At 62.9% G+C, this 56,472-nt stretch carries 54 protein-coding genes and 2 pseudogenes (1 of these 56 only partly in view); 17 read left to right on the top strand and 39 right to left on the bottom strand.

Annotated features, from left to right (window positions below):
• From GGR40_RS19450 to GGR40_RS19390, 13 genes are all read right to left on the bottom strand, one after another.
• On the bottom strand, positions 1–1,012 hold the 5' portion of the coding sequence (locus tag GGR40_RS19450) for a TraB/TrbI/VirB10 family type IV secretion system protein (protein WP_429277905.1). The gene continues 308 nt to the left of window position 1, outside the view; the window shows 1,012 of its 1,320 coding nt (coding positions 1–1,012); it begins with the start codon at positions 1,010–1,012; the stop codon falls past the left edge of the window.
• Positions 1,009–1,833, bottom strand: coding sequence for a P-type conjugative transfer protein TrbG (gene trbG, locus GGR40_RS19445; protein WP_429277904.1), 825 nt, complete (start codon positions 1,831–1,833; stop codon positions 1,009–1,011). Before trbG ends, GGR40_RS19450 begins: the two co-directional genes overlap by 4 nt.
• On the bottom strand, positions 1,830–2,645 hold the full coding sequence (trbF, locus tag GGR40_RS19440) for a conjugal transfer protein TrbF (protein WP_429277903.1): 816 nt from the start codon (positions 2,643–2,645) through the stop codon (positions 1,830–1,832). Before trbF ends, trbG begins: the two co-directional genes overlap by 4 nt.
• Positions 2,646–2,648: 3 nt before the next feature.
• A complete protein-coding gene (gene trbL / locus GGR40_RS19435; RefSeq protein WP_429277902.1) occupies positions 2,649–3,947 on the bottom strand; it encodes a P-type conjugative transfer protein TrbL in 1,299 nt (432 codons plus the stop codon).
• A 200-nt stretch (positions 3,948–4,147) separates the two neighbouring features.
• A complete protein-coding gene (gene trbJ, locus GGR40_RS19430; protein WP_429277901.1) occupies positions 4,148–4,897 on the bottom strand; it encodes a P-type conjugative transfer protein TrbJ in 750 nt (249 codons plus the stop codon).
• Entirely contained in the window at positions 4,894–7,428 is a 2,535-nt protein-coding gene (gene trbE, locus GGR40_RS19425; RefSeq protein WP_429277900.1) for a conjugal transfer protein TrbE, read from the bottom strand. Before trbE ends, trbJ begins: the two co-directional genes overlap by 4 nt.
• Positions 7,422–7,706: a VirB3 family type IV secretion system protein gene (locus GGR40_RS19420; protein WP_429277899.1), complete on the bottom strand. Its 285-nt coding sequence runs from the start codon at positions 7,704–7,706 to the stop codon at positions 7,422–7,424. The genes trbE and GGR40_RS19420 overlap by 7 nt, the downstream gene beginning before the upstream one ends.
• The gene (locus GGR40_RS19415) at positions 7,706–8,068 is read right to left on the bottom strand and encodes a TrbC/VirB2 family type IV secretion system protein (protein WP_429277898.1); all 363 of its coding nucleotides are present in this window, start codon (positions 8,066–8,068) and stop codon (positions 7,706–7,708) included. The genes GGR40_RS19420 and GGR40_RS19415 overlap by 1 nt, the downstream gene beginning before the upstream one ends.
• Positions 8,069–8,071: 3 nt before the next feature.
• Positions 8,072–9,088 carry a P-type conjugative transfer ATPase TrbB gene (gene trbB, locus GGR40_RS19410; protein ID WP_429277897.1) on the bottom strand — a complete coding sequence of 339 codons (1,017 nt, stop codon included), beginning with the start codon at positions 9,086–9,088 and terminating at the stop codon, positions 8,072–8,074.
• Positions 9,085–9,489: a CopG family transcriptional regulator gene (locus GGR40_RS19405; RefSeq protein ID WP_429277896.1), complete on the bottom strand. Its 405-nt coding sequence runs from the start codon at positions 9,487–9,489 to the stop codon at positions 9,085–9,087. The genes trbB and GGR40_RS19405 overlap by 4 nt, the downstream gene beginning before the upstream one ends.
• Positions 9,486–11,531 (bottom strand): conjugal transfer protein TraG, encoded by a 2,046-nt coding sequence (locus GGR40_RS19400; RefSeq protein WP_429277895.1) that lies wholly within the window; start codon positions 11,529–11,531, stop codon positions 9,486–9,488. The genes GGR40_RS19405 and GGR40_RS19400 overlap by 4 nt, the downstream gene beginning before the upstream one ends.
• A 285-nt stretch (positions 11,532–11,816) precedes the next feature.
• Positions 11,817–12,452 (bottom strand): SOS response-associated peptidase, encoded by a 636-nt coding sequence (locus GGR40_RS19395; RefSeq protein WP_429277894.1) that lies wholly within the window; start codon positions 12,450–12,452, stop codon positions 11,817–11,819.
• A 30-nt stretch (positions 12,453–12,482) separates the two neighbouring features.
• Positions 12,483–12,890, bottom strand: a complete 408-nt coding sequence (locus GGR40_RS19390; protein ID WP_429277893.1) for a hypothetical protein — start codon at positions 12,888–12,890, stop codon at positions 12,483–12,485.
• Here GGR40_RS19390 and GGR40_RS19385 point away from each other — a divergent pair.
• Positions 12,889–13,149, top strand: coding sequence for a hypothetical protein (locus tag GGR40_RS19385; RefSeq protein ID WP_429277892.1), 261 nt, complete (start codon positions 12,889–12,891; stop codon positions 13,147–13,149). The two genes, GGR40_RS19390 and GGR40_RS19385, sit on opposite strands and share 2 nt — an antisense overlap.
• A 185-nt stretch (positions 13,150–13,334) precedes the next feature.
• Here GGR40_RS19385 and GGR40_RS19380 read toward each other — a convergent pair whose 3' ends face one another.
• Both GGR40_RS19380 and GGR40_RS19375 read right to left on the bottom strand, forming a co-directional pair.
• Complete coding sequence (locus GGR40_RS19380; RefSeq protein WP_429277891.1) at positions 13,335–13,595, bottom strand: hypothetical protein; 261 nt, start codon at positions 13,593–13,595, stop codon at positions 13,335–13,337.
• Positions 13,596–14,019: 424 nt separating this feature from the next.
• Positions 14,020–14,754: a heavy metal-binding domain-containing protein gene (locus GGR40_RS19375; protein ID WP_429277890.1), complete on the bottom strand. Its 735-nt coding sequence runs from the start codon at positions 14,752–14,754 to the stop codon at positions 14,020–14,022.
• A gap of 976 nt (positions 14,755–15,730) precedes the next feature.
• Between GGR40_RS19375 and GGR40_RS19370 the strand changes: the two genes are divergently transcribed.
• Complete coding sequence (locus GGR40_RS19370; RefSeq protein WP_429277889.1) at positions 15,731–15,862, top strand: excalibur calcium-binding domain-containing protein; 132 nt, start codon at positions 15,731–15,733, stop codon at positions 15,860–15,862.
• A gap of 99 nt (positions 15,863–15,961) precedes the next feature.
• On the opposite strand, the gene rlxS is transcribed toward GGR40_RS19370, so the two are convergent.
• The 14 genes from rlxS to GGR40_RS19300 all read right to left on the bottom strand — a co-directional run bounded on the left by rlxS (position 15,962) and on the right by GGR40_RS19300 (position 29,672).
• The gene (gene rlxS / locus GGR40_RS19365; protein WP_429277888.1) at positions 15,962–17,947 is read right to left on the bottom strand and encodes a relaxase/mobilization nuclease RlxS; all 1,986 of its coding nucleotides are present in this window, start codon (positions 17,945–17,947) and stop codon (positions 15,962–15,964) included.
• 284 nt (positions 17,948–18,231) lie between these two features.
• A complete protein-coding gene (locus tag GGR40_RS19360; protein ID WP_429277887.1) occupies positions 18,232–18,648 on the bottom strand; it encodes a hypothetical protein in 417 nt (138 codons plus the stop codon).
• Positions 18,649–18,864: 216 nt separating this feature from the next.
• Complete coding sequence (locus GGR40_RS19355) at positions 18,865–19,713, bottom strand: transglycosylase SLT domain-containing protein (protein ID WP_429277886.1); 849 nt, start codon at positions 19,711–19,713, stop codon at positions 18,865–18,867.
• Positions 19,714–19,772: 59 nt separating this feature from the next.
• Positions 19,773–20,357, bottom strand: a complete 585-nt coding sequence (locus GGR40_RS19350; protein WP_429277885.1) for a S26 family signal peptidase — start codon at positions 20,355–20,357, stop codon at positions 19,773–19,775.
• A complete protein-coding gene (locus GGR40_RS19345) occupies positions 20,354–20,584 on the bottom strand; it encodes a helix-turn-helix domain-containing protein (RefSeq protein WP_429277884.1) in 231 nt (76 codons plus the stop codon). The genes GGR40_RS19350 and GGR40_RS19345 overlap by 4 nt, the downstream gene beginning before the upstream one ends.
• A gap of 330 nt (positions 20,585–20,914) precedes the next feature.
• Complete coding sequence (locus GGR40_RS19340; protein ID WP_429277883.1) at positions 20,915–21,235, bottom strand: DUF736 domain-containing protein; 321 nt, start codon at positions 21,233–21,235, stop codon at positions 20,915–20,917.
• A 1,031-nt stretch (positions 21,236–22,266) separates the two neighbouring features.
• Complete coding sequence (locus tag GGR40_RS19335) at positions 22,267–22,467, bottom strand: hypothetical protein (protein ID WP_429277882.1); 201 nt, start codon at positions 22,465–22,467, stop codon at positions 22,267–22,269.
• A gap of 228 nt (positions 22,468–22,695) precedes the next feature.
• Complete coding sequence (locus GGR40_RS19330) at positions 22,696–22,905, bottom strand: hypothetical protein (RefSeq protein ID WP_429277881.1); 210 nt, start codon at positions 22,903–22,905, stop codon at positions 22,696–22,698.
• A gap of 337 nt (positions 22,906–23,242) precedes the next feature.
• Positions 23,243–25,747, bottom strand: a complete 2,505-nt coding sequence (locus GGR40_RS19325) for a ParB/RepB/Spo0J family partition protein (protein WP_429277880.1) — start codon at positions 25,745–25,747, stop codon at positions 23,243–23,245.
• Positions 25,748–25,869: 122 nt separating this feature from the next.
• Positions 25,870–26,304: a DUF2958 domain-containing protein gene (locus tag GGR40_RS19320; protein ID WP_429277879.1), complete on the bottom strand. Its 435-nt coding sequence runs from the start codon at positions 26,302–26,304 to the stop codon at positions 25,870–25,872.
• Positions 26,301–27,503, bottom strand: a complete 1,203-nt coding sequence (locus tag GGR40_RS19315; RefSeq protein WP_429277878.1) for an ArdC family protein — start codon at positions 27,501–27,503, stop codon at positions 26,301–26,303. The genes GGR40_RS19320 and GGR40_RS19315 overlap by 4 nt, the downstream gene beginning before the upstream one ends.
• A gap of 1,058 nt (positions 27,504–28,561) precedes the next feature.
• Positions 28,562–28,774 carry a helix-turn-helix domain-containing protein gene (locus GGR40_RS19310; protein WP_429277877.1) on the bottom strand — a complete coding sequence of 71 codons (213 nt, stop codon included), beginning with the start codon at positions 28,772–28,774 and terminating at the stop codon, positions 28,562–28,564.
• 132 nt (positions 28,775–28,906) lie between these two features.
• Positions 28,907–29,434: a DUF2285 domain-containing protein gene (locus GGR40_RS19305; RefSeq protein ID WP_429277876.1), complete on the bottom strand. Its 528-nt coding sequence runs from the start codon at positions 29,432–29,434 to the stop codon at positions 28,907–28,909.
• Entirely contained in the window at positions 29,340–29,672 is a 333-nt protein-coding gene (locus tag GGR40_RS19300; protein WP_429277950.1) for a hypothetical protein, read from the bottom strand. The genes GGR40_RS19305 and GGR40_RS19300 overlap by 95 nt, the downstream gene beginning before the upstream one ends.
• Before the next feature lie 27 nt (positions 29,673–29,699).
• Between GGR40_RS19300 and GGR40_RS19295 the strand changes: the two genes are divergently transcribed.
• From GGR40_RS19295 to GGR40_RS19260, 8 genes are all read left to right on the top strand, one after another.
• Complete coding sequence (locus GGR40_RS19295; protein WP_429277952.1) at positions 29,700–29,900, top strand: hypothetical protein; 201 nt, start codon at positions 29,700–29,702, stop codon at positions 29,898–29,900.
• Between the two features lie 143 nt (positions 29,901–30,043).
• Positions 30,044–30,805 carry a LuxR family transcriptional regulator gene (locus tag GGR40_RS19290; protein ID WP_429277875.1) on the top strand — a complete coding sequence of 254 codons (762 nt, stop codon included), beginning with the start codon at positions 30,044–30,046 and terminating at the stop codon, positions 30,803–30,805.
• A 56-nt stretch (positions 30,806–30,861) separates the two neighbouring features.
• Positions 30,862–31,548, top strand: coding sequence for an acyl-homoserine-lactone synthase (locus GGR40_RS19285; protein WP_429277874.1), 687 nt, complete (start codon positions 30,862–30,864; stop codon positions 31,546–31,548).
• A 15-nt stretch (positions 31,549–31,563) separates the two neighbouring features.
• Complete coding sequence (locus GGR40_RS19280; RefSeq protein WP_429277873.1) at positions 31,564–32,487, top strand: phytanoyl-CoA dioxygenase family protein; 924 nt, start codon at positions 31,564–31,566, stop codon at positions 32,485–32,487.
• Positions 32,484–33,077: a GntR family transcriptional regulator gene (locus tag GGR40_RS19275; protein WP_429277872.1), complete on the top strand. Its 594-nt coding sequence runs from the start codon at positions 32,484–32,486 to the stop codon at positions 33,075–33,077. The genes GGR40_RS19280 and GGR40_RS19275 overlap by 4 nt, the downstream gene beginning before the upstream one ends.
• A 374-nt stretch (positions 33,078–33,451) precedes the next feature.
• Entirely contained in the window at positions 33,452–33,571 is a 120-nt protein-coding gene (locus GGR40_RS19270; RefSeq protein WP_429277871.1) for a benenodin family lasso peptide, read from the top strand.
• A 419-nt stretch (positions 33,572–33,990) separates the two neighbouring features.
• Entirely contained in the window at positions 33,991–34,647 is a 657-nt protein-coding gene (locus GGR40_RS19265; protein WP_429277870.1) for a lasso peptide biosynthesis B2 protein, read from the top strand.
• Positions 34,644–36,410, top strand: a complete 1,767-nt coding sequence (locus tag GGR40_RS19260) for an asparagine synthase-related protein (RefSeq protein WP_429277869.1) — start codon at positions 34,644–34,646, stop codon at positions 36,408–36,410. Before GGR40_RS19265 ends, GGR40_RS19260 begins: the two co-directional genes overlap by 4 nt.
• Here GGR40_RS19260 and GGR40_RS19255 read toward each other — a convergent pair.
• The 4 genes from GGR40_RS19255 to GGR40_RS19240 form a co-directional block, all read right to left on the bottom strand.
• On the bottom strand, positions 36,407–38,506 hold the full coding sequence (locus GGR40_RS19255) for an Atxe2 family lasso peptide isopeptidase (RefSeq protein ID WP_429277868.1): 2,100 nt from the start codon (positions 38,504–38,506) through the stop codon (positions 36,407–36,409). The genes GGR40_RS19260 and GGR40_RS19255 overlap by 4 nt on opposite strands.
• A 32-nt stretch (positions 38,507–38,538) precedes the next feature.
• Positions 38,539–41,109 carry a TonB-dependent receptor domain-containing protein gene (locus GGR40_RS19250; protein ID WP_429277867.1) on the bottom strand — a complete coding sequence of 857 codons (2,571 nt, stop codon included), beginning with the start codon at positions 41,107–41,109 and terminating at the stop codon, positions 38,539–38,541.
• 69 nt (positions 41,110–41,178) lie between these two features.
• Complete coding sequence (locus GGR40_RS19245) at positions 41,179–42,183, bottom strand: FecR family protein (RefSeq protein ID WP_429277866.1); 1,005 nt, start codon at positions 42,181–42,183, stop codon at positions 41,179–41,181.
• Complete coding sequence (locus tag GGR40_RS19240; protein ID WP_429277949.1) at positions 42,176–42,649, bottom strand: RNA polymerase sigma factor; 474 nt, start codon at positions 42,647–42,649, stop codon at positions 42,176–42,178. Before GGR40_RS19240 ends, GGR40_RS19245 begins: the two co-directional genes overlap by 8 nt.
• Positions 42,650–43,403: 754 nt before the next feature.
• Here GGR40_RS19240 and GGR40_RS19235 point away from each other — a divergent pair.
• Positions 43,404–44,285, top strand: coding sequence for an EAL domain-containing protein (locus GGR40_RS19235; RefSeq protein ID WP_429277865.1), 882 nt, complete (start codon positions 43,404–43,406; stop codon positions 44,283–44,285).
• 808 nt (positions 44,286–45,093) lie between these two features.
• Here GGR40_RS19235 and GGR40_RS19230 read toward each other — a convergent pair.
• Entirely contained in the window at positions 45,094–45,516 is a 423-nt protein-coding gene (locus GGR40_RS19230; protein WP_429277864.1) for a lipocalin family protein, read from the bottom strand.
• 355 nt (positions 45,517–45,871) lie between these two features.
• Here GGR40_RS19230 and GGR40_RS19225 point away from each other — a divergent pair, with 355 nt between their 5' ends.
• From GGR40_RS19225 to amyA, 5 genes are all read left to right on the top strand, one after another.
• Positions 45,872–47,014: a PAS domain-containing protein gene (locus tag GGR40_RS19225; protein WP_429277863.1), complete on the top strand. Its 1,143-nt coding sequence runs from the start codon at positions 45,872–45,874 to the stop codon at positions 47,012–47,014.
• Positions 47,011–47,457, top strand: a complete 447-nt coding sequence (locus GGR40_RS19220; protein WP_429277862.1) for a response regulator — start codon at positions 47,011–47,013, stop codon at positions 47,455–47,457. The genes GGR40_RS19225 and GGR40_RS19220 overlap by 4 nt, the downstream gene beginning before the upstream one ends.
• Before the next feature lie 86 nt (positions 47,458–47,543).
• Positions 47,544–47,630 (top strand): DUF2256 domain-containing protein, encoded by an 87-nt coding sequence (locus tag GGR40_RS19215; protein WP_429277948.1) that lies wholly within the window; start codon positions 47,544–47,546, stop codon positions 47,628–47,630.
• A gap of 193 nt (positions 47,631–47,823) precedes the next feature.
• Complete coding sequence (locus GGR40_RS19210) at positions 47,824–48,405, top strand: DUF4142 domain-containing protein (protein WP_429277861.1); 582 nt, start codon at positions 47,824–47,826, stop codon at positions 48,403–48,405.
• A gap of 85 nt (positions 48,406–48,490) precedes the next feature.
• Positions 48,491–49,978, top strand: a complete 1,488-nt coding sequence (gene amyA / locus GGR40_RS19205) for an alpha-amylase (protein ID WP_429277860.1) — start codon at positions 48,491–48,493, stop codon at positions 49,976–49,978.
• 367 nt (positions 49,979–50,345) lie between these two features.
• Here the strand turns inward: amyA and GGR40_RS19200 are convergent, their stop codons facing one another.
• The 3 genes and pseudogenes from GGR40_RS19200 to GGR40_RS19190 form a co-directional block, all read right to left on the bottom strand.
• Positions 50,346–50,750, bottom strand: coding sequence for an OB-fold nucleic acid binding domain-containing protein (locus GGR40_RS19200; protein WP_429277859.1), 405 nt, complete (start codon positions 50,748–50,750; stop codon positions 50,346–50,348).
• Between the two features lie 61 nt (positions 50,751–50,811).
• The gene (locus GGR40_RS19195; protein WP_429277858.1) at positions 50,812–51,927 is read right to left on the bottom strand and encodes a zinc-binding metallopeptidase family protein; all 1,116 of its coding nucleotides are present in this window, start codon (positions 51,925–51,927) and stop codon (positions 50,812–50,814) included.
• 171 nt (positions 51,928–52,098) lie between these two features.
• A pseudogene (locus GGR40_RS19190) lies at positions 52,099–52,260 on the bottom strand (GlsB/YeaQ/YmgE family stress response membrane protein); the annotation flags it as partial.
• Between the two features lie 532 nt (positions 52,261–52,792).
• On the opposite strand from GGR40_RS19190, the pseudogene tnpC reads away from it, so the two are divergent.
• A pseudogene (gene tnpC, locus GGR40_RS19185) lies at positions 52,793–53,499 on the top strand (IS66 family transposase); the annotation flags it as partial.
• Positions 53,500–54,331: 832 nt separating this feature from the next.
• On the opposite strand, the gene GGR40_RS19180 reads toward tnpC, so the two are convergent.
• Both GGR40_RS19180 and GGR40_RS19175 read right to left on the bottom strand, forming a co-directional pair.
• The gene (locus GGR40_RS19180) at positions 54,332–54,826 is read right to left on the bottom strand and encodes a nucleoside deaminase (RefSeq protein WP_429277857.1); all 495 of its coding nucleotides are present in this window, start codon (positions 54,824–54,826) and stop codon (positions 54,332–54,334) included.
• Entirely contained in the window at positions 54,810–56,042 is a 1,233-nt protein-coding gene (locus tag GGR40_RS19175; protein ID WP_429277947.1) for a DUF2252 family protein, read from the bottom strand. The genes GGR40_RS19180 and GGR40_RS19175 overlap by 17 nt, the downstream gene beginning before the upstream one ends.
• Positions 56,043–56,472 lie beyond the last annotated feature (430 nt).

Below are 56,472 nucleotides of genomic sequence, written 5' to 3'. Positions count from 1 at the left end.
TGTTGTCCAACTGTAGCGAACTCCCGTCCGGCATCAGCAGCCGTTGCCAGACCACCAGGGCGCGGCTCTGACCGTAGGAAACGGCGCTGTCATACTTGCCGATCAGCCTGGCACCCTGGGGGATCAGCAGGATCTGACCGGTCGCGCTATCATAGACGTTCTGCGAAACCTGCGCGACGACCATGCCGGGCAGATCGGAGTTCAGACCGGTCACGAGGCTGGCGACGATGACGCTTCCCGCCGTCAGCATATAAGGTGACGCAGAAGCCGAAATCGCATGCGGATTAATGGCAGGGCTACTGTCCCGCTGCTCAGCGAACTGAACATTCCTGTCAGTCGCGGTTGGAGAGGCGTCCGTGCGTGCACCGACAGTTTCACCACCCGGCTCATCCGGGCTGGGGATGCCAACGACCGAAGCCGAGACAGCCGGGGTTGCACTGGCGGACGTCGCGATAAGCGCCGACTGGCGGGCCGCTGTCATTTCTGCGGCCCTGCGCTCGGCCAGGGCTTGTGCCGCGTTGGCCTCTGCCGATGGACCAGTGGAAGTGGGCGACATCATGTTCCCCCGTTCCTGCGCCTTCAGGATCGGACGGCCCAGATCGCCGGGCAGCGGCGCGCCCAGTTTCGGAACCTCGTCGTAAGACCTGGGAAGGGCGTCGAGCGTCTGCGAGCTCTGGCTAAGACTAGGCGCGGACAGCTCGCTCTCACTTCTGGCGGTGCGCAGAAGCTGAGGCCTGAGGGCGAACCACCCAACTGCGGCGATGGCAATGATCGACACAGCGCTTGCCGTAATGATCACTTCGCGGCGGAACCGGATCGCCCGTGGCGGACGCGCCCGGATCGCCAGAGTCTCTGGATCCAGCTTTGCGATGTCGCGGTCAGCCGCATCACCACCGCGAAGTTCGAATGCAGCATCCTGGCGATGTTCTAGGTTTTCAGAGGGTCCCGGCGTTCCGCCCGTTGGTGCCGGATCCTGCAGTTTCCTGTTCCCTTGATGAGCTGTCTCGGTCATCGCCGCACCTTCCCGGCGCCACCGCGCTCGATCCGGACGATCTGCTGCTTCTTCGTGCCAAGGCGCAATTCCGCTGCCGAGAAGATGCGATCGACCACATAGAAGCGGCCACGCATCCTGTAGTTTACCAGCTCCCCCTCCCCCTCGGCTCCGATCACGAAAAACGGTGGCGCTTCATCCACGCCGATGCTGGCAGGAAACTCGATGAACGTCTGGCGGCCATCGTCGAATGCCCTGACCGGGCGCCACGCCGGATTGTCGCCTGAGATGACGTATCCGAAATAGAGCTGCTCCAGCCCGAGGCCGCTGGCCACAGGCTTGGCTGCCTCGGAAGCCGCAGCTGCCCGCTTCAGCGCGAGCAGTGCATCGAGGGGGTAGTTCCAGGCCAGCGCCGCCATGCCCGCGCCGACCTTGCTGGTCAGTTGCAGATGATAGGTCCGCCGATCGGTCGTGATGACCAGGTTGGTTGAAAGACCTGCACTGAACGGCTTAACCAGAACATGGATGCTGCGCTCATCGCCAGTTCCGCTGGAGGTGTCGCCGATGAGCCATCGGGCAGTGTCGCCAGCCGCAACCGCGACCAGGGTCTCGCCCGGTTGCAGCACGATATCGGTTATCATGCCCGGCTCGGTCCACGCCCTGTAGATTGCTCCGTCAGACCACAGGTAGGTCTGGCGAGCATTGACCCACGCACCGGTCGACGGCTCGACCAGGGCGCGGTTGGTATGCGTCGACGACGAGGTAATCGTCTGCCGGGGAAATGTCCCGCCTGCAGTAGAAGTGGAAACAAGCGCAATTGCGGCGAACATGCTGATGCTCATGGTTGGATCTCCATTGTTGGATTCGCAATCGGCTGCACGGCTGAAGGGCGAATCTCGCCGCCACCATCGACCGGCGCTGCGGCACCCGCCGCGCGGGTCGGTCCGGTTGCACCCTGCCGCTGGCGCGTGCCGTCGAACTCCCGGCTCCAGTCGATGGCATCGATGTAGATACCCAGCGGATTGCGACGCAGGGTGTCCGCGTCGCGCGGGGCCTTTTCGACGAGCGTCAGGATCGCGGTCCACCGGCTCGTATCGACCAGGCTACCGCGCTTGTAGGACTGCTCGATCCATTTGACCTGAAAGCTTTTGTCCGAAGCACGGACTACGCTTGTGACCTGCACCGATACGGTGCGTTCGCCGATGCGGGTCATCGCTCCGGACTGGCGGGCGTAGTCGCTGAGGAACTTTGCCCCGCGCTGCGTGGTGTAATCGTAGGCTTCGAGCCAGTCTCGCCGAGCGATGACAGGATCCAGCGAAGCACCCCGCACATGGCCGACGAACTTTGACAAGGCCCATGCCACCTGAGGATCGGTCGGCCGGTAGTCTGCTTCGGCTTGCGATATCGCCCGCGGCTCGCCGAGGCGATCCACCGCGACCACGTACGGTACGACGCGGCTCTGCAGCGACTGCCAGAGCAGTCCTGTCGCCATGGCTGTCGAAAGGCCAAGGCAGCCAAACGCCATGATACGCCAGTTGCGCGCCTGAACCCGAGCCGAGCCGATCCTCTCGTCCCAGATCTGCCCTGCACGCTGGTAGGGTGTTTCCGGCGGGGGCGTTCGCCCGTAAGTCGAAGTGCTGCGTTTGAAGCGCATGGCTCAGTCGTTCCTTTCGTTGATGTCAGGAGAAGTTCCGCCGCCGCCACGGTCACCCTGCTGGACGGCGTGCATGGCGAGCTGGCGGCGATGGCGCGCGGCCTGCTCGGCCTGAAGCGAGCGTGCCCAGGCGGGCGGCGTCTCACCTGCACCGGAGGCCGGCGCAGGTGAGTTCGTATTGGCGAAGGCGACCCTGGCCGCGTCGCGCCCCAGCTGCGCAGCTTCGCCGAGCCCGAGAGAGCCGGCGGCGCGCGACCGAACTGCATGACCGGCCGCTTTGGCAACACCGCCAAGCCCGGCTCTGACCGACGTGTTGCCAGCGGCCTGCTGCCCCATCGAATAGGCCGTCGCAGCACCTGCGCCCATCGATGTGCCTGCGCGAACACTGCCCATCCCGGCTGCCGCCGCGATCCGCGCACCGCCTATGACAGCCCCGCCCGCGACCATGCCCGCGGCTGCGGCACCGGCAGCTGTACCCAGCGCCGCACCGGCGCCGAGCTGCGGCGCGCCGGAAGCGAGGCCACTGGCGACCGAAGGGGCGAAAATCCCCAGACCGAGTAGAGCAAGGCTTGCCAGAACCAGGCTCAAGGCCTGCGCGATGTCGGGCTCCTGCCCCTGCAAGGCCTGCGTGAACTGGTCGAAGAAGTTAGAACCAATGCCGACGATGACGCCAAGCACCATGACCTTGATGCCCGAGCTCACCACATGGCCGAGCACGCGCTCGGCAAGGAAACTCGTCCGGTTCCACAACGCAAATGGCACGAGAATGAAACCGGAGAGGCCCACGAGCTTGAACTCGATGATGCACACGAACATCTGCACAGCGAGAATGAAGAAGGCGAGGATGACGATCAGCCAGGCGATCAGAAGAACGATGATCGTCAGGAAGTTGTCGAAGAAGCTGGTGAACCCCAGCATCTGGGAGACCTGCTCGAGCATTGGCCAGGCGGCAGTGAAACCTGTTCCGGCAAGCCGCCCCGGCCTCAAGAGATCGGCCGCTGTCAGTGTACCGCCGCCTGCCGTAAGCCCGGCCTGTGCGAACGAGCGGAAGATGATGTCGGCCAACACCGAGAAATTGTTGATGATGTAGGCGAAGGCGCCGACATAGAGGATCTTGCGAATGAAGCGGCCGAGCACGTTGTCCTCACCGCCCAGAGCCCAGAACAGCGCTGCTATCGTGACGTCGATCCCGATGAGGGTGGCTGTCAGGAAGCGCACATCGCCACCCAGCAGCCCGAAGCCGCTGTCAATGTAAGCGATGAAGGTGGCCATGAACTGGTCGATGATACTGAGGTCGTTCATGAAGACTTGCCCTTCGTGTCGGTGTAGTCGCCTTCGGCGGGGGATGAGCGCGCTGGGTGCTGAGCGCACAGGTTTCGCGGGACGTGGCCGGGGGAGGCGGAACAGCCACGCCCCGCGACGTGGCGACGGCAGGGGAATGGGTCGTCGCCGCAGGAACAGCCGGACAACTCAGCGTCAGGACGTGCGCTGTCCGGGCTCGATTAATTGGGGGTGTAGGCAGTTCCGTTGCCGAGGAATCTCGTCGTGGCTGCCTGGGCTTCGCTTGCAGCCTGCGCCCCATTCGCTCCCGAGAGCGTCTGCGCCCGGAACTGCGTCGCCATCATCTGCTGGATCTGGAGCTGCTGCTTGACCACCAGGGCCAGAAGCTGGTTGGTTGCCTGCTGCGCCTGCAGCGACCCTTCCGCACCTTGGCTTCTGTCGACCAGAGCGGTAAGCGTGTCGCGATCGGCTTCGACGTTCTCAGCGATCTGGGCCTGAACCGCCGCCGTCTGTCGATAGGCTGTGACTTGCGTATCCAGACGGTTACGTGCCGCCGCCACCTGCGCATCCAGCCTCAGGGATTGGCTGAAGGCGTTGGGGTAGAGCTGGCTGAACTGGCTGTCGATGCTGGAGACCCTGAACTGTATGCGGGTCGCCTGCCCCATCAGCGTATCGATACTGCGCAGGGTCTGCGTCAGTGCCTGCAGCTCCGGGAACGTGATCGTCGAGAGGTTCCGTGCCTCGTTGAGCAGGCTGGTCGCCTGGTTCTGCAACGCCCTTATCTGGTTGTTCACTTGCTGCAGAGTTCGCGCGGCGGTGAGCACGTTCTGCGCGTAGTTCGAGGGGTCATAAACGACCAGCGCGCTTGCAGGATTGCTGCGCAGCATTACGCCTGCAGTGATGCCGCCAATGACCAGCAGTGCAATGGCCGAGGCGGCCGGGACGGTTTTTCGGGACGGCTTTAATCTCATGACGATGCTCCTGTCAGGTTGGGGGTGGTATCCGGGGTGCTGCCCGCGAGTTCGGCCGCCCAGACCAGCCCGGATGCCTCGAGGAATCGGGCAAGGAATTGGTCGGTCCCGTGCTGCTCGATCAGGGCGTCGATGCGGGCCTGGGTTGCCGGATCCGACGATCCACACAGCGCCAGCGCGACATCGCCGAGGCCGAGTTCAAACAGGCGATTTCCGCGTGCGGACTGCAGGTAGTATTCGCGCTTGGGCGTCGCGCGGGCGATCAACTCCACCTGCCGGGCATTGAGACCGAAGCGCTCGTAGATTTCCCGGCTTTGCGGTTCGATGGCGCGGTCGTTGGGAAGCAGGATGCGCTGCGGGCAGCTTTCCAGGATCGCTGGCGCGATCGACGAGTTCGCAATGTCGGTGAGGCTCTGCGTTGCGAAGAGGACCGAGACGTTGCGCTTGCGCAGCACTTTCAGCCATTCGCGGATACGTGCCGCGAACAGGGGATGGTCGAGGAATATCCAGGCTTCATCGAGGACCAGAAGTGTCGGACGCCCATCGAAACGTGCGTCCAGGCGGTGGAACAGGTAGCTGAGAACCGGCGCGACGACGCCCGGATGCGCCATCAGCGCCTCTGTCTCGAAGCACTGGATGTCCGAAAACCGCAGTCGGCTTTCGGCGGCATCGAGCAGGCGGCCGTATGGCCCCTCGATCGTGTAGGGTATCACCGCCGTGCGCAGCGAGACCGACTGCAGCAGGAGTGTGAGGCCGGTGATCGTGCGTTCGGCAGCCGGAGCTGTGGAAAGGCTGGTCAGTGCCGACCAGACCTGGTCCTTCACGTCCGGAGTGACGGGCACGTTTTCCTGCACCAGCAGCGCCGTGATCCACTCCGCGGCCCAGGCCCGCTTGGCGGCATCGTCGATATCGCGAAGTGGCTGGAATGCGATACCGACGTCATCGGGTCCTGTGCGGCCCTCGCGCGCTGTCTCGCCCGTAGGATCACCCGTGCGGGCATCCAAGCGTTCACGGCCCTGACTCGAGCCCTCCCCCAGCCCCAACGCATGATGCGCGCCGCCGCAGGCAAGGACCGCGGCGCGGGCGGAAAAGCCCTTGTCGAAAACGAAGATCTGCGCGCCGGCGTAGCGACGAAACTGCAGGATCATCAGTGCCAGCAGGACCGACTTGCCGGCACCCGTTGGCCCCGCGACCAGCATATGTCCTACGTCGCCGACATGGGTAGAAAGCCGGAATGGAGTCGATCCGGACGTGCGTACATGAAGCAGCGGCGAGCCATTGAGATGGTCGTTACGCAGCGGACCGGCCCATACCGACGACAGCGGCATCAGGTGTGCCAGGTTCAGGGTATGGACGAGTGGCTGGCGCACATTTGCGTAGACATGCCCCGGCAGCGATGACAGCCAGGCCTCGATCGCATTGACCCGTTCGCGGATGGTCGTGAACCCGAGCCCACCCACGATACGCTCCACAGTGCGCATCTTCGCCTCCACACCGTCCCTGGTCGGATCGGTCACGGTGATCGTCGTAGTGAGATAGCCGAACGCGACGTGATCCCCGCCCAGCGCCTGAAGCGCGAGATCAGCGTCGATCACCTTGTTGTCGGCATCGCTGTCGAGGAGCTGGGCCGGAGTGTTGTAGAGCACCTCGCGCAGCATGGCGGTGAGCGACTTGCGCTTGTTGAACCATTGCCGACGCAGCGAGGTCAGCACCTTCGTTGCTTCGGCCTTGTCCATCGCGATGAAACGGGTCACCCAGCGGTAAGCGAAGTCCTGATGGTTGAGCGCATCGAGAAGTCCGGGACGGCTCACATTGGGAAAGCCCCGGACCGATATGGTCCGCAGATGCAGATCGCCGAGCCTGGGCTCGAGACCGCCCAGCAGCGGAGTGTCGACCAACAGGGCGTCGAGATACATCGGCGTTTCGGGAACCGCCACTTCATGCCGACGATCGGAGATCGTGCCGTGCAGGTAGGTCAGCAACTCCTGTGATCCGAGCATGCGGACCTCGGGCATGAAGCCGGAGAAGAGATCGAGAGCGCGGTCTGTCTCGCCGATGAAGCCTGCAAGCTGCGCGCGCCAGTCTCGCCCGGTGGCATCGTCGTCGCGTTCAACCAGCCGGCGGCCGGCGGCATCCTGGCTGTCGGCCGCAGCCAGCCACGTCAGCGAGAGGTAGTAGGCGCTCTCGTAGTGTGCGCCCTCGGAGAGAAATGCGGCGCGACGCTCCTGTTCGACCAGCCAGCTCGCCACGTCGGGAAATTCATCCTCGGGATAGCGGCTCGCTTCGCGGCGCTCCGCCTCGAAGGTCATCGTCCAGCCCGACCCGAAACGGCGCAGGACATTGTTGACCCGCGCCGTGATCGAAACGAGTTCGCCTTCGGTTGCGGACTCCAGGTCAGGCCCGCGAAACGCGAGGACGCGCATGAAGCTGCCGTCCTTGTTGAGTACAACCCCGGGCGCCACGAGCGCTGCCCACGGGAGGTGATCGGCGAGGCGGCCGGGACGCGCGCGGTATTCCGACAGGTTCAGCATGTGAGATATCCCCTTTGGCGCAGGTGGCGCAGGAGCACGGGCGCGAAATCGGGATCGTGCCGGGCTGCGAGGACGGCAAGGCTGTGCCCCGCCGCCCAGATGATCACGCCGGCAAGCCACTGCTGCAGGCCAATACCCACCGCCGCTGCCAGCGTGCCGTTGACGATCGCGATGCCGCGCGGCGCTCCCCCGATCAGCAAGGGGGCGCCCAGGCTCGCATGGATCGGCACTTCGAAACCCTCGATGTGCTGTCCGTCATGCCGATCCGCGCGTGCCATCAGACGAGCGCTCCGCCGCCGAAGCTGAAGAAGGACAGGAAGAAGCTCGAAGCGGCAAAGGCGATCGAGAGACCGAAAACGATCTGGATCAGCCGGCGAAATCCTCCCGAAGCTTCACCGAATGCCAGCGAAAGACCGGTCACGATGATGACGATGACCGCGACGATCCGGGCAACGGGTCCCTGGACCGATTCCAGAAGCTGTTCGAGCGGCTGTTCCCAGGGCATGCCTGCGCCCGATGCCCAGGCACTGGTGGCGAGCCCGCCCCAGAGGGCTGTGGCGGCAACAGCCGTGCCGAAGAAACGAGTATTGCTGGCGGCAAAAACCTGGTTCGGCTTTGGACGAATGGACGGCGTACGCATGGGTCAGTCTCCGTTCTGGTCTTGGGTTGGAAGAAGGTCGGTCAGGCGGTAATCGCCGCTCGCCGGATCGAAGCCGTCGACGCGCACGATGCTGGAGATCCGGCGGGCTAGGCCGCGTCCGGAAATGAAGACGATGAGATCGATCGCCTCGCCGATGAGCGGGCGCGGAACCGTGACGACGGCCTCCTGCACGAGGCTCTCGATGCGATGCAGAGCGGCGCGCGCGCCATTGGCATGGATCGTGGCGATGCCGCCGGGGTGCCCGGTGTTCCACGCCTTGAGCATCTCGAGCGCCTCGGGGCCCCGCACTTCGCCGACCACGATGCGGTCGGGCCGCAGGCGCAGGGTCGAACGCACCAGATCGGCGATCGAGACGAAGCCCGTCCGGGTGCGCAGCGCCACCGTATCAGCGGCCGGGCTCTGCAGTTCCCTGGTGTCCTCGATGAGGATCACCCGTTCATCGATAGTGGCCAGTTCGGCCAGCAGCGCGTTGGCAAGCGTCGTCTTGCCCGAACTCGTGCCGCCAACGACGAGGATGTTGCAGCGCCCCAGCACCGCGTCCCGAAGGCGTTTCGCGCCCTCGCCCGTCACGATGCCGTCTGCAACGTAATCGGCAAGGGTGTGGATACGGGTCGCAGGCTTGCGGATCGCAAAGCACGGCGCGAGCGCGACCGGAGGCAGGACGCCTTCGAAGCGCTCGCCGGCACTGGCACCATGCGGCGGCAGTTCCGCCGAGACGATCGGTCGTTCTGCGTGAACTTCCCCTCGCGCGTGGCTCGCGACCAGCCGGACGATGCGCTCGGCCTGATCGGGCGCGATCCACACCCCGGTATCGACCCGCCCTTCGCCCAGGATGTCGAGCCGCAGCATGCCGTCGGGGTTGACCATGATCTCGATGACGCGCGGGTCAGCGAGCGCGGCGCCGATCGCAGGTCCCATCGCGCTGCGCAGCATGGCCCGCCGCCGCTCTGCCGCGAGCGTGTCCGGTATCGGACGGGTTCCAAAAGCGGATGCGGTCATCGCCGGTCTGCCCGCTCGAGCGTACGATCGCCGCTGGCGACCTGCCTTGCCACCTGGTTGAGGAAAGTTTCGAAGCGGGCGTTTCCGGCTGCGCGGCCCGCACTGTCGCTCTCGGCCAGCGGCGCATGGATCGTCAGCTCGTAGCGGATGAAGAGAGCGAGGGTCTCAAGCTCGATGTGGCTGTCACGCACCAGCCGATCCAGCAGCGCGGTGATCCGGTCGAGGCGTGGACCGAAACGCGCGTCGAGTTCGGACACATCCTTGCGATCGAGCCAGGCCTCCACCGCGCGCGCCAGCATGTCGGAGCGTGAAACGCCGGGCCGGGACGCTACGGCTTCGAAGCGATCGCTGAGAGCACGCGGCAGGAAGAGCTGGTGGCGGATCTTGCCCTTGACGCTCACAGCCCGAGCTCCAGCGTCTCGGGGCTATCCTTGGCGAAGCCGGCGGCATGCTCGGTCGCATAGATCGTGCCGGCTAGACGATCCTGGACCAGTCGGTCCATGCCGCGCTTCTCTGCCGCTAGGTCATCCTGCTCCTCGTCAAAACCCAGCGCATTGACGGCGGGTTGCTCGCTGCCGGGAACTGCAGCAGGCGCGATCTCGGGTTGATCGCTCGGGCCGCGCCCGCCCTCCTCCGCATCCTCATCGTCGATCATGGGCTTCAGGCGCTCGTCGACCGGGCGGACCTCCGCGCCCCAGTCATCGGCGCGGCGGGGGGGAAGGTCGGGGTATCGCTCCATTGTCAGCTTGGGCGGCGCGATCACGCGCGTGGCGAAGACCGGATCATCGTAGTAGCGCAGCTTGCCGGCCCGGATCGGGGGCATTCCCGAGAGCAACACGAGCTCCTCTCCTGACGAAAGCTGCATCACTTCGCCGGGCGTCAGCAGCGCGCGGGCCGTCTCTTGGCGGCTGACCATGACATGGGCGAGCCAGGGCGCGAGCCGGTGACCGGCGTAGTTGCGCATTGCCCTTTGCTCGGTCGCGGTGCCAAGCGCATCGGAAATGCGCTTGGCGGTGCGCTCGTCATTGCTCGCGAAAGCCACACGCACATGGCAGTTGTCGAGGATGGCGTTGTATTCGCCATAGGCCTTCTCGATCTGGTTCAGGCTCTGGGCAATGAGGAAGGCACGCACCCCGTAGCCGGCCATGAATGCAAGGCTCGTCTCGAAGAAATCCAGCCGCCCGAGTGCCGGGAACTCGTCGAGCATGAGGAGCAGCTTGTGCCTGCCATCGGCCTTGGCGCCGCCGGCACCGTGCAACTCCTCGGTCAGCCGCCGCCCGATCTGGTTGAGGATCAAGCGGATCAGCGGCTTGGTGCGGCTGATGTCCGACGGCGGGACCACGAGGTAGAGCGAGAGCGGGTGACGGCTCTCGACGAGATCGGCGATCCGCCAGTCCGAGGCTCCGGTCACCGCCGAAACCGTCGGATCGCGGTAGAGGCCAAGGAACGACATGGCCGTGGAGAGGACGCCCGAGCGCTCGTTCACTGACTTGTTGAGCACTTCACGCGCGGCGGAGGCGACAACGGGATGAACCTGCGGCGCATCGGCAGAGCCCAGGTGATTGGTCGTCATCATCGCGCGCAGCGTCGCTTCGAACGACCGGGCCGGATCGGAAAGGAACGTCGCAACATGTGCGAGGGTCTTCTCCTTTTCCGCGTAGAGGACGTGAAGGATGGTGCCGACGAGAAGCGAGTGGCTCGTCTTCTCCCAGTGCGAGCGACGTTCGAGCGCACCTTCGGGATCGACCAGGATGTCCGCGATATTCTGGACGTCGCGCACTTCGTTGGCGCCGCGCCGGACCTCCAGCAGCGGGTTGTAGCGCGCCGAGCGCGGATCTGTCGGATTGAAGAGCAGGCAATGGGAAAACCGGGACCGGTAGCCTGCCGTCAGCTCCCAGTTCTCGCCCTTGATGTCATGGATGACAGCAGAGCCGGTCCAGCCAAGCAGGGTCGGGATAACGAGCCCGACGCCCTTGCCCGACCGGGTAGGCGCAAAGGCCATGATGTGTTCGGGACCATCATGGCGTAGGTAGCGGTTCGAGAACGCGCCGAGAAAAACGCCGCGTTCGACAAGGAGGCCGGCCTTGCGCACATCCCTCGACGTAGCCCAGCGTGCCGAGCCATAGGTCGTGACATTGCGACGCTGCCGCGCGCGCCAGAGCGAGCCGAAGATCGCTGCCGCGCATCCCAGCAGCCCGCTCGACGCCGCGATGATCCCGGCTTCATCGAAGACCTCGGGGGCATAGGCGTCGAATTGGTACCACCAGCTGAACAGCGCCCAGGGCGCGTAGACCGGAACGCCCGCGATAGCTCCCCAGGGTTGGCCCAGCTCGCTCTGGTAAGCGAGAGCCGACGCCGCCCACTGGGTCGCGAGCCAGACACCCAAGCCGACGATCGCGAGCACGACGATAAACTGGCCGATGAGAAGTTTGGTCGGGGTCATGGGTGCCTCCAGCTCCGCGCGGCGGGCCGCCGGCGAACTGGAGACAAGAATCTGTTACTTCCTTATCGGGCGACAGATACTCCCGAGTGCCGTCAGGCACCCCTTGAGTGCCTTGCAGGACCGAGAGCCGAGTTTTAGGTTCGAAAGGTCCGTAGTGTTCGCGTGATTTGAAAGGCAGCGCGGCACCCGAGTCGCCCTGCTCGGCAATGCTTCTAGCCCATGAACAAAACGCCGCTTAGCGAACATGCGGATGATGCGATGATGTGGCCGAACCAACGGCAGCATTCATAGCATAGAAGGCGTGGACCTTGCGACAACGCGAGTGGACCATAGCTCATCGGTCCGATCGACGACGAGCGGACCGTTCCATGTCTGTAGCAGTGCGAACGCCTCGTCCGGGGTTCCATCGGTCCAGCGCGCCCAATCATCGCGACGCAGGATCGTGGGCATCCGATCATGCACATCGGACATTTGCTTACAGCCGTCGACCATAACCATGGAGTAGGCATCTCCCCAATCGTCGGTCGGCTGCCATATCCCGGCTAGGGCGAAAATGGTCTCGTCGGGCACGGAATACCAGGTTCGTGTATTCTTCCGGTCCTCGCCCTCAGGCTCGCACCATTGCGTCACCGGGATCAGACAGCGCCGATCGCGGAAGCTGTCTCGCCACATCGGGTTCCCCCGCAGCTTGTCGTCGCGAGCATTGTTCGTGGCGGTCGGCTTCAGCGGCTTGCCGCTTTTCTTACTGACGGCGTGGCGAGGAAAGCCCCATGCCATTGCGCGCAGTGCGCCGCCGACGGCGACGAGGCCCAAATAACCAGGCCATACCTCTGTGCTGTAATTGACGCTGGTCGTAGCGCGCGCGCTAAACAGCTTCGCGACCTCAGCCTCTTTGGCGTTCATGCGGTAGAGATTGCACATGCTCAGATGATGCCTTCGCGGTCCCGCCAGTCAATCCCGCCAGTTACTCCCGCCGACCGAAGGGAAACACCGGCTGGCATAGCCTGACAGCATCGTGCCATCGGCCAGTTCAGTCTCGGGAAACTGCTGCATGAAGCGCTCTGCATCGTGCAGCGTCCTGAAATGGAAAGACGCCGTATCTCGGTCCTGCTGTCGCGCGCCTGCTCTCACGGCATGATCGCCGGCGGGTATCGCGTCGCGCAGCCACGCCAGCATCTCGTTGTATCGTATGCCAAACCCGCGTTCCAAGATCTTCAACCGGATCCGAACGGTAAAGGCGAGGTCATCGATCTTGTGCTGCGGTGCGCCGCGAGGAGGCATTTTTCGGTCAATGGGATATGAGAACAAATATAGAACATGTATAAGCGGGCGATGACGATTCGCGAAAGGCAATTCCATGGCAACGGCACGACCTCTGCCCGATGACACCCTCATAGAGCTGGCACATGCGCGCTTCCGCATGGCGGACCGGGATGGGGCAACTGACGATGATCAGATGGCACTGCGCGATCTGGTGCCGGCCCTGATCTACCGTCTGAAAGAGAAGGTGGATCACGATCGCCGCTCGGCAGATGAGCCCGTTCTGGATCTGCGGTTCTGCGGCATCGAACTGCCGGACGACGAACAGATCGAGCTGGACCTTCCGCGGCCTGAGTGACCGGCGTGATTTATGAAATGGTCAGCGGCAGGCCACCTCATTCCGACCTGCATCCAGGATGCCGGGTCTTTCGGTGGTTCGGTGAAAGTGATCTGCAGGTGCGGGCACACCTCCCGGTTCAATGCCAAGCCCCTGTGGTGACATTTCGAGCGACGAGGCTGGGACGACCAGTTCGGTGACGCCCGTCAACGCTTCTGGTGCCGGGTCTGCGGCTCCAAGTCTCGCATCAGGGTGCGGCCGGTAAAGATCGAAGGGGTCGACTGGGCGGAAGGCGATTTCGAATTGCCCTGGCCCGAGGAGCGCAAATGGAAAGAAGCGATGAGGCGAGTGCGATGATGCAGAAGCACGTACTGGACGATCTGCGTCGTGAAGTCGGCCGTATCTACGCTGGCGGCGGTTGCTGGCACGACATGACCCAAGCAACCGATCGATGCGCGGGCGTTCACCCCGGCACCAAAGGACAGCAGGTGGAAGCCTACGGGCAGCACCCAGACAAAGGAGGAGCGTGGCCCATTCGGACGATGGCTGCTGAGACAGCCGGAGGAAGGGCTTCGCGCCGGTTTGATTCAGGCGGCGAAACGTGATCCGAAATGGCCGTCGAATGGTGACGCGCAAGCCGCTGCAACGCGCCTACGTGAATGTGGGACGGACGGAGATATGTTCGTAGCGCTGGAAGAGGCGGAACTGGACTGGATTGCGCTATGATTGGCAGCGCGCCAGCAGAATGAAAATGGGCCTGACATACCTGCGTATCTGGAGGCGGAGCACGTGGTGGCGATCCTGAGACGTGCTGATGGAAGGTTTCCCAGCGAAACCGAACTCAGGTGGGCGCTGGAGGGAGCATTGGCAGCGCTCCCTCGCCTATGATCGCTACGCAGGTTCGATATCGCCGCGTGAGAGGCGATCGAGTTGTTCCATTCGCTCGCGCTTCTCTTCGAAGAGGCGGAATCGCTCGAGCACCCGTTCTGAAAAGACATCATCAAGATTGCTGATGACCACCGCGGTGCCCTGCATGTTCACGGTTGCCGCGTTGTTCGTCGTCGTGCCGTAGTCGATGTCCACCCCGATGATGCAGTTCGCGCCAAGGGCCATCGCTTTGTTGACCACGATCGATCGGGCGGTCGCTTCGCCGCTGTTGACCTTGAGCGCCATACCCGATGCAGTGTTTGTCGCACCGAAGAGGTCGGATACCTGCTGGCTAAGTTCGCTGAACAGCCCCGTGCCGACGGTCACGTTACCCGTGACCATCGATATGATCCGGCAGTCAGCCGTGGGCGGAACCTGCGAGATCGTCATCATCGGGAAGTCCGTGATGTTCTCCTTCAGGTAATGCCGGGCGTCGTCCCTTTCGCGCCGGACGGAAAGAAGAGCAGCCTCGAACTGCGAACTGCCGCACTTCTCGCAAAGCGTTGTATACTCGTGGCCAGTCACGAGATTGGTAATTGCAACCTTGTTGTTTGCGAGCCGCTTATTCGAACCTTTGAAAATCCCGCCCTCGGTGATCTCCGCGCCGCAATTACCGCATTCGTCCGTCATTTCTATCCCCGTATCGCCCAAGAAGCGGAGAGATACCGATACACAGGAATGGCCGAGCAGCAAGTACACTCAGGCGCGAAGCGCCCGATAACGCCGTCAGGTTCGACGTTTCACTTGCCGGCCAATCGCCCCTCAACGGAAGATCGACTTGAGCAGGCCCATGAACCGGCCTTCCCGACCCCCCCGGTAAGACCGGCTGCAAGCCCTGCGCGCATGATCCTTCCACCCTCAAGGTCGTTTCGTTCTGGCAAGCAGGCGGCAGGATGCCTGTTAAGGTTTGCTCCGCCTCATCCGTACGCTGGCGTGCAGTTGCCAAAGGTTCCTCGTTGGATGCCTGGGCGCGAGCAACGCCCAACGCATCGACTGAAAACCATGAACGCGGCTGACCGAGCTATAGTCACTCGACCACTCGTGACGCAAACGCGATTCCCATTGCGTCATCGCGATAGCGACTGCTGCTGCCGCTTGCTCTTCAGTTCATCCGTCGATCGCCATGACGTGATCAACGACTTCGTCCTCTCGCCCGTCGATCATGGACTTTCCCCAGTGGCGCACGTGATGACGGGTGGGGCACAGAGCGATTACTCCCTTCAGGGTTTGCGTGCGTGTCGCATCGTCGTAGGTCCAGGGTTAATCCGCCTCCACCGGCCACTGGGCACCTTTGCCGCCGCAAATTCGGCACCTGTAGCCAGCACGAGCGTAAGCCTCCTTGCGAACAATGTCCCATTGCTCTTTTGGTAGGACCGCGTGCAGGGTCTTGCCCCACAACGTCTGCGGCACCATCCAGGGCCTGATGTCGGGCGAATGGAGTTCGGGGCGATATATCCGCGGGACAGGCGCGCCGCCGGAATATCTCCAGGCCCGGGACCGCGCACGCAGTGCCCGTGCCGGGATCTGGGCATCGCAATTCGACATGCCCGCCGACTACCGCGCGGAGCATCCGCGCAGCGAAGCGGCATAGACGAACCAGCCCGCAACAACAGGCTCTACCCCCTCGCCAGCGTTCTCATCCTCGCCGGCCAAAGCGAAGAGCCCGCCCTTCTCGGTGTGGCGCAGTTGTGCCCAGGCACGCGCTGCGGGCGCAGCACCGATCCACCGCGGCGAACCGAAATACAATCCAGTGCTCGACGGCGATGGCGACGGCATAGCGTGCGAGCCCTATCGCCAACGGCGCTGACGAACCCTCATCCCTGCGCCGACATGCCGGAGGCGGCATCACTGGCCCAATATCCCTGTTCCGGCATCGGCGGCGTACCAGCTTCCGCAGTAACCGCGGTCATGCAATTTCGGGGCCTTGCCGGCCTTTCCCAAACTGCCAGTTGATGCCGGCCTCGCGCATCAGACCACCACCCTGTTTGCCGATCTGCCGGTCGAGGACGGAGCGCCACGGGACCAGCGTGAATTCGCGGCTCTTCTCCACGAGGGCAAAGCTGCCTGAAATCCCCTCTATCCGACGCGCGATCCTGCCCTCGATCCGGGTGCCAAGCCGCGCTTCGACAAAATCCTTGCCCAGCTCCTCGGACAGTCCCGCAGCGACCCGCAGCAGCTCGCGGCGCTGGAGCAGCGCCAGCGCGTTGCGCTTCAGCTGGAAGCCATCGCGCCCGTCGGTTGCCAGACCCTGCGCGACAAGCCACTGGCGCCGGGACGCGAATGCACCGCGCAGCTCGCGCCCAAAACCCCCATCCCGCGGGGCATCGATGGTCGCCGAAGTCAGTTCCCGGTCGAGCCAGGTCGCGCCATCGGCTCGGGCCAGCGCGGAGAGCGGTTGCGCTGCGAGAACCTCCACCGAAACCGGACGGTCGCACACAAGTCTGGCTTCGTAGGCTTCGACCTTCTTCAGGTGATCTCCGGCAATGACCCAGCGCCCGTCGAGAGCGCGAGGACCTGCCATCCCTGCGCGTCGCATCGCTTCGAGGCGGCGCTCGTGCGTTTGCGCGTACGCCCGGCTTGCAGTGCGGTCATGGCCGAGATGCAGATCCTGCGAATAGACGCCGCCGTTCGCCGTCGCGACAGCGACGATCGTCCGGTCGATGTCGCGGATCTGTGCGATCGTCGGCACCGCACGGACAAGCGCACCTCTGGGAAGCTCGGCGACCCCGCTCCCGGCTCCGATATCGAGATAATGCGAGCGTCCATCCGTCCCATCGACGATGAGGTAATGGCGATCGCGGTGTTCGTCGTCGAGACCGCGTGACACCACGCGCCCGACAAGGACACCCTTGTCGGGCGTATGGATCTGCTGCTCGCGCTCAAGCCTGACGCGGGTCATCTCGCGCTGCATGAGCCGGATGATGTCGCCGCGCTCGCCCATGCTGCGCAGCGTCCCCTCCATCCCGTCGCGAAGACGCCAGGTGCCTTGCCCGACCAGCTCGGCAAGCTCCATGCGCTCAAGCGTCCGGAGGCGCCCGGTCTCGGCAGCGTGGAACACGGGATCGTTCGAGCGGGCCGTCACGCAGCGTTCGTCGTCCATGCGGGCGAGCAGCCGGCGGTCGAGGCTCGTCAGCCGCTCCTGGTCCACTTCGCTGGAAAGGCGCGCTTCGATCTCGTGGTCCAGCCGTGGTCCAAGATCACGGGTAACGAGCTCGATAGCCCGCTCGCGAAGCCCGCTGGAAATGTACTCGCGCGCGATCACGAGGTCCTTGCCCGCATCGTCGACACCGCGCAGCACGATATGGGTGTGCGGATGACCGGTATTGTGGTGATCGACGGCGACCCAGTCGAGGCGGGTGCCAAGGTCCTTTTCGACTTCGCCCATCAGCCGCCGCACCAGCGGCTTCAGGTCTTCGTACCTGTCGCCATCCTCCGCCGAGACGATGAAGCGGAACTGGTGGCGATCCTCGCTGCAGCGCGCGAGGAATTTGCGGCCGTCGATCTTCGCGTCAGGCCCCAGATCCCCGCCCTCGCCGGCACCGCGCTCAGGCCCGTAGAGTTCACCCGGATTTCCCTCGCGGGTTACGCCATCGCGCTGGATGTATTTGAGGTGGGCGCGGGCCGCTCCGAGGCCTCGCCCGCGCAGGCGCACCAGGCTGGTCTTGACGACCACGCGCCGGGCTCTGAGAGACGCCAACGAATCGCGTGTCGAAAGAAGCCTGCCGATACTCGCGCCGCGACCAATCCTGCGTCCCGTGAACCGGGACGCGGCGCGTGGTTTGCCTGGACCGTTGAGGCCGGCGGCGACCACAACGCGGCCAGCGTAGCGCTTGCCACCCCTGCCCGCGTTGCCATGGCGCCCGAGTCGGGGCTCGAAATCGTCATCGGGCATCGCATATGCCCCTCGTTTGATCCGTCTCGCAAAGCCGGGCGGCAGACGCTCGCATCTCCCTCAAAAACGATGTGCAGACAACGCGTTGCTGGCTCGAAGAGACACAGCTTTTATCTTGTTGGCCCCCTTCTTCCGCTCCCTTCCTGCCAGTATCCCCGACGCCGCCGCTACCCGCGTCCCGGGCCTGGCTCCTTACCTCCGAACCCTCGTCGTGACCCAACCTTGTCGTGGGCCAAGACCGGGGGACGCCGCCGTGTGGACGACGCCCCCCGATCGGATGGCCTTCACATGGCGCGCATTCCTCCGGCCAGCACCCAGGCGGCTTCGGCTTCGCACCGATCGACGAAATCGCTGCGCGCGATGATCCCGTGGGGATCGCCTTCGCCATCGACGATGAGCACCGCAACGAACCAGTCGGCGCCGTTCCCGGTGCTGCCCAGGACCGCGATCCGGTCCAGCTCGACAGCCTCCTCGAAGGCGCTGTCGTACTGCCCGATCCAGCGTTCGGCGATGCGCGCGTCCCACAGGAAATCGCACTCCTCGGCGTCGAGGAACCGCGCTGCCAGGCCCTGCGATACTCCGTGTCCGAACTCGATCTCGAGCCCATGGACCAGAGCATCCCATACTCCGTTCGGGCCAGCGATGCGGCCTTCGGATGCCGCGGATGCGTTCGAAACTGCAACGGTGCGATCGATATGCATGACAAGTACCTCGAGTGACTGTCCCGGGTTGTGGGAACAGTCCTCTCGGGACGGGCGGTGCGCTGGCTGTCAGGGCCGATGAGCGAAGCGAAGAGCCGCGCAGCGGACGTGGGGGGAACCGATTTGCGCAGCAAATTGGGGGGTACCCGCGGGCCTTGATAGACAGCGCAGCGCCCGTCATACTTGGAGGTGACTGACGAGCTTTTCTCCCTCTCGTCAGGGCGCACCGTCGGGCCCACCACCTTGTCGCACCGCGAACAGCGGATCGACACGGCGCACAGGTTCCACACCCTTAGCCCTGTCGCGCATGGGATCGCCGCGCATGGGATCGCCGCGCATGGGATCGCCGCGCATGGGATCGCCGCGCATGGGATCGCCGCGCATGGGATCGCCGCGCACGGCATCACCGCGCCAAGGATCGCTGGGCACTGATCTTCCGACGGACCCGAGGACGCTTTGTGCACGTTGACGGTCAGGGGCAACGAGCATGCCGGGGCCGCCTGAACGACCTGCGTCAACACGGACGGCATCAACAGGTTGTGGCCGCGAGGTCACGAACAGCATGGACCTGCTGGGGTCATCAGCGGCGGGTGGCATCGAGGCCGAAGCGCCGCCCAGGCCTCCCGCAATCCGGGCTAGGTAGGCCTGCGTCTCGGCGGGCAACGGGGTGCCTGCAAGGTATTTCTCGTAACGCCCGGGCCCCGCATTGTAGGCCGCGAACAATCCGGGATAGCCATAACGATCGTGAAGCCAGCCCAGGTAGTACGTGCCCGCCATGATGTTGTCGTAGGGATGGTCGGGATCGTCTCCAAGACCAAGACGTCGGCGCAGTTCCGCCCAGGTTCCCGGCATCAGCTGCATCAATCCCATTGCGCCCTTGATGCTGCGGATGGGGCGACCGTCCACTTCGGTACGCCCCCGGCTTTCGGCGTCGATGACCTGTTCGATCCAGCTTGCCGGAACGCCGAACCGTTGCGACGCCGCATCGACGATCGGCTCCCAACGCGCAACATCGGGACCCACTTCCGGTACCTCGGCGCGAACCGGCAGACATGGTGCTGCCACCAGTGCGAGGCCGATGAAAGGCAAGACCAGCGCGACCGGCAAGCGCGTCCGGCGGACCATCATCGCGCCCACAGCAGGTTTGCGCGACCGATGATCTCGGTGCGTTGCGTCACCCCGAAGTAGCGGCCGTCGAATGACGACCGGTTGCCAGCCATCAGCAGGAGATACTGACCCTGCCCGAGCCTCATGCACCCCTGCCACCAGGGCATCACACGGCCTGCCCGATCCCAGGCAAGACGATGCGCCAGTGGCCTTCCATCGAGATAGAGCAAGGGCCCAAGCGCACAGACCTCCTGGCCAGGGCCCGCGGCGACACGCTTAACCAGCGGTACGTTGGACGGCAGGTAACGCCGTGCTGCCGCCAGATCCCGCCAGGGTTTGGCAAGGCGCGCGATGACCATGTCGCCGGTGCGGATCTGCGCACCGGGGCGCACGCCGTAGAGGCCCGTAGGCGCGCTTGCGCTGGCGTTCCAGACCAGCCGGGGCGCTGGCGGCGACAACGTGGTCCACACCAATGCGCCCGTCAGCACACCAAGGGGAAGCAGAGCCTTGCGAACTCGAAATTGCCGGGCGCGGCGCGCGCGAAGGGCCTCGCCCCAGGCGCGCAGCGGGGCTTCCGAGCGTGACGTACGGGTCGTGCTCATCGCTCGATCTCCCGGCGGGAATTGGCTTCGCTCCAGGCATCGAGTTCATCGATATGATACTGGATGTAGCGGCTGTGCATGCGGAACACAGGTCCGTCGCCGCGCCGGCGCAGACGCTTCAAGAGGCGTGTCGAAATCTTCAGGTAGAGCGCCGCCTGCTCGGTATCGAGATAGGGAGACGCGTTCTTCGTCCTGCGGGAATACTCCGCATCTTCGCGATTGGCCATGGGGGTTGTCCTCGAGCGCGGGACGGCACCGTACCGATCCGCTGCGACACCCGGAATGCAGCGCTAGGCACGGAACCGTCAGGGTCGAATTCGAGGGGGTGCCAGAAACGACCCCCCTCACCATTCTCGCGCCTCTCGTTTCCATGATCGGCCTCTCGGACGGCGCCCGATCAGCGCAAGAATGCTGGCTCCGTTGCCCCTGGCATGCTGCGCGATGGCATAGCCGATGGATTTTTCCGCCTGCTTGCGGGACGTGCGCCAGCTTCAATGCCGGGGATGCACATTGGCAAGGAATGACCCCGCGCCGGAGCCGGCGCGGGGTCTGCAGGTTCAGTCGGCGGGGTTCCAGATGATGGCGAAGGCGTCCTCATCGTCCTGTCCGGCGGACCGCCCGAGGTTGGCGTAGAGCCGGCGAGGCCCGAACTCGGGGGCGGCCAGGGACAGCGAGACGTAGTCGTTGCCCGAGGTCTCGCTGCGCCGCAGCCACCCGGCCCCGACTTCAACCCCGCCCGAGGTAACCCGGTAGCCGGGATGGCTGTCGGCGGACTTGCGCGGGTTGGGGGTGATCTCGATCTCGGCGCGGATCGACAGGGTGCGAAGCTGGCCCTTGAAGCTGCGACCATCGCGGGTGACATATCCGATTGCGGCCATTGTAAGTCTCCTCAAGTTGTATTCGCCGGAACCATTTCCGGGCGATGGCAGACCGTCAGGGACAGGGGACGGGACTGGTGACCCGCAGGGCCGCAGCGCAGCGAAGGACCGGAGCCGACCAGTTTATTTGGAACGCGAAGCGTGCGCGAGGAGCCCGCTTCGCGGGCGGGGAAATAAACGGGTCGAGCGATGGTTCACGAGGACCGGACCCTGTCCCAGGTCGATTGCCACTAGGAGCCGGAAATGGCGCTGCGCGAGATACAGCCCTAGGCATGGAGACCGCCCGCCGCCACGGCAAGATCAACTGCGCAGCGCACGTCAGGGCTCGTGAACATGTCTGGTCCTGCGTTCGGACACCTCGCCCGCCCGTCCTTGGTCGCCGTGCCGGTCACGAATTGCGGCAAGACTGATGGCAGGCTGCAAAAAAGCCGGTTGATGTTCGCAGCGGACCCTCGCGGGCATGCCGTCGTCGCTGTCCCAGCCTCTTCGCGCCTTCGTTGCCGGATCCCCCTGTACGGGATCGTTGCGCGCAGAACCACGCGAGGCAAGGCTGGCGGATTCCACGACGGCGGCTGCGATACGGGGCGAGGCGAGACGAGGCGAGGCGCGGCCTGACCTCACGATCGAGGACGGGCCGCGGGCTCTTTTCCGCCCGCGATGCCGGAGGCCTTCCTGTCGCCATGGTACCCGTCGATGTGCGGGGTGTTGCCGCTCAGCCATATCGAAGTCAGGAGCAAGCCCGCGCCCCGATGAGGGCGAGGTCCTTCATCACCGTTCACTCGGTCGCCGTCGCCCGATGGCGCGGTCACGCCGTCGCTCGTCAGGCCGTCGCAGGGGCGAACGGGTGCTTCTGTCGCGGCAGGAACCCGGGCACCCTGCACGTGGGCTTAGGGCGGAAATGGATTGGCGCCCAAGCTGCCTGTCCGGTTACCCGGAACGGACAGGCGTGTTCATCCCTCACCAGCCATCGAGCAATTCCTTCAGGTGTTGAACAGAGGCATTCCAGTCGGCCCGGCCCGGATCAAGGGCCGTCACGACTTGGGGGTGCACCATACCTCGACGGGAGCGAGGAACTTGCCCGGCGCGGGCTTGCCGACGTGGACACGATCGGCGGTGACCTGCTCGCCGGTGGCGAGATGGAAGGTGACCCAGGGCTTGGGCATGCGCTCGAAAGTCAGCTTCTGGATGGGCTGGCCGGTGGCCGTATTCATGATCGTCGCAATGATACTCATGGGCTGCGCCTTAGGCCCCGCCCTCCTGCCCTGTCCACGCCCCGTTTCCGCACTTTCCACGCCCTATAGATACCCAGTCCCTGTGTACTGGCAGGATGAAGGTTGACCTGCCGGGATGGTCCGTCGTCCACAGCGCGGCCGCACAGCCTTGTCACTTGGTGCCGTCATGGCGGTGCCGCACCTTCCGAACAGCGCGGCACGCCGTGCTGCTCTATGGACAACGCGGCCCTAGCGCTTCGCGGACACCATGCGAACCTCACCGCAGAGGCCGCAGGTATCCTTGCGCCTCTCGAAACCGTTCATCCCGGCAAGCTGGCGCGCGGCCTGATCGGCATGGTGGAGCACGGAAAGCCCCAGCGTATCGGCCAGGCACTCGTCGCACACCGGCGATGGCGCCAGTCGCGTCACGAGCTTCTCGATATCCCGAACTATCGTCATCGTGCCCCCTACACATTCGCCGCTGGTCCCCGGCGGCCAGCGCGCTGCAAGCCCCGCCGCGATGCGGCCCGAACGCACGATGCGGCTTGCACCGGTCCTGTGGCAGCGGCATCACCACATCGCAAGTGGCGCGCAGAAAGGTGCAGATACCGCTGGTTTTTTCAAAGGCACGCCGGCGCCGCATGGCCCGGAACGCACGGCGCCATCGGCCCGATCGCCAGCCCCTATGGGCGGCGACCGGGCCGATGGCGCGCGAGGTGCAAGCCATGGGAGCGATTACGCAAGAGACATGGTTACTCCCGCCGCACGAAGCGGCGGGAGTGTAATTCACCCCGGATCAGGCCGCCATGCTGCCGGCTCCGCTATGTGGTCCGGGTCCAGTTTCCGGTTCGGCTCCGCCGCCTGTGCCAGACCCTGTTCGGGGCCCTGTCCCGGCTCCCGGCTCGGGCGCGGTGCCATCAGCGTCCCCCCGCCCGCCGCCGTCAGTGTCCGGCAGGGCTTCGTTGCCGTTCGGGGCGGACGGCAGATCGCTCTTCGAAATACTTCCCGAGTGGCTGGTCCGATCACGCCCCCCTGCATCGCCAGCACCAGCCCCGCCATCACCGGCACCGCCATTACCAGCGCCGCCATTACCATCACCGACCTCATCACCGACCTCATCATGATTTGGACCGCCGGAACCGCGATGCCCTTCGTCTGCCGTCCTCGCGACGATCTCGGCCTGCGCGCGTGCATCAGCCTCGACGGTGCCCACGCCTCCACGCGCGGTATAGGTCGCCGGGGGGAACGCCATCCAGCGTGGTATCCAGCCATGGCGACCGTCCCGCCCGCCATTGCCCTCGAGACAGTCGCGAATGATCGTCTTCATGGTGCTGGTCTTCTCCCTGCCATTGGCAGCGGCTGCCTCGCTGCCCGCCACTTCGGCAAGCATGGCCAGAAGCACCTCGCGGTCGCGCAGGGTATCGAAGAAGGCCGCGTCGGCCTCCCACCACCGCTCCATCTTCACCTCGAGTTCGCAGCCCACGGCCTCCATGATCGGGGTTCCTGCGGCAAGGGTCTCGCCCATCACGACGGCAGCAATATCGCAGACCTGAGGTTCCGTGAGGGCCATCAGGCGCGCGAAGATCGTGCCGAGAGCCTGCCCATGGGTGTAGGCACCGGTCACGCTCGAAGTGTCGGCATCATAGCCCATCAGGTCCATGATCGCGCGGCGCCGAACATCGAAGACGGCCTGCCCCCATGACTTGGCGACGCTGTCCTGAACGGCATCGCTGCGGCTTGCCTGCGGCTCGGCGCGGACGCTCCAGAGCGGCGAGCCGGCGATGGCATGCGCGACCATCAGCCGCACCGCCACCCATGGCGCATCGAGCAATGCGGCGCGCACCGCGGCATGGCGGTGAAGATCAAGGTAGCTGCCCGTGACCGAGCTGACTTCGGGCCGCGCGGCACCCGCGTCCTGCCCGACCTCCACGGCCTGCCCGCCGCCGCCGCGCTTATGGAGGCAGGCCGCCTCCCGGCTGGTCAGGTAGCCTTCGTGCGCTATCACTTCGCCGTTGGCGCGCACCTCGATATAGACCCGCCCGCCCTTGCGCTTGGCGACCTTTTCGTATTCCCATGAGTGGAAATGACTGCCCGGCGCAAGGACGACGGCATCGCCCCACCCGGCATCCACATACTCGGCACGTCGGGCTTCGATGGCCGTGTTCTGCAGGGCCCAGAAGGCATCGGCGTCCGCGAAGTAGCTGTCTTCGCCAAACAGGTCGGCGACGACGGCAAGGCCGCTTTGCTCCGCCTCTAACAGGGCGAAGCGGACCGGGATCGACTGCCCGCCGAACAGCCAGCCTTTCAGCTGATGGCCGCGCGGCGCGTAGCCTTGCGGATCGTCGAACAGGGCAAGCCACGCCTTCTGCTGGCTCTTGGAGGCAAGGGTCAGGTGACGCACGGTTCCGGCATCGATCTCTTCGCGGCGGTAGAGATCGCGGATGCGCGGCAGGAGGTTGCCGAGCGCAAGGATGCGGCGGACCGCGAGATCGGGCATGCCGAAAGTCGCCGCGATCTGGTCGGGGCGGCGTCCTTCCTTCACCAGGCGGATGAAGGCTTCCCAGCGGGACACCTCGTCGGGTTCGAGCCGTGCGCAGTTCTCGATGAGCGAAGCCTCGATGGCATCGGCATCATCGCCCTCGTCGAGGATGGCGCAGGCGATCAGCTGCGCGGCGGCGACCGGGTCTGCGTCGTGGCCTGTATCCGGCGGCGCGGATGATTGAGCTGCAGCGACGCCTGCAGCCACAGGGACATTCGATCGACAGCCGCCGTTATCAACGCCGGGCCCATCTGCGGCAACGGTTACGCTTCCCCCTGCGATGTCCGTGACAGCACCTGTGCCAGAATTTGCGCCAGCGCCAGTGACGGTGCCAGTGACGGCGCACGTATCGGCGCTATCTGCCGCTTCGGTCGAAGCAGGCGCAGGGCCTGCCTTGTACTCGCAGCGTTCGCGCGCGACGATCTGGGCTGCATGAAAGCGCCGCGCGCCTGCGACGATTTCGAAACGCGGGTTCTGGGTGATCATCGAGCCGCCGCCACTTTTCGCCGCCAAGGCCCCGTTCGCGTTCGAAGCCGCGTTCGCGACCGGGTCGGCGCCGCCCTCGCCGCCGCTTTCACTCACGCTCGTGGCGGCTCTGCCTGAACCAGCGGGCATGGCAATGGGCCGCACGATGATCGGCTGGATGACACCGCGCGAGCGCACGGTGGGCGGTATATCGGAAACGTCGGGTGCCTTTCGCGAATGGCGCATGTTGGCCTTGCTGACGGTAAGCTGGGTGAGCGAAATGAATTCGAGACGCATGACGGTGCACTCCTCTTCGGGTGGTGAATGCCCAGCCGCGCGAACAAGGTGTGTGCGACTGGACGCTGGGATGGGCGGCGCGGCGTTCGGCATGAGGCGCAGAGACGGCGCGCCGCCCGGCTTCATCCGCCGGACCGTTTGCCGGTACCGGGGCTGATTGGGGGAATCGGCGCCTCCCACCGCCCCGCGAAGGCGGAGCGGGCGAGGAGCACTTCGGCATCGCGGATGGACCGGGTGCGGCACGCGGTCGCGTGCCAGACCGAAAGGCGATGCCGGGTGAAGAAGGCGCGGTCGCGCTGGATGCCGAGACCCAGCGGCAGATGGATGCGGGAAATCTCGCCAAGGCTGAAACAGCCCAGTTCCGGCTCACCGAGGCCAAGGTCGGCGAGGGCGAACAGGGTATCGCCGTCGTCGTAGAGTTCGGTCGCGATCCATACGGCATTGCCGATGGGATTGAACAGCTTGGCCAGAGGCAGGGGATCGACCTTCCCGAGCCGGAGCGAGCGTTCGGCATTGCTTTTCAGCATCATGCGCAGCGAGGGGGTCAGGAGGCTCATGCCACGGCCCTCCCCGCATCTGCAGCGCTGACACGCTCGTCAATGCTGGTTGGGGTCGACGTCTTGTCATCCGCGCTGGCATCGGGCGCGATATCTGTCTCACGTGCGCGATGGCGGGCCAGCAGCCAGTCGGCGGCCTTGCTTGCAGCACTGGCGGCGCGGAAAATGGCGCGGTTGTCCTCGCGCAGTACCTCGAGCCACGCGCCGATGTAGTCGGCATGACGCACCGTCGGGCAAATGCCGAGCGAGGCGCAGAGGAAGGCCGAACCCATTTCCGCGATGAGTTCCTCGCGGGCATAGTCCTTCGAGCCGAACGGATTGGTCAGGTCGCGGTCCAGCCTCGATGCGTGCCCGGTGGCGTGCGTCAGTTCGTGGAGGCACGTGCGGTAATAGTTGATCTGCTGGTGGAAGAGCGGCTGAGGCGGCACCTGCACAAAATCCGCACCCGGCGCATAGTAGGCCTTGGAACCGCCGATACACAAATCCACCCCGCTGGCGGCGATCACCGCTTCGGCGACCGGAACGATCTCGCGGTCAGGAAGCGCGACAGGTTCAGAGCCGATGCCGTCCGAGCCCTTCCCCGGCCCTGCACCCGATCGTTCGCTCAGGCCTTCGCACTGCGCGATGTTGAACACGGTGAACCTTTTTAGGAAGGCGATGGTACGCGCGTCCTCGCCGGTATCGCGGGCGCGCTGCCGCTCGGTTTCGGGAGTGAAGCGGTCGGCATAGACGACGGTCGTCCCCTTCTCGCCCTTGCGCACGGCGCCACCTGCGGCCAGCGCCTGCCGGAAGGTCAGCCAGCCTTGCGAGGCCCAGCCGTGTTCGATGACCGCGCCCCACAGGATCAACACGTTGATCCCGGAGTATGGCCGCCCGGTCACGGCGTTGCGCGGAAGACCCGGCGTCGGTCGCGATCCGTCCGGCGCATTCGCCCACGGCTGCACCCACGGGATGCGCCCACCTTCCAGTTCGCTGACGATCCGCCGGGTCACCTCGTCATAGAGATCGCCGCGTGATGCGCCCGAGGCCGCGTCCGCGCGCTTTGCGGCGCGCCCCGCCCTGCCATTTCGCCGCGCTTCGCGATTCAAGGCGTCCTGTTCTGGCTCGTCACGAGTTTCGTGGCGGGTGCCGTGCGGGTTCGCCGCCAAATTGGCACCGTCCGCGCACCCGGGGTCCGCTTCACCGGGTTCAACTGACATGACCACGCCCCGGCGTCGGGGTCCGGGCCGAACCTTGCCGGATGCAGCGGAATCGAGATCACGGGAAAGGTGCCCCTCAATGGAGCGCGACATACGGGTCCTGCGCATAGCTCACCTCCTGCCCCGCCCAAAAACCACCATGGCCTCCCCGCAAAAAGCGGGGGTGGGCGGCGAAGCGAACGTTCAGGGCCCGCCGGCAAGCGCCGCCGTGCATCCAAGCCGGGGCCCCGGCCGCGTCAGCGGCGGGGTGGCGCAGGACCGCAGCGAAGCGAAGGAGCCGCAGGAGCGAAAGCGGGCGGCTTGCAGGCGGCGCGGGCGGGCCTAGACGGGAGCCGCGGCCACCCGCGCTTGACCGGGAGGCCTACCAAAAGCGCCGCGCCGCATCGCCGCGCGTCCGCGTCGAGGGGCCGGCACAGCCGGACCCTCGCCCCGCGCCAGCGATCGCCACCAAACGGCCGGGATCCATGCGGAAGCGTGGAGCCCGGGCTCCGTGAGCGGCCCGCAGGGGGCGTTCAGCCCGGCCGCGAACGAGCTGGAGCGCGGTCGCACCGGAACGTTGCGAGGCGCCCTTGCGCTATCGAGATCGATCTCAAGACTGGTCCGCATCCAGGCCTGAAATCGCCCATCCGGATGATGGTCTCGCTGAGATGCCGCATCCAACCGGCATCGTTGGCCAGGCGATGGTGCAAAACTGCTTCACGATAGTCACCGCGATGCACAGGACGGCTAGATTACGGACTGAGGATCAATCAGGAACGCTGACAGCGCGGGCCGGACGCAGGATACCGGGAGAGCGACACCTATGCGTACCTAAAGGACGATCCAGTCCCTCGACCAAGGCCATACCGGTACCGCATTGCCCGATTGCCCCATGACACGCCGGAAGCAGCCGCCACACTAATTTACTTCGCCAACTCACCCTCGGCGCCGAGACCAGCTCGTTCTTGCGACAAGTTTGGGCATGGCAGCTTGGCAGGAAAACTCATGACGCGAACGCCGCGGAGCATCAATTGAGCCGCTGCAACTGCTGTTTATCTGCTCGCCTCCAGCATCGGCATTCAGGTTCGGGAGTCCTCGACCAGCTTTCGCAGGCTCTGGGTCAATACCAGGGTCATGCTGCCGATCTTGACGGTCTCGATACGGCCTTCGCCGATCAATTCGTAAAGCTTGGACCGACCGATCCCGGTCAGACGGCAGGCTTCGGGTACCCGCACCGAAATGGGGAAGGCCGCAGCGGGACCGTTCAAGGTGTTGTCGTCGTATTTGACCATTAAGCCTCCTCCAGGCCCGGCCACCCGGTGAGTACGGCGATAGCCGACCCTCCTGCCAGGCAGCGGCAGAAGGCGAGTGTAGCGTCCCTGTCGAAGGGACTACAGGCGCCCGCGAGTGCCCTAAAGAGCTTTTCAGGTGCCATTCGCACCGGGACCCCAGGGATCGAGACCAGCACCTGTTGACGGGGCTTTGCGATCCCCTTGCCCACCGCCCAGAAGCTGGCGATAGCCGCCACGCGCCATCGCCTGAGCATTACGGGCGAGCCGGCGCACGCGCGAGCGGAGCGAGTCCGAGGCGCCGTTCCATTCGGCAGCGACCCGGGCCGTACCAAACAGGACGGCGGCGAGATCGCGTTGGCTCGCGCCCTGTACAAGCCCGTCCCGGACCTGAAGGAGAACAAGACCGCGAACGACGGCGGTGTCGCCTCTGCACAGCCTGGAGGTAAAGCGGCCGTGACGCAGGAACGATGTCAGCTTCTGGAGGGGCAGCAGGCTGTCCTCGACGGCCGCGAGCCCCTCCAGCGCAAAGCGCAGGTCGACGGCATCCTGACCGCAAAGATGACCCTTAGGCAAATCCAGGCGAACGCGGTGGCCGCCGTGTGTGAGCACGCCATGTTCGGCCCCGTTGGCGCCGGGCACAACGGTCAGCCAGCGCGCCATTGCGGCAGGCCGCATGGCGCCGGGATAAGAGGTCTCGACCGGGACCGCTTCGCACACAAGTGTTCCAGGGTCGAATTCGGCACGCCACAGGACCCGGGCCGAGCGGGCGTCCCGGTCCGGATTTTCGGCAAAAGTGCACCCCCCACGCGGAAGGGTCGGGAAAGCTGCCGGTGGTCGCCCGGCTCGCCTTCACATGCCACGCGATGTAGCCGCTATCCCGTCGCAGCCATTCCCACATCAGGCCGGCGCGGTCGATACGAGCCAGATGGTCGTAGGCGCCACGCGCAGACCAGTCCGGGAATTCGGATGGGACCACGTCCCGTTCTGGATCATCGTCACCGGTTCCGGGCAGCGTCAAAGAACGGTCACCCCCGTCGGACAAGTCACGCTGGACGAGTTCGAAAATGACAGTGAAAATTTTGTAATCGCGCCAGTTTTCGTCTTTTCGGTCACGGACATCGAATGATACGCTGTGGACACGATAAACGACATCGCTGACCTGCTTGAGAACGGAAACGGCGGTACCGACGAAGAAAGGGCGATTAACGGGGTTCGGCAACCAAAGGATGCCGCCGCTGGTCGCGACATCGACGTTTGGGCACGCAGACCATGATGATGATGCGCCATGTGCGCGTCTTCGAGGCAGTTGATAGCATCGAGGACCTCGCCGGCGCATTGACTGACGCAACCCTGGAGATGGGGTTTCATAACTTTGCGCTGACGCACCATGTCGCCAGCGCCGAGATCGGGCATACGGCGTTTCGTGTGCACAACTATCCGCCGCAATGGGTCGAGCACTATGACCGCCAGGCTCTGGTGTTCTGCGATCCGGTGCACCGCGCCAGCCACCTCACCAACCTCGGTTTCCCTTGGTCTCAGCTCGAAGCCATGATCCCGATGACCCGCGGGGACAAGGCCATGCTCGATCTCGGACGCCAGCAAGGTATCGGCGACGGCTTCACGGTTCCTGCCAACATACCGGGCGAGGCTCGCGGCTCGGTGACATTCGTCGTGAAGACCGGCCACGCACTTCCCGAGCAGATGCTGCTTCTCGCCAAGACATTGGGCGACCACGCCTTCGCGGCGGCGCGAAGCCTGGCAACCACGTCGCCCATCGTTCCCGTCCCGCCCGGCTCTCGCCTGACCGATCGCCAGCGCGAGTGCGTCCTGTGGGTGGCGCGCGGAAAAGGCGATTACGAAATCGCCATAATCCTGGGTCTTCGCCCGGATACGGTTACCGGCCATATCAATGAAGCCCTGAGGCGTTATGGCGTGAACAAACGGACATCGTTGGTTATCCGAACGCTGCTCGACGGAACCATCACGCTTCCCCAGATCATGCGAAGACGCCACCCCCATTTCTGGGGGTAGTACGAGAACTCCTCCTGGCGCGATGCTTCGGTCACCAGCAACCGGAGGCAAGGCCCATGGTACACATCCTGTCGATCGCCGATCTCGATCTCGCTCAAAGGACAGCGGAAACGAAGACCCTTCTTGCGATGTTCGAGGCGCGCAAATCCGTCTTCGTCGACCTTCTCAAGTGGGATGTTCCCATACTCGATGGACGTTACGAACTCGATCAGTTCGACGATGAGCGCGCCCGCTATGTCATCCTCGCGGACGGCACGTGCGCGCACCGGGGATCGGCGAGATTGCTGCCGACTACCCGTGAGCATATCCTCGGTGAGTTCTATGCCCAGCTGTGCGACGAGAAGGTCCCGCGCGGCCCCGACATTTTCGAGATCACCCGATTCTGTCTCGATCGCGGCTTGCGTACGGCGGCGCGGCGCGAGGTCCGCGACGCACTGGTATGCGCGCTCGTTGGCCATGCGCTCGCGAATGGCATTCGTACCTATACCGCGATCGCCGAGACGTCCTGGTTCCGCCAGATCATGCAATTCGGCTGGGACTGCCAGCCGCTTGGCGCTGCTCGGCGAATGGGCCGCCAGGAGCTGATCGCGATGCAAATAGCGATCGATCCCCTCACACCAGAACGGCTGGCTGCTCGGGGCATCGCGGTGGCAGACAATGTGGTGACCTTGGAAAGCGCGCCTTGTTCGGGCGCGCCTGCGACGGCGGTCGCGACGAAGCCCGCCTCGAAGCGTGTAGCGTGAGGGAGGTCGAAGGCCATGACAGTAAAGCAAAGCGCCAGGCAGCATCTCAACAGCCTTCTCTCGCGCGGCTTCTGCGTCGTTCCCGACGCCCTTCCCGCCGAGACGATCGAGAAACTGGATGCCGATCTTGCGGACCGGTTTGCGGCGACGCCTTTTGGCACTGGCGGCTTCTACGGCGAGACGACAAAGCGGTTTGGCAGAATGCTGGTCCGATCCCGGCATGCGCAATCGCTGGTGAGCAACGCCCTTATTCTGGATATCGTCGAGGGGGTGTTGATGCCAAACGCTGACTGCATCCAGCTGAACACCACTCAGGCGATAGCGATACACCCCGGAGCGTCGGCGCAGTTGCCGCATCGCGACCAGGATATGTGGCCAGCGGCAAAAGGCGAGATCGAATACCTCGTCAATGTCATGTGGCCGCTGGTCCCCTTTACGCCGGAGAACGGAGCAACACAATTGTGGCCGGGTTCGCACGGAGCAGCCGCACTCGCTGAGATGCCAGCGAGCGAACCGGAAACCCCGGCGCTGCAGCCCGGCTCGGCCCTTGTTTTCCTTGGCTCAACGCTCCATGCGGCGGGTGAAAATCGCACCGACATGGTGCGACGCGGTATCGTGATCGGATATTCGCTGGGTTGGCTCAAAACCTACGAAAACCAGTTCCTTGCATATCCGCCCCACCTTGCCAAAGACTTCTCTCCGGCGCTGGCCAGTCTGGTGGGCTACCGCCAACATCGCCCCAACCTTGGCAACTATGAAGGCCAATGTCCTTCGCTACTGCTGGCGGCAGGCGAAGACCCTGACGCACCACGCGGCGCCGTCGACGCGCTTCGTCCTGATCAGGTCGCGCTCGTCAACGCCATGCAAGATAGCGCCCGCAGTATGTCGGCAAAGGATCATGGAGCCGCGGCCGCTACATCAGGCGACCCCCTCCTATGAACGCCGGTCCCACCGCAATACGGGTCTACGAGGATCTTCGCGCCATGGTCGTCAGTGGAGACATGCGGCCAGGCGCTCATCTCGATCCCACCGTGATTGCGCCGCAGCTTGCGTCGAGCACGACGCCGGTTCGCGAGGCTCTCAATCGCCTGATGGGAGAAGGGCTTGTCGATGCCAGGCAGGGCAGCGGCTTTTCGCTGCCGCTTGTCGACAGCGTGTCGCTCAAAGACGTGCTGTGCTGGGTCGGGGAAATTGGGCAGCTTGCGCTGCGATCGCCGTCTCGCCTCGATACTGCGTGGCCGAAAGCGGCAGGCGGCCACGCCGAGAGGAGTGCCACTGTCTTCAATGTAATTGCCAGTGCCTCGCGCAATGGCGAACATCGCGGCGCCATGCAGCGATGCAATGACCGTCTGCACGCCATCCGGGCTCGTGAGGTCGCCGTTCTGGAAGATGCAGGAGAGGAATTGCTGCAGCTTGAAGCCGCGATGAGGCAAGCCGACCGCGTGCTCGTACGGCGGCTGGTTTCCGCCTATGTGCGGCGGCGATGCGCCCGGGCGAGCCAGCTCGTGCGCCTGCTCTACCACGATTGAATCGGCGGCGAAGACCTGGATGATGTAGAGCGTCGCCACACGCAACTTTGGCGAGGCGGTGCGGCATTGCGAGTTGGGCCGCGTATGATCGCCGAGGACGCGACGCGCAGCACCTTGGCAATGTGCAGACGCTCGATCGGCACGGCGAGCGCCGTACGAACGCGATTCCTTTTCTATAAGCCGGTTCAGAACCTCGGTGCAATTACGCGGTAGCGATCGTCGGGAACGGACCTGCACGTTCTCCGTCACTGCCAGGGGAAGGCGCCACGTTGCGACATTCGCCATATCATCGGCGTATAAAGTTTGGATAGTGATCTCGTCATCATAGCCTTTGAGTTGCCGGTGATCTTACCGGTGATGACAGGAGCAAGACTATGGAACGCGAAGATACCGTGACCGAGCTCGGCACTGCGAGCATCGAAACGAAGGGCCTGCTTCCCAACCAGAACGATGTCGGCATCGGCAGCCCCCAGGCAGGCCTCTCCGACGATTGACATCGAGTATGGCGCGCAGCCCGCAGGGTTGCGCGCCATATCGCCTCGTCCCGAGCGGCGGGAAATTTCCAGCAGCTGGCCAGCGCCCACCCGCCTGCCGTTCGATCAGAACGCAGGCCAGCTCGACGAATCTGTCGCAATTGCAGGTTGCGCTCCTGCCGGCTGCAAGTGACACTGCGGTTGCTCGATCGTGGCCCCACTGCAGCGCATGAGCGCGCCTGCCACCCCGGCAGCACCCCCCGCTCCTGCCGGATCGATCTTTTGCCGCATGGCAGTGCAAACTCAGACACCTTGCAGGCGGCGCTGCGGCCTGGGCTGAACTAAGCGAAACCAGAAATCGCAATGTCGGGCGCGAGAGTGTGACGAGGACGTACTTCAGTCCACCTGACACTTAGCACGCCATCACGAAGGACTAGATCATGGCCAACTATGGTATGCGTCCAGGGGTGACGTTTTGCCGCATCGGCGAGCAGTCGATCTTCCTCGACATCTTTGGGGACCGGTACTTCTGCCTTCAATCGCGTCTGGACACGGCGTTCGGGGACCTGGTCGAGCGAGGGCAGATCGATGAGCACGACGGAACCGCGCTCATCGATATTGGAATATTGGTAGCGGAAGGAGGCGGCCCTGTCCGGCCCTGCCCGCTGCGCGCTGACGCTGCCCCCCGCCCTAATCGCGCAGAGCAACGAAAGCTCCGGCCGGCAAGCGTCGCCCAGGCACTGCTCAGTCGTGTGCGCTGGACCCGGCGCGTTCGGACCAAGCCGCTCGCACACAACATTGCGACGCTGTCTGGCTTGCAGGAGTCATCTGCGATGATGGACCCGCCGGTAGATGTCCTCTCGAGGATCGAGGAGGCGCACCGGCATGCTGCGCTGCTATGGGGCACCGCCGGGCGATGTCTGCCAACGGCGATGGCGATCATGTCGGACCTGAGCCATGGTGGCGTCGCTGCGCACCTCGTCTTCGGGGTCAAACTGGGGCCGTTTGGCGCTCACAGTTGGGTCGAGGCGCAGGGCCGGCCGATCGGTGAAGATCCCGAGAATGTGGATCGTTTCGTGCCGATACGGATCGTATGATGGATCGCTTTGTTGCGCTGGTCCGCCAAAGGAGCGCTGCTTCCGATTTCGAGGCACGAAGCGCCTGTGTCGAGGCAAAGTGCCAACAGGCGGGGCTGGTACCCTGCCATCATCAGCCGGGGCTGCTGATCCTTGCCACCCCGAACCTGCCCGTACTGGTCGGCATAGATGGCGTCATCCTTGGCGAGACTCATGCTCGCCAGCCTGCCGGCCAGAGCACCAGTCCGCAAGCTGGGCCTCTCGCCGGCGAGGTTCTCGGACGCGCCGAGCATCTGCTTGCCCGGAACTGGGGCAGTTTCGTCGCTGTCCTGAAGGCAGAAGGTCGGGATTGCGTGGAAGTCGTGCGCTCGCCATTCGGGAGGCTGGCCTGTCTGTGGCGTGCTGATGACCAACTCATCGCGCTTGCTTCCGATGTCGCGCTTCTGGCGCTGGCTGGGTTCCCCCGGCCCGAAGTCGATACGGCGATGCTCGCCCACCGCCTTGTTTGGCCGGGGCTTTCCTTGCGCGAAACCTGCCTCGCCGAAGTTCGCAGTATCCCGGGTGGAAACACCCTTGAAATTTCCGGGAACGCGGGACGGCGTCGGTTGCAGGAAGGCTGCGCCTGGACGCCGTGGTCGCGGGCGCATAAGGCCCAATGGTATGAGACGCATGAAGAGGCACGCGACGGGGTGCGGGCGGCGATCTTCACGGCTATCGCGGGATGCCGAAAGAACGGTGACAATGCGCTCCTGTTGCTGTCGGGAGGCATAGACTCATCGATCCTTGCTGCCACGCTTTCATCGCTGGGAGGGACTTACAGTGGCGTTAATCTGGTGCGGCGGGACGGAGCCGGGGACGAGCGGCGATTCGCGCGTGCTGTGGCGGATCGGCTTGGTATACAGCTTGCCGAGATCGAGTGGTCGCTCGCAGACATCAACCTTTCCCGGAGCGAAAGCGCAGGACAGCCTAATCCGGGCAGCCGGATCTTCATGCAAGGCACCAATGCAGCGGTGCACCGCGCGGTGACGCATTGCGGCGCCGACCTGGTCATCGACGGCGGTGGCGGCGACAACGTTTTTCTCGGTCTCTACTCTGTTGCTCCAGTGACCGACGCGCTCCGGTGCGAGGGACTGGGTGCAGCGCTCGCAACCGGTCGTTCGGTTGCCACCCTGTCCCAGACGAGCTTGTGGACAGTCTTGCGGCGGGCGTTTGTACGACGGTTCCGCCGCTCTCCCGCTTTTCGCTGGCAGCCGGAAATCGCATTTCTCAGCAGCGACGCTGCCGCGTGGCGTGCGCCCTCCCCCCGCCATCCCTGGCTGGTCCCGCCGCCAGGAGCCGAGACCGGGAAAGCTGCTCATGTTGCGCTCATCGCAGCAGCGCAAGGGTGGGCAGAGGAGTGCGACCTCATGAGCCCAAGGCGGCAGGCCAGTCCGCTTGCGACGGTTCCTGTCGTGGAGGCCTGCCTCAAAGTGCCGAGCTGGTGGTGGTACGAGGGCGGGCGCAATCGCGCTATCGCCAGGCAGGCTTTCGAACAGCGGCTGCCACCCGAGGTGACAATGCGACAGACGAAAGGCTCGCCGGATGGCTATGTCGCCGAGATTTACGCCCAGCATCGAACGACGGTGCGCGCCATGCTGCTCGATGGCGAACTGCGGCGGCGCGGGCTGCTCGATGTAGCCGCCATCGATGCCGTGACGCGAGCGGATAGTGTGGCAATCGGAACCTCCTACGATCGACTGTTGCAGTTGTCCCAGGTCGAGGCGTGGCTATCGTGCCGCGTTTAGCGGGACTGGGCGCGGTGCGCTTTCAGGGCTTGCCAGACCGCGTATTGCCCGGCCTTGGCAGGGTCCGGATCGATCCTGTCCCGAAGCCAGAACGAGAACCAGTCGAGGTTTCGCTGGTACACCGCGAGCCGCTGAGCGGGTTGGTACTTCCAGTGGAAGGCGTCCGGAAAGACATAAAGATCAACAGGCTTGCCCTGCTCCTTCAGAGCCGCGAAGACGTCTACGCCGCCAAGGTACTCGTGGTCGGCAAGTTGCATCAGCAGCGGTGTGTCGATCGCCGAGGCATTCTGTATAAGCGAGCCCTCCTTCCAGAACGCGGTATCGTTCGCGGTTAGGCGCCCCCATCCCTGTCCCTGCAGAAGTCGTGCAAAGGCCGGGCCGTATCCGACATTCACTGCCCAGGGCTCCAGACAGCAGGTGCTCATCGCCGCGGCCGCGAACCTCCGTGTGTGAATAAGCGCGAACTGAACAGTACTCGAACCGTCGCTGAGCCCACTGATGCCGATCCGATCGGGATCTGCAATACCCAGCGCAATGACCCGGTCGATGCCGGTCATGACCGCAGACTGGACGGCGTGGCGCCGGCTCCAGCTTCGCGTCCCATCTGACTGGACCTTGGCCACCGTGTCGAGCTTGGGATCCGCAAGATTGCGGATCAGGGGCTGGTTGTAACTCAGTACCGCGATGCCTGCTGCGGCAAAGGCGTGGATAGGATATTCGTCGCCCATCGCACCACGCAGGAAGCCGTTGCTGAGATACGAGGTGACAAGCAAGGGTATGCGTTTGCCGGGGGTATACCCGGGGGGAAGGACGAGATCACCGCGTACCTCGTCACCCTCCTCGTTTTGCCACTCCAGACGTTGCACCGTACCAAATCGTATTGCCCCGAATTCCGGATTGGGGTCGAAGAGCACTTCCATGCCGCCCGTCCGTGGATCGACCGCCACGAGCCGCGGCGGCGTGGTTGCGGTCTCCTGCAAGCACACGAGCGATGCCGATGCCATCACACAATTGCTCACAAGATCACGGGTGCGCAGCAGGGACACTGGCTTGGCTGTGCCGGGAACCCAGCTATAGAGCGCTGTATCGCCCTCGGCCCATCCTTCCTTGCGCAGGAATACAACCGCGCGCCCTTCGCTCGACCACCAGACGTTGTCAAAACCACCACGGCATGTGGCAGCTTGGCACGTCACCATCTTGCCCGCACGGGTCGATGCTGTCAGGATCAGCGGACTGAACGGGTTGGCCGTGCTGCGACGGGTCAGCGCCAGCGCGCCATCCCTGCCGCGTGCACCTGGTGGCGCTGGCATTTTGCCGAGCATGTCGGGCGGCAGGAGCGCGGCTTCTTCGGGAGTAGCGGGGCGCACGGCCAAGTCGCCGAGCTCCACGCGGTACGTCGACCAGGGTATCGCAGCACTCGGCATAGGCTTGTAGGACATGATCGGCACGAAGCGATCGTCGTAGTGAAATCCTCGCCGTCCTTCGGCAGCGAGCTCTGCCTTTTCCCTCGCAGAACCGCTGCGGCTGGCAAAGACAAGGCCCTTCCCATCCGGGAGCCACGCGACTTCGTCGACGTCGGTGCCGGAAAAAGTCACTTGTCGTGCTTTTTCAGATGCGGATGTATCCATTCCCGCTGTCACGACCCACACCTGGGTCACGTTCCTGTCGCGCCGCAACCAGGCAATCGAACGGCCATCGGGAGACCAGCGCGGAGTGATGACGCGCGGATAGCCGATGCTCCAGACCTGACCGCGATACTCCTGCGAGCCTAGGATCAGCTGACCGCCCGCGTCAACCAGCCGCGGCGAAGACGAACTGGCTTGCCTGAGTTCCATCACCGCGAGGCCAAGACAATGCGTGTTGGTCGCCGGATCCGGCCGGGTGATAACAAAGGCGAGGCGCTGCCCGTCGGGGGACAAAGCCAACGCCGACGTCTCGTTTCGCATCGGGAGCATGGGGCCGATCTGTCGCAGGCGCACGAGATCGGCGGGCGTGATCTCCCGCTCCGGTTTGACCGCCCCAACAGCCGATGGCAGGAGGTCGCTGCACGGCGTGGCAGCGTGACAGCAACCAGGCAGTCCCAGTACCAGGACCATGGCAGCGGTAGTCGCTGCTCCCTTTAGGGCGATCACCACTTGCGGGTCACGTCGAAGGATACAACCCGTCCCAAAGCAGAATAGTTGGTCGAGTCGTACGGAGTGTCTGAATAGAGCGTTGCCGCTATTGGCGCTGGCAGCACGTTGAAGATGTTGTTTGCGTTCACGGCGATCTCGAGACCATCGAGAGCGCCTGCCCCGCGATCGAAGCGGTAACGAAATCCGAGGTCAACGGTGGTCATGCCGCGCACCTTGCGGACTGGAGCGGCGCGGCTGTCGATGATCCCTCCCAGATAGGAGACCGCCCCGACAAGCCGCAATGCGCCGCCATCCCAGGCTGCGCTCGCGCGCCCGCGCCAGTGCGGCGGATTGAACAGCTTGCCGGCAAGCGTTTCCACCGGCAGCCCTGGGGCAAGCTGCTGCTTGCTCGAGAGATAAGTGGCATTCAGATCGAACGTCGCCGTGCCGCCGCCGATCGACCGCTTGTAGGCGACGCGACCGTCGACGCCGCTAATGGTTTGCCGCCCAGCGTTGACGTTGCGATTGTCGATGATCGCGACGACATTGGCGGGATCGTAGGGCGCGGCTGCGAAGTTGTTGAAACGGTCGGATACCGCGATCGCTGCAGCCAACGCCTCAGCACTCGGGTCGGTGATGACTTGAGCCGCATAAAGAGGATCGCTCAGCGATTGCGCGGTCAGGACGATCGGGGTCACGACGCGATTGAAATATCGGGTCGAGAAGTAGGTGACTTCGAAAAGTGCGCCGCCAAGCGCCTCTGGATGGAAGCTCGCGGTGGCTGACCAGCTTTTTGCACGCTCGGGCTTGAGATCGAGATTGCCGCCCGTGAGCAGCAGCGCCGTGGCGTTCGGAGACGATGTGGCACCGCCCAGACGTGCGGCCCCGTATAAGGACGAGCTTTGGGCCAGATAACGGTCGTAGAAGCTGGGAGCGCGGAAGGATCGCCCCCATGTGCCCTTCAGGTCCAGGGCGCTTCCCGGCGAGAAGATGATGCCAAGCTTTGGCGTCGTGACATGGCCCACCCCGTCATAGTCCTCGTGGCGCAAAGCGGCACTCACAATGAGCTTGCGCGCGAGTGGTATGGCAAGTTCGGGGCTTATCAGCGGCAGACTGAGTTCGGCAAAGGCATAACGACTGCTCTGACTGGGTGTGGCATTGAGATAGCTTGCCGTCGCGTAATAGATTTCGAAACCGTTGTTGCGAAAGCCAAAGCCTGTCGCCGCTTTTGCATCGCCGCCGGGCAATCCGAACAAGGGGCCGGTAGCAGAAATCTCCCCTGACTTTGTCGTGTTCGCGTAGCGCGCGTCCGACGTGATGAGAACTTGGTTGTTGTAGGCGTATTCGGCGGACAGGTCGTTTCGACCGGTGCCGTATGTGCCCGCAGCGGACAGCTCCCATTGTCCCATCTGGTAGTGGAGGGCACCGGCCAACGCGAGGGAGTAGGACCGGAAGCTTTGGTCCACCCGGCTGACGTCAAGATCCGATGCCGGGTTTATGGGGTAGCTCAGCCAGCTTTGACGGGTGTTGTAGAGGGCGTCTGCTTCGATCGTCAGACGATCCGAAAGATCCTGATGAAAGTGCGCAGCCACCGCGTGCCGTCTGCTGCCCGGCAGGAGCGTCAGGTTGGGATGCGAGCGGGTCGATGCTCGCTCGTTCGAAGTCAGTACACTGTTGCGCCCGTACTCGTAGGTCACGAACATGCCGCCGCCGCGCCAGCGATGACCGGCAAGAACACTGTAGAGCTGCTGCTGGCCACCGCCGCCGGCAGCGAAACCGACGCGGCCTCGCGTTGCCAAGCCCTCATAATCCTGGCGCAGGATGATGTTGACAACGCCACCCACCGCGTCCGAGCCGTAAACTGCCGAGGCCCCGTCGGCGACGATCTCCATGCGCTCGACAGCTGCCACGGGGATTGCGGAGATGTCCACGCCCTGCATGGCGGAATCGTACGGCAGGCGCCGACCGTTGAGAATCGTCAGCGTGGCGTCGCTGCCCAGACCCCGCAAGTTGACCGTCGATCCACCTCCCACGTTGGCGCCAGCTGCACCTGGTACGTTGAGGCCGATCCCTGGGTTCTGCCCGCCCCCGAAGCTCTGCGGAAGGCTACGGGCGACTTCCCCAAGGTCAGCAAAGCCTGTATCGAGAAGAGCCTGGCTGTCCAGCACGGTAATCGGCGTCGCCAGCTCCGTGCCGCGCAGCCGGCTTCCGGTCACGAGGATTGCTTCCTGTTCGCCGTCATCTGCAGCCTTGCCAGCGCCCTGCCGAGCAACGATCAGGTACCCCTCCGAAGCGCTCTGGATGGAAAGATCCGTGCCTTGAATGGCGATGCGCAAGGCCTGTTCCAGATCGTAGCGTCCCTTGATCGCCGATGATATACGTCCGGCGACCACTTCATCGCTTGCCAGGACTGTCTGCCCATAGCGCACGGCAAGGTCCTTGAGCGTCGTTGCCAAGGGTTGCGGCGGAAGATCGACGTTCAAAATCGCGGCTGGCTGAGCGCTTGCCGAAGAAGGGATCGTCGTCATGGATGCGATGCCCGCCGTCGCGATGCAAAGCGACAGGGCAAAGTTTCTCTTCTGCATTTCGTCCCCCCTCAAGCCTTCGATCGGCCGGTTTCAGGAGAGACGACGGGGGTTGAGTTTGCCCCCCGGTTATTTTTTCAGCAAAGCTGCCGAATTACCGTCGGCAGGAGATATCGCGATTTCGCCAGCGGATATGTGGGTGCGCACACCGAGCAGTCTTGCAACGTTTGCGGCAAAAGTCTGCGGATCGGCTACACGAAATGCACCGCTTATCCGACGCGACGCCAGACCCTGATCAGTCAACCTTATCTGCACGGTGTTATAGCGATTGATGGCGGTGATCGCTTCATCGAGCCGGGTAGCATCGAGCGTCAACATGCCCGTGACCCAGTTCTCGTCAGACCGTATATCTGGCATCGCAGGATCGATCGCGCCGTGAGGTGCGCGTGCGCCGGGTGCCAGAACCTGGGTCGATGGGTCCTCATCCTCCGGCCCGAGTTCGAGCGGCGCATCAACTGCAATTAGCCGGATGCCCTTGGATATGCTTGCTGCATCGAACGAGGCGCCTTTCACCCTTACCGTTTCCTGTCCGGCCACAACGACGAACGTTTGCGCCTTGTCCGCCGTCTCGGCCCGAAAACGTCCACGCACGATCTCGATGCGCAACGCGCGCCCAACCGGCCCGATGGAAAGCCGGGTGTTGGTATCGAGCGTCAGCCGGGTGCCGTTCCCAAGCACCACGGAGCGGACCTCGCCGATCGTTGTCTCATACGTCGCCGCCCGGGCGCTGGGCGCGAAAATGGAAAGCCCCTCGCGTCCGGCCAGGAAGGCTGTCGTCGTTCCTGCGAGCAGAACCATCGCGATTGTCGTCGCCATGACATGCGTACGCCGCCGCAGGTAGAACGGTGCCAAAGGCAATCGTCCGTCAATACCGACCGCGGTTTCATTGAGGCCTGAACTGTCCTTCAGGAACCGCGAAGTGAAATCGTAGGCCACGCGGTGGCGCGGATCGCTCGCCAGCCACTGCTCGATCTTTGCCTGCACGCCTGGTTCGCGAGCATCGAGGCGGTTGAGCCATTGACCCGCTTGCGTGTAGATGTCTTCCGAAATGTCGCCTCGGCCCGCTTCAGTCATGGGCGCGCAAATGCCGGCTGAGTTGCTTGATGGCCTTTCCCATCTGCTTTTCGACCCCCTTGATGCTCAGGCCCGTCTGGCTGGCTACTTCGGCATGACTAAACCCATCTACGCGACATGCTATGAATATCTGTCGGGTCAGCGGTTTGAGACGGCTCACGGCTTCCTCGATGCGGCGCAGCCGATCACGGGCTTCAAGTGCCGCCACTGGATCACCATCGCAAAGCGGAGTGTCCTCGGCCGGAACATGCAAAGCTGCGGAAGACCGAATTTCACGTCGAGCATCGTCGATGATGATGTTACGAGCGGTGCGCCGCAGGTAGGCCTCTGGTCGTTCAAGGACGCTGTCTTCCTCACGTTCAAGCAGCCGCGTAAAAGAGCGATGGACGACGTCCTCGGCTTCTGCGTTTCTGGTGGCCGTTCGTACGAAACCCAGCAACCTGGAGCGTTCCCTGCGGTACAGCATTTCCAATGACGTCCGGCGAGCCTTTGCACGATCGTGCTGCGGCGGCAGCGGATCGTCGGCCGAAATTCTGGCAGCGCCAGAGCCTAGCGCGACCGGCACGCCCTAGGTCCCACTAGCCTGATTGTTAGAGCAAATTCCACGTGCCGGCGCTCCTCAGATAAGCGAGGCTCACCAGCGAAAAGCCGGGTGTTGAGAACATGCAAAGGACACGCGCCGCAGCCTTTAGCGGATGAATCCGCCTGGACATACGCAACGGCCACCCGGCCTCATGGTACAAGGTCGAACTTTTCCTAAGCGAGGTTCTCACGCCTCGACGTTGCCCAGACTGCAACGCTGCGACAGAATACATCTCCTTGCGAGGATGACAAGTGTAGCAGCAAGCGCAAAACGACCATTAGTGCGGCCTTGATCGAGCTTACGCGCACCTAGAGCTATACTGACCGAGCGAAGGAGATCTCTGACGAACTCTCCATTGGAAGGATTAAGACGACCGGTTCATTCGTCAATCTTCAATCAGTCTCGAATGAGGAGATCTGTCCTGACGTGATGGACGTAGCTCTCCTGCACAAGCGTTGCTGGGCCATAATGCCACCGCTCTCGATAGTGAACAGCTTTTCCCCGGCTGACGGCACGCGGGACAACCAGTAAGAGGGCAGGCCTGAAGTTTCTGTTCGACGACAGTTTCCCCCCTTTTCTTAATGCGCTGTTATTTTTCGTCCTTTATCGATGACCGGGGGGGGCAGGAGACGGCAATATGCAAGCAGGATGTCAGGGCTGCAGATCCGAAGGCGCAGCCTTCGATCTTGCGATGGCCTTTCAACCCATAGTCGATTGCGAAACTGGCCGTCCATTCGCCTTCGAAGCGCTGGTCCGCGGCAGCAACGGCGAATGCGCCGCCGAAGTGCTGTCAAAGGTAACCGCTGAGAACAGGTATGCGTTCGACCAGCAATGCCGGGTCGCGGCGATCAAAGGCGCGGTCGAGGCGGGGATCCTCGCCACCGATGCCAAGCTTTCGATCAATTTTCTTCCCAACGCCGTGTATTCGCCGGCGGCGTGTATCCAACTAACGCTTAAGACAGCCCGCGAGGTCGGCTTTCCGACCGATCGCCTGATCTTCGAGTTCACCGAGAACGAGCAGATGATCGATACGGATCATGTCCGCGATATTGTCGGCAGCTACCGCAAAATGGGCTTCACGACGGCGATCGACGATTTCGGGGCGGGCCATGCGGGGCTGGGGCTGCTGGCGAAGTTCCAACCGGATCTCATCAAGCTCGATATGGACCTGCTCCGCAGGGTCGACCAAAGCGAACCGCGACGGATCATCGTCTCTGGTGTGATGGCGATAGCCAGAGCGCTTGGCATTGCCGTCATTGCAGAGGGCATCGAGACGACAGGGGAATATAAGGTCCTGCGTAAGATTGGAATCCGCTACATGCAGGGCTACCTGCTCGGACGACCGGGATTCACGACCTTGCCAGTCCCCTTGCTGCCGCCCAGCGACTTTTCGGCGCAAGGGGCCCTGCAGGATCGCGATGCGGGAGTTGCGATGCATTGCATCCTCCAGCCATTTGGCAGTTCGAGCCTCTCGCAAATGCCGGCTTCGCGTTATTGTCATCACGGCGCCGACAGATAACAAATCGCCCTGGCCATCCCGGGCGCGGTCCTGTCGCCCCTTAGGCACTCTCAACGGGAGAGGACTGCCCGAGCATCGCCGGCTGGCAACAGCCGGAGCGCAAAGCCGTCGAACTTTTGCGCGTCTATCTGCAACTTGCTTCAAGGGCAGCCGCTGTTAACCGCGGAGTGAGTAGCCTGGCCTTTTGCAGAAAACCTAACCTGACGAGCACCGACAGGCGCCTCGAACAGATCGAACGAAGACCGGTACACGCTTCGGGGGGCAGCCCATTGAGTACTGCCGCTGAAGCCACGACGGGTGGCGGGGCGCACCTAGCCCGTATTCAAAACAGGACCGTGGCCAACGCCCAAAGATCGATGGGCGGATTGAATTGCCAGCGAAACTAGGATTGCGGATGTAGTGAGGGAGGAGGAGATGACCAAGGGCATCGAGTGCGTGGAACAAACCGCACGCGTGTGATGCGGGAGGCATGGCTGTTCCATCAGGAGGCCATGCGTGTTGCGGGGCGGCGCCAGTCGGGCGGCCCGTCATCATCCGGACAGGACGCGCGGGGCAAAGCCGCTCTCTCTATCTGCCGGGGTGCAGTAGCGGACTCTAATATGTGACTAAGGTGAAGGTCGATCCCGGCGAGCGGCGAGGATACGCGGTGGAACGGATTTTGCGCGTCTACCGAAAATAGACGAGTAATCCCGACTTACGCTCGAACGAGCCCGGCGTTAAAAACGACGTTTCCGCTCTGGAGCGTGGTAATCAGCGTCGCCAGGTCGAACCCCAGGGCCGTCGCGCTCGACAGATAGTCGCCTCGCGCTTAGTCGGACAAATGCGGTGAGCGTGAAAGCAGCCACTGATTGGCTCGGTCGGGCGTACCTACCAAGGCGACCGTGTAATCGGCGGCGACCCGCACGACCCAGTAGTCGCCCTTGGTGAAGGGAAGCCAGCGAAGATACTGCGGCAGAAAACTGACTTTCAGCCTGGCCTTGCTTGCATCATTAGGAACCGGCTTTCCGATCGGCTGGTCGGGCTTGCCATCCGCATCGATGCAGCGGTTATCGGTCTTAATCGATCCATCAGTATCGAGCAAATAGGCGGCGATGCTATCGCTCGCTTGGGCTTTTTCCCACTTGAGCGGCAGACGAAAGATTTCAAACCAGGTTCCGAGGTATCGGTCCAGGTCGAGGTGGGCGACGGTGGTAATCGCCTGCGGGGGGTGCTGATGTGGGTCTTCATGCACAGGAGAACTGAGGAGATGGGCGTCGGTTTCTTTCCCCCCGGTCCGGAGTCAGCCCTTCAGTCATCCGTAGGATGGGATATCTCTGACAGTAGCCCCCTGGCGACCGACGACGTGCGCCAGATCGCGAGAGGCAAGGGCAGCCGCGTATTGCTTTACCGAAGCGAGAACCGCCCGTTGGACAAAGCATGACTGCCTGTTTTGCTTCCACGCCGCAGGAGACCATGTGAAAGGGTACGCACGCTGTCGCGGTTCGATCCACTTGTGGACGGGCGGTGTTGTGGTGCTCAGCCCGCCTCCTCATGCCGGGAACGCATGTAATCAAGGGAACGAACTTCCCCCAGTATGGTTTGAAAGATTGCGCGACGCCCTCTGGCTTTCGCTGGAGGCGAAATTGAAGCAGAGTGACGACTGGCATCTAACCGACATCCTTGATTACGAGCATGGCCGCGGTGACCCTTTTGCCGCAGCAGTGCGTGCGACACGTATGCCGATGGTCATTACCGATCCCGCGCAGGCTGATAATCCGATCGTCTTTTGCAACGAAGCGTTTCAGGCACTGACGGGCTATACCCGCCAGGAAATCGTCGGTCGCAATTGCCGGTTTCTCCAAGGACCTGATACCAACCGTAAAGCCGTAGCGCGTGTCCGGGAGGCCATAGAAAACGGCCATGATGTCGATATCGATCTTTTAAATTATCGCAAAGACGGATCCACATTCTGGAACGCGTTGTACATGTCGCCAGTCCGCGACAGTCAAGGCGAACTCCGTTTCTTTTTTGCCTCGCAAATGGACGTTTCCGATCGCATCGAGGCGCAGAAGATCATCAGCGATCAGAAATTTCTCGTCGAACGTGAAGTTGATAGGCGCACCGCAGATTTACGAGCTGCACTTGATGCCAAGACGCTCCTGCTTCACGAGGTCGATCATCGGGTAAAAAACAACCTCACAATGATCGGTTCCTTGCTGCGCCTCCAGGTTCGCACGATCGATGATCCCGGGGTCGTGGCAATTCTCGACTCCATGCTGGAGCGTGTCGATGCCCTCGCGGTTGTTCATCGTCAACTTTACCAATCGACCGACCTTGCGCGCTTCGATCTGGGCACATTCGTCCAGAACCTTGCGACCGACGTCGTGGGTGCAAGTGGCCGTATCAATATCGTGCTGGACTTCACCACTCAGCCGTTGTTTGTGGACGCAGCCCATGCCTCGGCTCTCGGGCTGATCCTCAACGAAATTCTGACCAATGCCATAAAACACGCGTTTGCCGACGGCCGAGCAGGCCGACTCAGCGTGCATGTCGAAGAGAACAGCAGTCGCGGGCTCATTCGGATTTGTGACGATGGCCCCGGCATCCCCTCAAACCAGCGTACCAAAAGCATCGGCACCTCGATGATTACCCGGCTTGCCCGTCAGGCACGGGCAGAAGCGATCTGGAGCGACAATGCCCCGGGCACCTGTGTGACGATCACCTTTCCCCGTAGCGAGACGGAAGCATGAACGACGCGATGAACGTCCTAATAGTCGAAGACGAGATACTGCTGGCCATGGATATCGAGGCCATAGTCGAAGACAGCGGCCACAGTGTGCTGACCGAGGCCGCCAGCCTGAAGGATGTCGAGGCCCTACCCGACAATATCGATCCTCAGCTTGCCTTTGTCGATATCCATCTCGCGAACGGATCGAACGGGCTGGATGTCGCAAAAGTGATTCAGAAGCGCTGGCCTGATGCATTGATCATCTTCGTGACTGCCAACGTCGCCAAGATTCCGGACGATTTCTCCGGCGCCCACGGCGTCATCGCAAAGCCATTTTCCCACGCAGGCATCAAGCACGCGTTGAGATATCTGGCGGACGGCGTGTTCGACCCGCCACCCAGTTCTCCCATGCCTGCCAGCCTCATCCCTTCGCCTCATCTGGAGCAGCGCTGGGCAATGACATGACGTCGGGCCAGTAGGGCTTGGTACACAAGCCCACCTTCCGACCAAGATCTGCGCGGCTTGCGGCCGCCCATTTGCGTGGCGGAAAAATGGGGCGCAATTGGGGGCAGGTGAAATTCTGCTCCGATCGCTGTCGCAAAAGCAGGAACCCACTGCACGTCGATGTTACCAGCTAAAAAAGATGCGCTGATGTAACGTCGGGGTTCGCTTGCATGTTTATTGGGCGAATGGGCAAAAACACTTTTTCTGCAGAATGGATCCTAAGAGTTATAAAAAAATGACCTCTCTATATTAATTATTTATTGAGTGGAACTTAGACGTATAGCGATTATTTCACCGCCATCTACACAACATATGCGGAGTATCTGAATGCGTTATGCGCTTGCTGCGGCCATGGCCGCCAGTCTTCTTTCCCCCGCCGCCATGGCCCAGACGGTTTCGGGCGTCGCGCACACCAATGCTGCGGGGGAGACGACGACCGTCTTCTCGGTCCAGCCCCGTACCCAGGTTTCCGCAACCGACTATGTGAAGATGAGCGCTGATGCACTCAACTACCGCATTGCCGCATCGACGCTGGCCATGCGCAAGGCCGAGCGCGCCGACGTGAAAGCGTACGCCAAGGCTGACCTGATGTCGGCGAAGAAGGAGCGCGATGCCCTTTACGCGGCGCTGTCAAACAAGGATCGCAAGATCACTCGGCCTTCGCTGACGCTGTCGTCGCAGAACGCTGCTTCTCTTGAACTGCTCAAGAAGAGCAGTTCCAGCTTCGATAACCTGTACCTGACCCAGATGGCGGATGCTGCGCCCTCGATGTGGGCGCTCCAGAAGGGCTATGCGATGACCGGCAGCGATCCTGCACTTAAGCAGGTTGCGACGCTCTCTGTGCCGTCGGTCGAGACCGGCTACACCACCGCACGCGGCCTGACGCCGGCAGCGGTCGCGGCCAACTAAGTAGTTCTGCCACGGCAGAGGAAACGCCCGCTGTGCCCTCGGCGGGCGCTTTCACGTCCACGTCCCCTCTCAGGAAAGAATGTTGATGCCCGGTCGCACGCTCCTGCAATTTTTCCACTGGTACACTCCTGAGGGCGGGACGCTCTGGAACGAGGTTGCCGATAAGGCTGCAAACCTTTCGCTGATGGGCGTTACGGATGTGTGGCTGCCCCCGGCCTACAAGGGCGCTTCGGGTGCTGCTTCGATCGGCTATGATACCTACGATCTATTCGACTTGGGTGAATTCGACCAGAAAGGCACCATCGCCACCAAATACGGCGATCTTGCCAGCCTGCAGAAGGCGGCCCAGTCGCTCACCGATGCCGGCGTCGGCGTGATCCACGATGTCGTTTTCAACCACAAGATGGGCGCTGACGAGACCGAGCGGGTCCATGTGCGCCGAGCTAATCCGGACGATCGCAACCAGATCGAAGATGAGACTTTCGAGGCATCGGCCTATACACGGTTCACCTTCCCCGGGCGCCAGGGCAAGCACTCCAAATTTATCTGGGACATGAAATGCTTCAGCGGTGTCGATCACCTCGAAGACCCGGACGAGAGCGGCGTGTTCCGGATCGCCAACGGATATGGCGATGGCGAGTGGAACGCCGAGGTCAACGACGAAATGGGCAATTTCGATTATCTGATGGGTTCGGACATCGAGTTTCGGAACACCGCCGTCTACGAGGAGCTCAAATTCTGGGGCCGCTGGCTGCCCGAGCAAGTCGCCTGCACCGGCTTCCGCCTCGATGCCGCCAAGCACATCCCGGCCTGGTTCTTTCGCGATTGGGTCGGCCATGTCCGCGAGACGGTGAACTCCAAGCTTTTCGTGGTCGCGGAATATTGGCATCCCGATATGGATATCTTGCAGCGCTATCTCGACCAGGTCGACCAGCAGTTGATGCTTTTTGATGTCGCCCTGCATCACCATTTCTACGACGCCTCCAAAGCAGGCGGAGCGTTCGACCTGCGCACCATCTTCGATGGAAGCCTCACCGCTTCCATCCCGGACCATGCAGTGACGGTCGTCTCTAACCATGACACCCAGCCCCTGCAGGCGATGGAAGCCTCGGTAGAACCATGGTTCAAGCCGCTGGCTTACGCCCTCATTCTGATGCGCGAGCAGGGCACGCCCTGCATCTTCTATCCCGACCTTTACGGCGCAAAGTACAGCGACAGCGGCGATGATGGGGAGATCCATGAGGTGGAAATGCCGGCGATTCCCTGCCTCCCCAAGCTCATCGAAGCTCGCAAGCGGTTCGCCCACGGCGCCCAGACCGACATTTTCGATGATTCGCGTTGCATCGCAATCGTCCGGGCCGGGACGGCTGACGAACCGGGCAGCGTCACTATTTTGTCGAACGGCGATGAGGGTCGCAAGACGATCCCGGTGGGCACAAGCCACGCCGGTCAAGGCTTCCGCGATTTTCTGGGTCACTGCGAGGAAGAGGTTTTTGCCGACGATGCCGGCAATCTCGATGTGCGGGTCAATGGCGGCAGTGTTAGCGTCTGGGTCCGGAGCGACGCGATCTAAGCTCTTTCATGGCGACGCTTCATAAGAGGTCCGGCAAGGCGTAGCTGGCGCACGACACCGTTTGACGCGACCGTGACGCCTTGCGCCCTGCCGATTTCGTTCTCCTGCTGGCCTCCGTCCTGATGGAGTTCGAGGGGCCACCGGTCTGGGCGATGCGTGAGAAGTCAGCGTAGCGCCAAGCGTCCGTCCACGCGGCCCTGCGTCGAGCTATTAACACCCGCGCGCAGTAAAAGCACTGAAAGCCCGAAGACGACCTGCTGGTGCCTGGGGAGGATCACCATGGCTTACCGGAAATCGTGTTACTTGAACTGCGCAAAATCTTCAGGGCGCACTGTTTCGGCGTACGGAGGCAAGTGGCTGCTATGGGCTAGGGGTTCCAGCCCGTGTCGCCGCGATCCGCAGCGCCGGAATGCGGCGCTTCGCAACTTCCAGCACGGTGTGGAAACGACATCTTACCGACGTGGTGCAGCAGATAGCCAAGATCAATGATCTTGTCGCAGATCACATGTATCACTCCCCCCTCCTTCTGGACTTGGCCCTCGAGACCGACCATGGAGGGTGACATGACTGTACGGCGCTGCGCGCCAAAGCGGTCCGGCCAGAAAATGCCATTGGCAGTGCCTGTCTCATCCTCGATCGTGATGAACAGCACGCGCCCTTGACTGAACCGGAAACGGGCTTCTGGCACTAGAATGATCCCGGCAACCTCAACGCGCCGGCCATCGCGGCTATTTGCAACGTTGGCGTAGCGCGTGGCGGCGCGCTGCGCCATTTCGTCTTGCACTAACGTCAGCGGATGCGCGCGCAGCAAAACCTGCAGCGTACCGTACGCTCTACGTAGCGATCGCCTGGGGCACGTCCGCGACTGCTGCCGGCTGCCGCGATTTTGCTACCAGATTGTGGATGTAATCAAGCTTGGCGACGATCGCATCTGGCAGGTGGAAGGGATATAGATCAGGCTGCCCCATCGAACGGTTGATTGCGTTCATGGCGAAAGACAGTGGTCCCATCGCCTGTGCCAGCGCGCGGGTATCGGCGGTGTAAGGATTAAAATCCAGCTCGACTTCAAGCTCCGCATCTTGACCCGGTAACGCAGCCAGCGAGAGGTCGAAACCGCCGGCGGTCGCAAGCACATCGACGATGTGCAGGTAGTGCGCGAACGTCTCGGCAAAGTCTTCCCAGGGGTGGGAGGTTGCGTAGAAGCTAACGAAATCGTCGGTCCACACCTTGGTGCCGTTATGGTTGTAGTGAGCATGGAGCGCTCGCTGATAATCAATCCGATCGTCACCAAACACCGCGCGGCAGGCCTGCAACTCGACCTCGTCATGCTCGATAAGGCGCGACCAGTAGTGGTGGCCGACCTCATGCCGAAAATGCCCAAGCAGAGTGCGATAGGGCTCGCCCATCGTATTGCGCATGCGCTCGCGTTCAGCGTCATCGGCTTCGATGAGGTTGAGGGTTATGACCCCGCCGTCGTGCCCGGTGTAGATTTGTAGCTTGCCGGCCTGCTCGGCAGCCGCATCGTAGAGGAAGTCGAAAGCCAGACCCTGCCTGCCCGGCGCCTCCTGCGCCTTGGTTTCCAGCGGCAGACCCAACTTGAGCAGCGTATGGATCAGACGGCGCTTTGCCGCTTCGATCTTCGCCCAGCGCAGCGGAACGGAGGGTTCGGATAAATCCGGGATCGTTTGATTATGGCGGCATGCCTTGCACATCGCGGTGCCGCAGTCGGTTTCAACAAGCCAGTTGCAAATCTGGAACGTATTGTTGTTCGCGCAGACGACGACAGCGGCAGCGTTGCCATCAGCATCGCGCCAGGCTGTGGCATTGTCGGCAAGAAAACGAAAGCCATCGGTGTCGGCGTCGTAGCCGAGCGTGGCCTGACAACCCGGGCATATCCGGACTTCGAAATGGTTTAGACGGCGGCAATTGGGGCAGGAATAAGCTCTCATGGGATCAGCGGCTCCAAAGACATTTTGTGCACTCAACCCCGCAGACACCTTTGCGTTTCCGCGAGTTCACTGGAGATTTTTGCCGGAACGTGACGCTTCCATGCCCAATGCAAAACGCTGCCCCGCCCATAACGGGCGGGCGGCGTTCAGGCGTAATTGTGGTGCGAATATACGCGCGCGGTTACGCTGGAAGAGATTGACGATCGCCAGGAGAATGACCGCGCCGACAAATGCGATGATCAGTCCGGTCAGCGAGAATTGCTGGGCGCTACCGCGAATGCCAAGCAGCGGACCCGACAGGGCGTTGCCAATGACCGAGCCGAAGCAGCCGACCCATTTTGATATGCAGGTTTTACGAAATCAAGGGCGTGGTTGCGCCCATGCCGTGCCCGGAAAGAGGAACGTGACCGGCGACGGCCGCTCCGCAGGAAAGAAACGCGAATGCTGCGGGTTAATGGCACTCCAGAGGAGAGACCATCGGAAATGTCTGGCCAAAGCGACGATGGAGAACATCCACACCGGTGAACCATTGCAGCCACATCCTGCGAAGCTGCGGAGGGACACGATCGGAGGCTTTCACAAGTCTCGACATCCGCTGACCTTATCCCAAATTGCAATCACGCGAATCAAGTGTCAACGGCGGTCGCATTTTTTAGACAAGCGTGGGCGAGTAAAAGCATTCCAGTGAATGTGGCGCGAATGATATGCAAAGGGCTCCGATCGGGGCCCTTTGCATATTGGCCGTTTTTGGCAGTTCAGTCGGGCTAGGTGGCCCGGTTTTGCTCCGCCCCGGTGGTGCGGCGGCGGCGGGCAGACTGCTTGAGCCGGTAGCTGTCGCCATTCATGGCCAGGATGCTGACGTGGTGGGTATACCGGGATCCTCCAGGGCGACCGGTATGCCGGCTTCAATGCCCGGTTCGAGGAAGGCCGGATGGACAAACCCATGACCCGCGCCAACTGCTGGGTCCACGCACGCCGGGAGTTCTTCAAGCTCGTCGATATCAGGCAGCGACTCAAGCGCCGGAAGAAGGGCGCCGCGCCGCTCGTCTCGCCGCTGGCGACCGAGGCGCTCGAGATCATCGACCGGCTCTTTGCCATCGAGCGCGACATCAACGGCAAGCCTGCCGGCGAACGCTTCGCCGTTCGCCGGGAACTGTCCGCGCCCATCGTTGCTGAACTCGAGACCTGGATGCGCGAGACACGCAGCAAACTGCCTTGTCACGATGCCGTGGCCAAGGCCATCGCCTACCTCCAGAACGACTGGGACGGCTTCACCACCTTCCTCGCCGATGGCAGGATATGCCTCTCCAACAACGCCGCCGAGCGCCAGTTGCGCAGCGTGGCTCGGGGAAGGAAAGCACGGTTGTTCGTCGGCTCTGATCGTGGTGGCCAGCGCGCCGCGATGATGTTCAGCCTCCTCGGTACCGCGCGCCTCAACGACGTCGATCCGCTCGCTTGGTTCACCGACGTCCTCGGCCGGATCGCCGACATACCCCAGAGCCGCTTTACGAACTCCTCCCATGGAATTGGAAGGCCGCTCAGCAGCAGCTTACACAGGGAATCGCTGCCTGACTTCCTCCAGGTCCGCGCGAGCTAGCGGATGCGTACCTTAAAGCCCCCTCGCATTTCACTGCCAAGCCTTGAAGGTCACACCGAACATCTGCGGATCGGACGGCGTGCTAAGGATCAGGCTCGAATTGCCCGCCTGCACCGTCAGGTTCTCGATTTAGTCGCTGCCGAACAGGTTGCGGGTGAAGACGTCCACCTCCCATCCGTGCGCGCGGTAGCCGACGACGGCGTTGGCCACGTTGTAACCCTTGATCCAGGTGTAGCGCGACAGGCTGGGGTAGCCGTAGTAGCCGCTGCGCGAACTGCAGCCGGCGTGAAAGATCAGGCTGCCGCTCTCGCTGACGGGCAGTTCCTAGTCGAACCCCAGCGTACCTGCCCAACACGACATACTGGGCAGGCGCTGGCCCGGGAGCGCGCAGCCGGTCGTGGCGAAGCCCTGCACAACTAGCGCCCTCTCAAGCCGTTCAATTGCATAAATGGCACGCCCTTGAGCGGTCAGTCCGATTACGAGGCGACAGCGCGAGCGGATCCGGCTGGCCGCAATAGTACATTGTTAGTTCCGACCCGCACCGGCACCGCCGCATGAACGGTCTCATGCGGCCAAATGAATGTCTGCGATATTGTAGCCCTGCTTTTCAATGTCCTGAAGGCATTGCGATGTATCGAGACCCGCGCGCTGCTCGGTATCGCGCGCAAGATCGAGTCCTTTAACCCCCTAGGGCCCTTTTACTTCCGGCAACTTATCTCCCCCACCTCGCGGGATGACAAAAAAGCATCCGCATCGCTGACCAAAACTTCCACTTGCATTCTGTTCTCCGCCAAACCTTACAGTTATTCACAGATTGGCCTGCTGCTCTTCAGACAAGTCTGCGTCAGGCGGGTAATAGAGAGCAGCGCACTCTTCGCGAAGGCAACCTCCGACGATCTCAATGTCATCACGATAGGCGTCTGCGATGAAGTCGAGCGTGTTGATGTGTTTTGCCTCAAAATACATGGCGTGCACATCATCGCGGCCCGCGCCGTAGACCACACGCCCAACCTTCGACCAGATCGACGCCATAGTGCACATTCCGCAGGGTTGTAGCGTGGAGTAGAGTGTTGCACTGCGCAGCTCCATTTCCCCGGTGTCTTCGCACGCCCTGCGGATCGCCATCATCTCAGCATGGGCCGTGGCATCCGGCAATTCTTGGGTCTGATTGCGCTCGCCACTGATCATCTTTCCATCAAGGACTATTATGGAGCCCAGAGGCGAACTAGCCGGATCAGTCCCTCTGGCGCGGGCGATTTCGAGCGCCTTGCGCATCCACTTTTCATCATTCTCCGTCAGCATTGCTCGTCCTCCGATCATTAGCAACGGCGCTCAGCGCGTACTGGCGACAATGCTCGAGATATCCGGCCTCATGTCTACCTGCCAACGCAACAACGCTCTCCCAGAGCCACGATGGTGCATCGATGGATGATCGTCGATCCCGCTCCAGCTTTGCGACCCAATCTGCTCGTGCCGGTTGGTCCATTTGGCGGGCATGCGCCCGGCCTACGACAAAGGCGAGATAGCGTGCCGCGCGTGCCGCCTGCTTCTCGTTGAACTGATCAATCTCGATCTTGAGGTCCTGCGGAGCCAGTTCGCGAATGAAGAAGGATCGGTCCATCATACGCACCGGGATCATTCTGTCGCCCAGATTGGGCGAAAGAGCCCTCGCTGCAGCATGAACGCGCTCGGCATTGTCTAGGGGTAGGGTCACATCCTGCGCGGTAGGCGCTAGCGGGTCAGTCGCTTCCTTGAGGTCAATCAGGGCGTAAGAGGTTTTACCGCCTTTATTCCTAATGGCGATGAGAACGGCGTAGCGTGCCAGCCCCAGCGAACTACATCCCTTCATCCAATAAGCCGCGTCGAGGAGATGGATGGCTTGCGCCTCATCCTGATGCTTGAAAGCCAGAATGCGTTTTGCCAGATCAATGTCGCTGAACAGAGCGGTTAGACTGGCTCGTTCCTCATCGCTTAGGGCCCAGAACTTTCGACCCAGCGGGATCCTTGGCTCCACGTCGTCGAGCCTTTCTCTTGCGAGATGCCGCCAGCGTCGGCCCAGGGCGCGGCGGCGGACAGCGCGCACCGCTTCAGGCTCGATACCAGGGTCTCCACTGATTGGGTCGTTCATGGCAGCGGCATAGCCTTCCACCATTTCTTCAATCATAAAAGCGGTGGTAACGCCCGGCAAATCCGATCCGCGCGCAGCCGTTGCCAGAGACAAGCCGAGCCGTATCAAGTCGTGCGCAGGATTGCCGATTACCGCCTGGTCGAGATCGCGTATCTGGATTTCCACACGGCCTGCTACATTTGCTATTGGCCCTAAATTGCCGACATGGCAGTCGCCACAGATCCAAATGGCCGGACCTGCGGGAACACGGCGCGCTTCTGGTGCTTCCTGAAGCCACTCATAAAATTTGGCGGTGTTGCCGCGGACATAGGCATGGGCGGATCGGGCCATTTTAAGGGTACGGGTGGCGTTCAAAAATCCGGCGCGATTGGAAAAAGAGATTTTTGGCATAAGGGTTAGCAACTCCTTCCCTGGCACAACCCGCAACCAAGACGATTGTAACAAATCTTTGCTCATGATTTTTTCTGAGCCTGATGGACCTCCATATTGGTCGATCCTTTGACGATAATCTTTATGGGAAGGAGACATGACCCGGATCGGAGCACCTCGTCTCGCTACGCGCTGGAATGCCGAACTGTTGCGAAACGATAGACACAAATGCCGGCCAAACGGGAGAAGCCCGCATAGGCGCAAATGCGAATTAATCATCGCCACCACGTTTTACGGAAGCGTCCAACCCGGCGGGTTGTCGAAATCGCGATCGAACGGCTAGTTCAAGAATGGGGGTACGCATCCGCTAGCTGGCGCGGAGCTGAAGTCAGGCAGCGATTTCCGGTGTGAGCTGCTGCTGAGCGGCCTTCCAATTCCATGGGAGGAGTTC

The organism is Novosphingobium gossypii, from assembly GCF_050433305.1.
Classification (GTDB): Bacteria; Pseudomonadota; Alphaproteobacteria; order Sphingomonadales; family Sphingomonadaceae; genus Novosphingobium; species Novosphingobium gossypii.
The sequence above is the reverse complement of the archived record's forward strand: the minus strand, read 5'-3'. Positions and strand labels throughout refer to the sequence as shown.

Coding starts and splice junctions, on each gene's coding strand:
- trbG (WP_429277904.1), bottom strand. CDS start 1,833: ATGAGCATCAGCATGTTCGCCGCAATTGCGCTTGTTTCCACTTCTACT.
- GGR40_RS19330 (WP_429277881.1), bottom strand. CDS start 22,905: ATGACGATAGTTCGGGATATCGAGAAGCTCGTGACGCGACTGGCGCCA.
- GGR40_RS19305 (WP_429277876.1), bottom strand. CDS start 29,434: ATGGCGCGCTGGCTGACCGTTGTGCCCGGCGCCAACGGGGCCGAACAT.
- GGR40_RS19195 (WP_429277858.1), bottom strand. CDS start 51,927: ATGAGAGCTTATTCCTGCCCCAATTGCCGCCGTCTAAACCATTTCGAA.
- GGR40_RS19275 (WP_429277872.1), top strand. CDS start 32,484: ATGAACGCCGGTCCCACCGCAATACGGGTCTACGAGGATCTTCGCGCC.
- GGR40_RS19240 (WP_429277949.1), bottom strand. CDS start 42,649: ATGCTGTACCGCAGGGAACGCTCCAGGTTGCTGGGTTTCGTACGAACG.
- GGR40_RS19285 (WP_429277874.1), top strand. CDS start 30,862: ATGGTACACATCCTGTCGATCGCCGATCTCGATCTCGCTCAAAGGACA.
- GGR40_RS19385 (WP_429277892.1), top strand. CDS start 12,889: ATGGCAACGGCACGACCTCTGCCCGATGACACCCTCATAGAGCTGGCA.
- GGR40_RS19215 (WP_429277948.1), top strand. CDS start 47,544: ATGGGGCGCAATTGGGGGCAGGTGAAATTCTGCTCCGATCGCTGTCGC.
- GGR40_RS19400 (WP_429277895.1), bottom strand. CDS start 11,531: ATGACCCCGACCAAACTTCTCATCGGCCAGTTTATCGTCGTGCTCGCG.
- GGR40_RS19295 (WP_429277952.1), top strand. CDS start 29,700: ATGGTCGTAGGCGCCACGCGCAGACCAGTCCGGGAATTCGGATGGGAC.
- GGR40_RS19255 (WP_429277868.1), bottom strand. CDS start 38,506: ATGGTCCTGGTACTGGGACTGCCTGGTTGCTGTCACGCTGCCACGCCG.
- GGR40_RS19320 (WP_429277879.1), bottom strand. CDS start 26,304: ATGAGCCTCCTGACCCCCTCGCTGCGCATGATGCTGAAAAGCAATGCC.
- GGR40_RS19420 (WP_429277899.1), bottom strand. CDS start 7,706: ATGGCACGCGCGGATCGGCATGACGGACAGCACATCGAGGGTTTCGAA.
- GGR40_RS19360 (WP_429277887.1), bottom strand. CDS start 18,648: ATGCATATCGATCGCACCGTTGCAGTTTCGAACGCATCCGCGGCATCC.
- GGR40_RS19290 (WP_429277875.1), top strand. CDS start 30,044: ATGATGATGATGCGCCATGTGCGCGTCTTCGAGGCAGTTGATAGCATC.
- GGR40_RS19265 (WP_429277870.1), top strand. CDS start 33,991: ATGGCCAACTATGGTATGCGTCCAGGGGTGACGTTTTGCCGCATCGGC.
- GGR40_RS19175 (WP_429277947.1), bottom strand. CDS start 56,042: ATGCCAAAAATCTCTTTTTCCAATCGCGCCGGATTTTTGAACGCCACC.
- GGR40_RS19325 (WP_429277880.1), bottom strand. CDS start 25,747: ATGCGTCTCGAATTCATTTCGCTCACCCAGCTTACCGTCAGCAAGGCC.
- GGR40_RS19315 (WP_429277878.1), bottom strand. CDS start 27,503: ATGTCAGTTGAACCCGGTGAAGCGGACCCCGGGTGCGCGGACGGTGCC.
- GGR40_RS19350 (WP_429277885.1), bottom strand. CDS start 20,357: ATGAGCACGACCCGTACGTCACGCTCGGAAGCCCCGCTGCGCGCCTGG.
- GGR40_RS19280 (WP_429277873.1), top strand. CDS start 31,564: ATGACAGTAAAGCAAAGCGCCAGGCAGCATCTCAACAGCCTTCTCTCG.
- GGR40_RS19390 (WP_429277893.1), bottom strand. CDS start 12,890: ATGGAATTGCCTTTCGCGAATCGTCATCGCCCGCTTATACATGTTCTA.
- trbB (WP_429277897.1), bottom strand. CDS start 9,088: ATGACCGCATCCGCTTTTGGAACCCGTCCGATACCGGACACGCTCGCG.
- GGR40_RS19200 (WP_429277859.1), bottom strand. CDS start 50,750: ATGGCGCAGCGCGCCGCCACGCGCTACGCCAACGTTGCAAATAGCCGC.
- GGR40_RS19270 (WP_429277871.1), top strand. CDS start 33,452: ATGGAACGCGAAGATACCGTGACCGAGCTCGGCACTGCGAGCATCGAA.
- GGR40_RS19310 (WP_429277877.1), bottom strand. CDS start 28,774: ATGGTCAAATACGACGACAACACCTTGAACGGTCCCGCTGCGGCCTTC.
- rlxS (WP_429277888.1), bottom strand. CDS start 17,947: ATGCCCGATGACGATTTCGAGCCCCGACTCGGGCGCCATGGCAACGCG.
- amyA (WP_429277860.1), top strand. CDS start 48,491: ATGCCCGGTCGCACGCTCCTGCAATTTTTCCACTGGTACACTCCTGAG.
- GGR40_RS19335 (WP_429277882.1), bottom strand. CDS start 22,467: ATGAGTATCATTGCGACGATCATGAATACGGCCACCGGCCAGCCCATC.
- GGR40_RS19245 (WP_429277866.1), bottom strand. CDS start 42,183: ATGACTGAAGCGGGCCGAGGCGACATTTCGGAAGACATCTACACGCAA.
- GGR40_RS19300 (WP_429277950.1), bottom strand. CDS start 29,672: ATGTGGGAATGGCTGCGACGGGATAGCGGCTACATCGCGTGGCATGTG.
- GGR40_RS19340 (WP_429277883.1), bottom strand. CDS start 21,235: ATGGCCGCAATCGGATATGTCACCCGCGATGGTCGCAGCTTCAAGGGC.
- GGR40_RS19210 (WP_429277861.1), top strand. CDS start 47,824: ATGCGTTATGCGCTTGCTGCGGCCATGGCCGCCAGTCTTCTTTCCCCC.
- GGR40_RS19345 (WP_429277884.1), bottom strand. CDS start 20,584: ATGGCCAATCGCGAAGATGCGGAGTATTCCCGCAGGACGAAGAACGCG.
- GGR40_RS19250 (WP_429277867.1), bottom strand. CDS start 41,109: ATGCAGAAGAGAAACTTTGCCCTGTCGCTTTGCATCGCGACGGCGGGC.
- GGR40_RS19395 (WP_429277894.1), bottom strand. CDS start 12,452: ATGTGCAATCTCTACCGCATGAACGCCAAAGAGGCTGAGGTCGCGAAG.
- GGR40_RS19260 (WP_429277869.1), top strand. CDS start 34,644: ATGATGGATCGCTTTGTTGCGCTGGTCCGCCAAAGGAGCGCTGCTTCC.
- GGR40_RS19415 (WP_429277898.1), bottom strand. CDS start 8,068: ATGCGTACGCCGTCCATTCGTCCAAAGCCGAACCAGGTTTTTGCCGCC.
- trbF (WP_429277903.1), bottom strand. CDS start 2,645: ATGCGCTTCAAACGCAGCACTTCGACTTACGGGCGAACGCCCCCGCCG.
- GGR40_RS19180 (WP_429277857.1), bottom strand. CDS start 54,826: ATGCTGACGGAGAATGATGAAAAGTGGATGCGCAAGGCGCTCGAAATC.
- GGR40_RS19220 (WP_429277862.1), top strand. CDS start 47,011: ATGAACGACGCGATGAACGTCCTAATAGTCGAAGACGAGATACTGCTG.
- trbL (WP_429277902.1), bottom strand. CDS start 3,947: ATGAACGACCTCAGTATCATCGACCAGTTCATGGCCACCTTCATCGCT.
- GGR40_RS19235 (WP_429277865.1), top strand. CDS start 43,404: ATGCAAGCAGGATGTCAGGGCTGCAGATCCGAAGGCGCAGCCTTCGAT.
- trbE (WP_429277900.1), bottom strand. CDS start 7,428: ATGCTGAACCTGTCGGAATACCGCGCGCGTCCCGGCCGCCTCGCCGAT.
- trbJ (WP_429277901.1), bottom strand. CDS start 4,897: ATGAGATTAAAGCCGTCCCGAAAAACCGTCCCGGCCGCCTCGGCCATT.